Origin of the sequence: Actinoalloteichus sp. GBA129-24 (assembly GCF_001941645.1) — a bacterium.
GTDB lineage: Bacteria > Actinomycetota > Actinomycetes > Mycobacteriales > Pseudonocardiaceae > Actinoalloteichus_A > Actinoalloteichus_A fjordicus.
Map to the genome: position 1 here is coordinate 4538594 of NZ_CP016077.1, position 57671 is coordinate 4596264.

At 67.9% G+C, this 57671-nt stretch carries 39 protein-coding genes, 1 tRNA gene and 2 pseudogenes (2 of these 42 running past the window's edge); 9 read left to right on the top strand and 33 right to left on the bottom strand.

Going from position 1 to position 57671, the window contains the following annotated elements:
- Together UA75_RS19525 and UA75_RS33155 are read left to right on the top strand one after the other, a co-directional pair.
- Positions 1-1044: the 3' end of a glycine--tRNA ligase gene (locus UA75_RS19525; RefSeq protein ID WP_075743986.1), read on the top strand. 1998 nt of this gene lie to the left of the window's left edge; 1044 of the gene's 3042 nt are visible here — the last part of the coding sequence; its start codon lies beyond the left edge, outside the window; it ends in the stop codon at positions 1042-1044.
- A 304-nt stretch (positions 1045-1348) separates the two neighbouring features.
- Positions 1349-3235 carry a bifunctional serine/threonine protein kinase/MFS transporter gene (locus UA75_RS33155; protein WP_075741478.1) on the top strand — a complete coding sequence of 629 codons (1887 nt, stop codon included), beginning with the start codon at positions 1349-1351 and terminating at the stop codon, positions 3233-3235.
- A gap of 90 nt (positions 3236-3325) precedes the next feature.
- Here UA75_RS33155 and UA75_RS19535 read toward each other — a convergent pair whose 3' ends face one another.
- The 3 genes from UA75_RS19535 to UA75_RS19545 are packed head-to-tail and all read right to left on the bottom strand — an operon-like array spanning position 3326 to position 6249.
- The gene (locus tag UA75_RS19535; RefSeq protein ID WP_075741479.1) at positions 3326-4324 is read right to left on the bottom strand and encodes an ABC transporter substrate-binding protein; all 999 of its coding nucleotides are present in this window, start codon (positions 4322-4324) and stop codon (positions 3326-3328) included.
- Positions 4321-5115 (bottom strand): ABC transporter ATP-binding protein, encoded by a 795-nt coding sequence (locus UA75_RS19540; protein ID WP_075741480.1) that lies wholly within the window; start codon positions 5113-5115, stop codon positions 4321-4323. The genes UA75_RS19535 and UA75_RS19540 overlap by 4 nt, the downstream gene beginning before the upstream one ends.
- Positions 5116-6249, bottom strand: coding sequence for a FecCD family ABC transporter permease (locus tag UA75_RS19545; RefSeq protein ID WP_083683352.1), 1134 nt, complete (start codon positions 6247-6249; stop codon positions 5116-5118).
- 1207 nt (positions 6250-7456) lie between these two features.
- Here UA75_RS19545 and UA75_RS19550 point away from each other — a divergent pair.
- Positions 7457-8560 (top strand): helix-turn-helix transcriptional regulator, encoded by a 1104-nt coding sequence (locus UA75_RS19550; protein WP_075741481.1) that lies wholly within the window; start codon positions 7457-7459, stop codon positions 8558-8560.
- Between the two features lie 98 nt (positions 8561-8658).
- Here UA75_RS19550 and UA75_RS19555 read toward each other — a convergent pair whose 3' ends face one another.
- Positions 8659-9594 (bottom strand): proteasome assembly chaperone family protein, encoded by a 936-nt coding sequence (locus tag UA75_RS19555; RefSeq protein WP_075741482.1) that lies wholly within the window; start codon positions 9592-9594, stop codon positions 8659-8661.
- Between the two features lie 323 nt (positions 9595-9917).
- Here UA75_RS19555 and UA75_RS33160 point away from each other — a divergent pair, with 323 nt between their 5' ends.
- Entirely contained in the window at positions 9918-10268 is a 351-nt protein-coding gene (locus tag UA75_RS33160; RefSeq protein ID WP_157434300.1) for a hypothetical protein, read from the top strand.
- Positions 10265-12697 carry an accessory Sec system translocase SecA2 gene (secA2, locus tag UA75_RS19560; protein WP_232237331.1) on the top strand — a complete coding sequence of 811 codons (2433 nt, stop codon included), beginning with the start codon at positions 10265-10267 and terminating at the stop codon, positions 12695-12697. Before UA75_RS33160 ends, secA2 begins: the two co-directional genes overlap by 4 nt.
- Positions 12698-12980: 283 nt before the next feature.
- On the opposite strand, the gene UA75_RS19565 is transcribed toward secA2, so the two are convergent.
- Positions 12981-14450 (bottom strand): SDR family oxidoreductase, encoded by a 1470-nt coding sequence (locus UA75_RS19565; protein WP_075741483.1) that lies wholly within the window; start codon positions 14448-14450, stop codon positions 12981-12983.
- Positions 14451-14774: 324 nt separating this feature from the next.
- A complete protein-coding gene (locus tag UA75_RS19570; protein WP_075741484.1) occupies positions 14775-16544 on the bottom strand; it encodes an Hsp70 family protein in 1770 nt (589 codons plus the stop codon).
- Between the two features lie 507 nt (positions 16545-17051).
- Between UA75_RS19570 and UA75_RS19575 the strand changes: the two genes are divergently transcribed.
- Positions 17052-18281 carry an SMI1/KNR4 family protein gene (locus UA75_RS19575; protein ID WP_075741485.1) on the top strand — a complete coding sequence of 410 codons (1230 nt, stop codon included), beginning with the start codon at positions 17052-17054 and terminating at the stop codon, positions 18279-18281.
- Positions 18282-18381: 100 nt separating this feature from the next.
- Here UA75_RS19575 and UA75_RS19580 read toward each other — a convergent pair whose 3' ends face one another.
- The 9 genes and pseudogenes from UA75_RS19580 to UA75_RS19615 form a co-directional block, all read right to left on the bottom strand.
- Positions 18382-18837 (bottom strand): hypothetical protein, encoded by a 456-nt coding sequence (locus UA75_RS19580; RefSeq protein ID WP_075741486.1) that lies wholly within the window; start codon positions 18835-18837, stop codon positions 18382-18384.
- Positions 18834-18980 (bottom strand): hypothetical protein, encoded by a 147-nt coding sequence (locus UA75_RS33165; RefSeq protein WP_157434301.1) that lies wholly within the window; start codon positions 18978-18980, stop codon positions 18834-18836. Before UA75_RS33165 ends, UA75_RS19580 begins: the two co-directional genes overlap by 4 nt.
- Positions 18940-19302: pseudogene (locus UA75_RS35195) on the bottom strand (DUF262 domain-containing protein); the annotation flags it as partial. The pseudogene UA75_RS35195 and the gene UA75_RS33165, both read right to left, overlap by 41 nt.
- A 595-nt stretch (positions 19303-19897) precedes the next feature.
- A tRNA-Pro gene (locus UA75_RS19590) sits at positions 19898-19971 on the bottom strand.
- Between the two features lie 389 nt (positions 19972-20360).
- The gene (locus UA75_RS19595; protein ID WP_157434302.1) at positions 20361-20561 is read right to left on the bottom strand and encodes a hypothetical protein; all 201 of its coding nucleotides are present in this window, start codon (positions 20559-20561) and stop codon (positions 20361-20363) included.
- Between the two features lie 144 nt (positions 20562-20705).
- On the bottom strand, positions 20706-21467 hold the full coding sequence (locus UA75_RS19600) for an ABC transporter permease (protein ID WP_075741489.1): 762 nt from the start codon (positions 21465-21467) through the stop codon (positions 20706-20708).
- On the bottom strand, positions 21464-22270 hold the full coding sequence (locus UA75_RS19605; protein WP_075743989.1) for an ABC transporter ATP-binding protein: 807 nt from the start codon (positions 22268-22270) through the stop codon (positions 21464-21466). The genes UA75_RS19600 and UA75_RS19605 overlap by 4 nt, the downstream gene beginning before the upstream one ends.
- 23 nt (positions 22271-22293) lie before the next feature.
- Positions 22294-22686: a DUF1048 domain-containing protein gene (locus UA75_RS19610; RefSeq protein ID WP_075741490.1), complete on the bottom strand. Its 393-nt coding sequence runs from the start codon at positions 22684-22686 to the stop codon at positions 22294-22296.
- Positions 22676-22996, bottom strand: a complete 321-nt coding sequence (locus tag UA75_RS19615; protein WP_198044180.1) for a PadR family transcriptional regulator — start codon at positions 22994-22996, stop codon at positions 22676-22678. The genes UA75_RS19610 and UA75_RS19615 overlap by 11 nt, the downstream gene beginning before the upstream one ends.
- Positions 22997-23118: 122 nt before the next feature.
- On the opposite strand from UA75_RS19615, the pseudogene UA75_RS35200 reads away from it, so the two are divergent.
- Positions 23119-23960, top strand: a pseudogene (locus UA75_RS35200) (FAD-dependent monooxygenase); the annotation flags it as partial.
- Positions 23961-24128: 168 nt separating this feature from the next.
- A complete protein-coding gene (locus tag UA75_RS35205; RefSeq protein WP_412459540.1) occupies positions 24129-24419 on the top strand; it encodes a hypothetical protein in 291 nt (96 codons plus the stop codon).
- Here the strand turns inward: UA75_RS35205 and UA75_RS19625 are convergent.
- The 12 genes from UA75_RS19625 to UA75_RS19690 form a co-directional block, all read right to left on the bottom strand.
- Positions 24367-25125, bottom strand: coding sequence for a hypothetical protein (locus tag UA75_RS19625; RefSeq protein WP_157434303.1), 759 nt, complete (start codon positions 25123-25125; stop codon positions 24367-24369). The genes UA75_RS35205 and UA75_RS19625 overlap by 53 nt on opposite strands.
- A 1455-nt stretch (positions 25126-26580) precedes the next feature.
- Positions 26581-26952: a hypothetical protein gene (locus UA75_RS19635; protein WP_075743990.1), complete on the bottom strand. Its 372-nt coding sequence runs from the start codon at positions 26950-26952 to the stop codon at positions 26581-26583.
- Between the two features lie 76 nt (positions 26953-27028).
- Positions 27029-28168: a wnt family protein gene (locus UA75_RS19640; RefSeq protein WP_232237332.1), complete on the bottom strand. Its 1140-nt coding sequence runs from the start codon at positions 28166-28168 to the stop codon at positions 27029-27031.
- A 38-nt stretch (positions 28169-28206) separates the two neighbouring features.
- A complete protein-coding gene (locus UA75_RS19645; protein ID WP_232237333.1) occupies positions 28207-28431 on the bottom strand; it encodes a hypothetical protein in 225 nt (74 codons plus the stop codon).
- A 324-nt stretch (positions 28432-28755) separates the two neighbouring features.
- Positions 28756-31044: a UvrD-helicase domain-containing protein gene (locus UA75_RS19650; protein ID WP_075741496.1), complete on the bottom strand. Its 2289-nt coding sequence runs from the start codon at positions 31042-31044 to the stop codon at positions 28756-28758.
- The gene (locus UA75_RS19655; protein WP_075741497.1) at positions 31044-37751 is read right to left on the bottom strand and encodes a DEAD/DEAH box helicase; all 6708 of its coding nucleotides are present in this window, start codon (positions 37749-37751) and stop codon (positions 31044-31046) included. Before UA75_RS19655 ends, UA75_RS19650 begins: the two co-directional genes overlap by 1 nt.
- A complete protein-coding gene (locus tag UA75_RS19660; RefSeq protein WP_232251094.1) occupies positions 37748-42319 on the bottom strand; it encodes a class I SAM-dependent DNA methyltransferase in 4572 nt (1523 codons plus the stop codon). The genes UA75_RS19655 and UA75_RS19660 overlap by 4 nt, the downstream gene beginning before the upstream one ends.
- An 869-nt stretch (positions 42320-43188) precedes the next feature.
- On the bottom strand, positions 43189-46149 hold the full coding sequence (locus UA75_RS19665) for a DEAD/DEAH box helicase (protein WP_232251095.1): 2961 nt from the start codon (positions 46147-46149) through the stop codon (positions 43189-43191).
- 45 nt (positions 46150-46194) lie between these two features.
- Entirely contained in the window at positions 46195-47361 is a 1167-nt protein-coding gene (locus UA75_RS19670) for a serine/threonine-protein kinase (protein WP_198044182.1), read from the bottom strand.
- Between the two features lie 964 nt (positions 47362-48325).
- On the bottom strand, positions 48326-49030 hold the full coding sequence (locus tag UA75_RS19675; RefSeq protein WP_075741500.1) for a competence protein CoiA family protein: 705 nt from the start codon (positions 49028-49030) through the stop codon (positions 48326-48328).
- A 70-nt stretch (positions 49031-49100) separates the two neighbouring features.
- Entirely contained in the window at positions 49101-49358 is a 258-nt protein-coding gene (locus tag UA75_RS34025) for a hypothetical protein (protein ID WP_198044183.1), read from the bottom strand.
- Positions 49359-50022: 664 nt separating this feature from the next.
- Entirely contained in the window at positions 50023-50820 is a 798-nt protein-coding gene (locus tag UA75_RS19690) for a helix-turn-helix transcriptional regulator (protein ID WP_075741503.1), read from the bottom strand.
- A 180-nt stretch (positions 50821-51000) separates the two neighbouring features.
- On the opposite strand from UA75_RS19690, the gene UA75_RS19695 reads away from it, so the two are divergent.
- A complete protein-coding gene (locus tag UA75_RS19695; RefSeq protein ID WP_075741504.1) occupies positions 51001-51918 on the top strand; it encodes an SDR family NAD(P)-dependent oxidoreductase in 918 nt (305 codons plus the stop codon).
- Positions 51919-52018: 100 nt separating this feature from the next.
- Here the strand turns inward: UA75_RS19695 and mnhG are convergent, their stop codons facing one another.
- The 6 genes in view from mnhG to UA75_RS19725 are tightly spaced (each overlapping or abutting the next) and all read right to left on the bottom strand, a layout consistent with a single transcriptional unit that may run on beyond the window.
- Positions 52019-52396, bottom strand: coding sequence for a monovalent cation/H(+) antiporter subunit G (gene mnhG, locus UA75_RS19700; protein ID WP_075741505.1), 378 nt, complete (start codon positions 52394-52396; stop codon positions 52019-52021).
- Positions 52393-52650, bottom strand: coding sequence for a monovalent cation/H+ antiporter complex subunit F (locus UA75_RS19705; RefSeq protein WP_075741506.1), 258 nt, complete (start codon positions 52648-52650; stop codon positions 52393-52395). Before UA75_RS19705 ends, mnhG begins: the two co-directional genes overlap by 4 nt.
- Positions 52647-53042, bottom strand: coding sequence for a Na+/H+ antiporter subunit E (locus tag UA75_RS19710; protein WP_075741507.1), 396 nt, complete (start codon positions 53040-53042; stop codon positions 52647-52649). The genes UA75_RS19705 and UA75_RS19710 overlap by 4 nt, the downstream gene beginning before the upstream one ends.
- Positions 53039-54571, bottom strand: coding sequence for a monovalent cation/H+ antiporter subunit D family protein (locus tag UA75_RS19715; protein ID WP_075741508.1), 1533 nt, complete (start codon positions 54569-54571; stop codon positions 53039-53041). Before UA75_RS19715 ends, UA75_RS19710 begins: the two co-directional genes overlap by 4 nt.
- Positions 54568-54876, bottom strand: coding sequence for a sodium:proton antiporter (locus UA75_RS19720; RefSeq protein ID WP_075741509.1), 309 nt, complete (start codon positions 54874-54876; stop codon positions 54568-54570). The genes UA75_RS19715 and UA75_RS19720 overlap by 4 nt, the downstream gene beginning before the upstream one ends.
- Positions 54873-57671, bottom strand: partial view of a DUF4040 family protein gene (locus UA75_RS19725; protein ID WP_083683356.1) — the 3' portion only. Its footprint extends 57 nt past the window's final position; 2799 of the gene's 2856 nt are visible here — the last part of the coding sequence; the start codon falls outside the window, past its right edge; it ends in the stop codon at positions 54873-54875. The genes UA75_RS19720 and UA75_RS19725 overlap by 4 nt, the downstream gene beginning before the upstream one ends.

The window sequence follows — 57671 nt, forward strand, 5'->3', positions numbered from 1 at the left end:
ACCGAGCGGATCGCCGCCGTGGCCAGGGAACTCGGCGACGCCACCGTGGCGACCCCCGAGGGCGTGCAGGCGAGCGGCGACCGGCTGGTGCCGCTGACCGGCGAGGAGCGCCAGACCCTGGACCGGGCCGCGCAGCTCGTGAAGTTCGACCTCGGTTCGCAGATGGTCGTCGAGCTGACCAGCCTGGCAGGCACGATGGCGCGGGAGTACGCGCTGCGGGCAGGCGAGTCGCCGAGCGTCGCAGGCGCCCTCTACGACATGGAGCAGCCTCGGTCGGCAGGCGGCGTCCTGCCCACCACCGTCCCCGGCGCGCTGCTGTCGCTGGCCGACCGGCTCGACCTGCTGGTGGGGCTGTTCGGCATCGGTGCGTCCCCCACGGGCAGCTCCGACCCGTTCGGTCTGCGGCGGGCGGCGCTGGGCCTGATCAGCGTGCTGCGGGCCTTCCCGCAGCTTCGGCAGGTCACGGTGAGTCGGGCGCTGCGGGTGGCGGCCGACGTCCTTGCCGCGCAGGGCATCGAGGTCGCCGACTCGGCGCTGGCCGAGGCGCACGAGTTCGTCATCCGGCGGTACGAGCAGCAACTGCTCGACGCGGGTCACCACCACGCCGTGGTCGCCGCCGTGCTGCCGTTGGCCGACTCGCCGATCACCGCCGACGAGACGCTCGCCGAGGTGAACCGTCGCACCGGCGATCCGACCTTCGTCGAGCTGGCCGCCGCGCTCCAGCGGGTTCGCCGAATCGTCCCCGACGACACCCCCGCGACCTACGACGCCGCGCACATCACCGAGCCCGCCGAGGTCGCGCTGCGCACCGTGTGGGAGCAGGTCGGCGCCGCGTTGGCGGGCACCACACCGGATCTCGCCCGCTTCGCGGAGGAGGCCCGGCCGATCGTCGCGCCGATCGGCGTCTTCTTCGACGACGTGCTGGTCATGGCCGAGGACGCCCAGGTGCGGGCGGCCCGGCTGGGACTGCTGGCCTCGATCCGCGACGCCGCCGCACCCGTGCTGGACTGGCGGGCGTTGGGAACGGCGTTGGCCAAGGACTGAGCCGGGAGATCCACCTTCGGCCGGACGGAGTCTCGGGCGGCACGCCGACACGGTGTGCCGCCCGAGTGCGTCTCGGGCCTCTTCTCCACCGCCCACGCCGGCGGGCTGCCGTGGTGCCTGGCGTGGGCGGGGCGAGCACCCGGGCCGTGGATCAACTCCCCGACGGCAGGCCTCGGCCGCGACGCGATCCCCTCGTGCAGCGGATGATCCCCAAGACCGGTATGCGGTGCGCGTCGGTCCCCTAACATGATCTCTCCGCATGCCCGGGAGTCCGTTCGGGGCTGCTCGACCGACCGGGGGGGTCATGAGGCCGCTGAGGGCGTCGGAGCCGCAGGAGACGGGCGGGTATCGACTGCTCGCCGAGCTGGGCCGGGGCGGGATGGGTCGGGTGCTGCTGGGCGGCGGACCCGACGGCAGGCTGGTCGCGATCAAACAGATTCACCCGCATCTCGTCGAGGAGGACGGCTTCCGCGCGCGGTTCGAACGCGAGGTCCGTGTCACGCGCGCGGTACACGGCGTCTACACCGCGACGGTGATCGATGCCGACGCCCAGGCACCGACACCCTGGCTGGCCTCGGAGTTCATCTTCGGTCCCTCCCTTCGGGAGGCGGTCGAGGCCACCGGGCGGCTGCCTGCGGAGTCGCTGCCGCGCCTGGCCGCCGGTCTGGCCGCCGCGCTGGTGCGAATCCACGAGGCGGGCCTGGTGCATCGGGACCTGAAGCCGTCCAACATCCTGCTCGCCGACGAGGGCCCGAGGCTGATCGACTTCGGCATCGCGCGGGCGCTGGACCGGCGAGACGGACGTGATCTGACCCGTACCGGCCTCGTGGTGGGCTCCCCGGAGTTCATGTCGCCGGAGCAGGCGCAGGCCGGGGCGATCACCCCGGCCAGCGACATGTTCTCGCTCGGTGCGGTACTGGTGATGGCGGGCACCGGGACGAGTCTCTTCGCCGGGCCGTCCGACTTCCAGGTGCTGTACGACATCGTGCACACCGAAGCCGACCTCGATGCCGTGCCCGTCGGCATCCGCCCGATCGTCGCGGCATGCCTGGCGAAAGACCCGGCGGCCCGACCCGACGCGGCGCGGCTGCTGGAGATGATCGGCCGAATCGCGCCGTACGCCCGGCCCTGGCCCGCCGAAGTGCACGCCCTGACCATGACGCAGCACGCGGCGGTCGAGCGGCTCGTGGAACGGCCGTCGGACTGCGCGGCCGAGCCTGCGGGCGCGACGAGGGTCGAGGCCCCGCAGAGCACGCCGTATCGCACCCGGTTACAGGTCCATCGGCTCGACGAATGGGACGCGAACGCAGGCCAGGCGGCTGCCGGGCAGGTCGACGGCGCGCAGCCGGGCACCGCGCAGGCAGGTGCCGAACAGCCGCCCCGCCCGAGCCGGTGGAGCGGTCTGCGCACCCGAGCCCGGCATGCGCTGACGAGCACCGGGGGAAGGCTGCGCACCGGCCTGCGCGGCCCCGGCCTTCGTCGGATCGGCGCGACGGCGAGCCTGCTGATCCTGGTTTTCGCGGGGGTCCTCGTCGGCGTGTACGCCGCGAACTTCGCGGTCGACACCACCGTCCTCACCGGGGACGGCGGGGACGGCGGGGACCGGGAGGTACGCCGGTTCCTCGGGCCTGCCGAGTGGCTGGTGGACAGCGCCAGTGTGTTCGGGACACTGGCAGGCGCCGTCATCGGCGTGCTCGTCTGCACGCTGATCAGTGCCGTCGGCGGTCGAGCGACCGAGCCGCGCACCGCGTTCCTCCGCCGCTGCCTCCTCGTGGGAGCACCCGTCGGCGGCTTCGTCCTCGGCAGGCTGGCCGAACGCGACGGCCTGCGCATCGACATCCTCGGCGTCGGCACGGGCATCGCGGACATCGAACCCGCCATCGCCGTCGGCTGCGTACTCGGCCTGACCATCGGCAGCGCCGCCGTCTCGGTGGTGCTGGGGACGTTCCCGGTCCCGAAGGACCGACACGGCACGGTGACGGTCGTCGTCTGGGTCCTCGGCGCGCTGACCGGCTTCCTGGTCGGGCTGCTCAGCAGCCGCTACGGCTGGCTCGGCATCGTCATCGACGGCGGCGTCACGCTCGACGCGGTCGCCGTCCTCGGCGGGTGCATCGGCGGCAGCTGGGCGTTGCGGGCCGCCGACCAGTGGCAGACCCGGCGAGCGGCCAGGCCTGGGCGCGTCCGAGTCTGATCGTCTCCCACACCGCCCTCCGGTCCGGCCACGGCGCCCCGGAGCCGATGGCTTCTCGGGGCGCCGGGGCGCAGCTGTCGGCTCCCGTCCTCAGTGCCCGATCGAGCGCAGGTACTCGGCGAACTTCTCGGCGCCGTCGACGATGCGGGGACCGCTGATCGCCTCGCCGTAGTCCAGGACGTAGAAGTGCTCGTCCCGCACGGCCGGGACGGACTCCAGCGCGGGGTGGGAGCGCAGGAAGTCGATCTTGTCCTCGGCGGGCAGGTCGCCGTAGTCGATGATGACGATGACCTCGGGCTGCGCCTCGATCACGGCCTCCCAGCCGACCGACGTCCACCGTTCGTCCAGGTCGGCCAGGATGTTGCGGCCGCCCGCCACCGAGATGATGTCGTTCGGCGGGGCGTGGGCTGCCGCGGTGAACGGCTGATCGGTACCGGAGTCGTAGACGAACACTTCGGCGGGCTCGCCGTCGGGATGGGTCTCCTCCACGGCGGCGACCCGGCCGCGCAGCTCCTCGACGACCTCGGCCGCTCGGTCCTGGACGCCGAAGATCTCGCCGAGGTCGACGAGGTCGATGTAGAGGCCCTCCAACGGCGTGACGTTCACCGCGCCGTCGCCGTAGTTGTAGCAGCTCTCGGTGTGCATGTAGCTGTTGATGCCGAGGTCGTCCAACAGTTGCGGTGTGATGCCGCGCTCCTCGCTGAAACCGGAGTTCCAGCCCGCGAACACCCAGTCCGCACCGGCATCCACGACGATCTCCCGGTTGAGCAGGTCGTTGCTCAGTCGTTCGATCTGCTCGAACTCCGCCCGGTACGGGGAGCGCTCGATCGCCGGATCGTTGGTGGGCGTCGCGATCCAGCCACGGATCTCGTCGGTCACGCCGAGCACGAACAGCTTCTCGGCACCACCGCCCTCATAGACGACGGGGCGCTCCGGACGCGGGTACGTGGTCTCGCGTCCGCAGTTGTCGATGGTGACCAGGTCGGCGTCGTCGCGCGTCTGTGGTGCCACCTCGGCCCCGCAGGCGCTCGCGGCGAGCACGCCGATCGCCAGGATCGGCCACGCTCGACGTGGGAGGCGCAGGGTCATGTCCTTGTTCCTTCCGGCTGTTGTTCGGTGGTCAGCTCGTAGAGGAGCTGTGGTGTTCCGGTGCCGGGATGGCTGACGACGGTCGCCGCCACCCCGAACACGTCGTGCATCAACTCCGGGGTGAGCACCTCGCCGGGCTTCCCGACGGCGACCAGTTCGCCGCCGGAGAGCACGCCGATCCGATCGCAGGCCGCCGCCGCCAGGTTCATGTCGTGCAGCGCGATCAGGACCGTCAGCCCGGCGGTGCGCAGGAAGGACAACAGCTCGATCTGATGTCGGACGTCGAGATGGTTGGTCGGCTCGTCGAGCACGAGCACCTGCGGCTCCTGAGCCAGTGCCCTGGCGATGTAGACCCGCTGCCGCTCGCCGCCGGACAGGGTGAGGATGCTGCGATCGGCCAGGTGCGCGACGTCGGCCCGGCGCATCACGGCCGCGCACAGCTCCTCCTCGCGCGCCCCGAGCGCCTGGTTGTCCCGCAGGTGCGGGGAGCGACCGAGTGCGACCACCTCCCGCACGGTGAAGTCCAGGTCGGTGCTCGCCTCCTGGGTCAGCGCGGCCACCGAGCGGGCGCTCTGCCGCAGCGACAACTCCCCGAGGTCGACGTCGTCGAGCAGCACGGCGCCCGAGGTGGGGCGCAGCGCCCGGTAGACGCAGCGCAGCGCGGTGGACTTGCCGCTGCCGTTGGGACCGATGAGCCCGAGGATCTCCCCGCTGTCGACCGCGAGCCGCAGCTCGCGCACGAGCGCTCTCCCGGCGATCTCCACGGAGACGCCGTCCAGGGTGAGCCGCATTCACCGACCTCCGAACACGTAGCCGCGCCGACGCATCAGCGTGATGAACACCGGGACCCCGACCAGGGCGGTGATCACGCCCAGCGGCAACTCGCGGGGCGCGACGAGCGTGCGAGAGACCAGGTCCACCCAGACGAGGAACAACGCCCCGGCCAGCGGCGTAATGATCAACACCTTGGCGTGGCTCGAGCCGAACAGGAGCCGGACCAGGTGCGGCATCACCAGTCCGACGAAGCCAATCGCGCCGCTGACCGCGACGATCGCCCCGGTCACGACGGCGGTGAGCAGGAAAAGGCCCCGACGTAACGAGGTGCTGTCCACCCCGAGACTGCCCGCCGTCTCGTCCCCCATCGCCATCACGTCGAGCGAACGGCTCCGGCGGTGCAGGACGATCAAGGCGATCAGGACCGCCACGGTCGCGATCGGCAGCGACGTCCAGGTCGCCGCGCCGAGGCTGCCGAGCAGCCAGAACAACACGGTCCGCGCCGCCTCGCCGTTGGGCGAGAGGAAGATCATCACCGTCATGATCGCCTGGAAACCGTAGGCCAGCACCACGCCCGTGAGCACCAGTCGAAGCGGGCTCAGCCCTGCCCGGCTGTGCGCGGCGGCGTAGACGAGCGCCGAGGCGGCCAGCGCGCTGAGGAAGGCCGCCGCCGACAACGCGTAGACGCCCAGTGCGGCGAAGGCGCCGAAGACGACCACCGCGCTGGCGCCCACCGAGGCCCCGGAGGAGATCCCCAGCACGAACGGATCGGCCAGGGCGTTGCGCACCATCGCCTGCACGGCGACGCCGATCACGCTCAGGCCCGCCCCGACCACCACCGCGAGCAGCACCCTCGGGGTGCGCACCTCCCAGATGATCGTGTACTGCGAGACCTCGACGGCGTCGATCGTCCCGCCCGTGAGCGCCGCACCGAGGTAGCGCAAGGTGTCGCTCAGCGGCACCGTGGTCGGGCCGAGGCTGATCGCGACCACCACCGACACCGCGATGGCGATCGAGAGGCCGAGCACGGTGAGCACGAGTCCGTGGCGAGATTGCACACGGCCGCCGCGCCGCAGGGCCTTCGACGTCGGGTCAGCGTCGGAGGGGGCCGAGCCGCCCTGGTCGACCCCGGCTCGATCAGTCTCCGGCATGACCCGGGCTGTCGTGGCGGGCTTCGTCTCGGGATGCCTCTCTTCAGCGGACTTCGTTCCAGCGGGCTTTCTCTCGGGCCCTCGTCGGACCCGGTGACCGAGTGGCCTCACCGGCGGCCGACCTCGTGGTCGCGGCCCGGTGCCCGCCGGGGGAAGTCCGCCCGAGGCGAGTTCCGCCGCCAGGAGTCGGCGACCGGCATTGTCCTACCTCCGAGTCACGCACGCCGTCACGCGGGAGACGTCGGAACGACCGCGGCGCGGTGCGCTCCCACCGCGCTGTCTGTGTCGTCGGCGGCGGTCGCGTTCAGGGGCTTCTGCACCCGCGAGACCGTCCGGCCGACACGGCCTGCTGGGGATGAGCTGTCGTGCCCCAGCCTCACACTGAATGGAAATCATTGTCAACAGGAATGCATCATCGTGCATGAGTTGATCGTCGGACGGTCTCAGCCGATGCAGGTGCGACGGCCCGCGACGGACAGCCGGGTCGGGCAGGCTTCGGGCGACCGATAGCGACGGGATTCGCGAGGATGCGCCGGCGCCTTCCCGCGCCTGCCGAGCCGCCGAAGAGCGGGGAGCAGCCGAGAACCGGGATCCTGCGGTGTCCTGGCATCGCCTCGCGGACGCGATCCGGTACCCGTCGGCGACCGCGGCGGCACACCGGACCGGGGCGGGACACGCGGTCGATCGGGGACACGGAAGCAGGGCACCATCCACATCGGACGACCGCAGACCGCGAACTCGCGCCGGGCTCGACGGTTCGGCCTGCCTGCGGTCCTCCTCGGAACGAACAACGGCGGCGATCGTCGAGGACCACGGGGTTCGGGCCCGGCCGCCCCCAAGCCGGCCGGGCCCGATCACGGCCGCGAGTCACCCTCCGGGTCCGGCGAAGCGGAGACAATCACCTGTCGCGTCGCCACCACGACCCGAAGCCCCCTCCGGTCGCCGCGTCAGGTTGATCGTCTCCGTCGCCTCGGGCCCCAGGAGTGGATCTCGTGCCCGGAATCATCATGGGCCGCCGGGGTGACGAGTGGTATCCCAGAAATCTGGGAGTACGGTCTGCCACCAGACGGATGCGCGCAGTATCGTCGTGTTGATCACGGTGACGTGCGTCCTGCCGGGCGGCCCCTGCACCGGACTCCTCGGGCCCCTCCGGACTCCCAGGCTCGGCACGTCGCCAGGACGCCAAGGGAGAGTGGGAACCACATCCGTGGCGAATCGTCGAGAACGTGAGCGGCAGGCACTAGGCGACCTTCGCGATCTGGCGAAGTCGGGCGTGACCACCAGGGAACTCTTCCGCGAGCTGGACGGCCTGCTGCCCTCGGTGGTGGGCTTCGACGCCGTCTGCTGGCATCACACCGACCCGCTGACCGGGCTGCCGACCTCCATGGTCAGCACCACCCTCGATCCGCGCGGCATGACGCACGCGATGGACCTGGAGTTCGGCAACGAGGACGTCGGCACGATGGCTCAGATGCAGGCGCAGGGCAGCCTGGTCGCCGCGATCAGTCAGACCACCCAGGGACGCCCGGAACGCAGTGTCCGCATGCGGGAGCATCTGTCCGGGTACGGATTCGGCGACGAGCTGCGGCTGCGCTGCGACCTCGGCGAGGGAAGCTGGGGATTCGCGGCCTTCATGCGGGAGAAGGCGCGCGGCCCGTACTCCGACGAGGAGCTGCGCTTCGTCGGCCAGGCGAACCGGCTGATCACCGGCGCACTACGCCGCGCCCACCTGCCCAGGACCGCGCCGACCGAGCCGCCGCCCGTTCCCGCCGTCGTGATCCTCGGCTCGAGCGACGAGCTGATCGCGGCCGACCAGCCGGGACAGGCACTCCTGCTCGAGCTGGCCGACTCGGCGTTCGACGTGCTGGCGGTGCCCGCCGCGTTCCTGGTGACCGCCCGGCTGGCCAGGCTCACGGAGGCCGATCCGGCAGGCATCCCGGCGGCGATGCGGGTACAGACCCGAGACGGTCAGTGGATCATCCTGCGCGGTTCGGTCCTGCACGGCGTCGGCACCGCGCAGGTCGTGGTGACGGCCTCGACCCCGACTCCCGCCGAGATCATGCCCGTGGTGCTCAGCTCCCACGGCCTGACCCGACGCGAACAGCTCGTGACGGGCGAGGTGCTGCACGGCGGCAGCACCAGGGAGATCGCCAAGGCACTGTCGCTCGCTCAGGTCACCGTGCAGGACCACCTGAAGTCGATCTTCGCCAAGGTGGGCGTGCACAGCAGAGGCGAGCTCGTCGCGCTGCTCTCCCTCGGCGGGCCTCGCCCCGGCGGCACGGACCTCGGGCCTGCGCCGGGCCGGGAGTGAGCAGTCGTCGACAGGCGGGCGGCGTCCTGCCGTGTCGTCCTAGGCGGATGCCGCCCGCGTGCGAGCCGCCCCCGCCCGCCGCCCTCGGTCCGTGCGCCTCACTGCTCGGGCTGGCCCATCGGCCCCTGCTCGGCGAGGAAGCGCTCGAACTCCGAGCCGATCTCCTCGGCGGTCGGCAGGGCCTCGCCCTCCTCGACCAGCAGGCTGCGCTTGCCGGGCGCCAGGGCGAAGGAGTCGTACTGGCGCTCCAGCGCCCGCACCACGTCCGAGACCTCGGTCGACTCGACCACCTGGCGGTCGATCTCGACGTCCACCCGCTCCGCGGCGGCACGCAGCTCCTTCGAGGAGAGCGACAGCCCCGCGGCCCGGCTCACCGACTCCAGGAGCGTCACGGCGGCCGTGGGGTAGCTGGACTGCGCGAGGTAGTGCGGCACGTGCGCCGCGAATCCCATGGCGTCCAGCCCCGCCTCGCCCAGCCGCAGCTCCAGCAGGGCCGCCACGCTGCCGGGCACCTGGAACCGCTCCCCCAACGCCGGGTGACCGCCGCCGGTCCACTTGTCCAGCAGTTCCGACCGGGTGGCATGCGCCACCACGCCGAGCGGCCGGGTGTGCGGCACGCCCATCGGGATGCCGTGGAAGCCGACCGCGAGCCGGACGCCCCACCGCTCCATCAGGCTGCGCACCGCGGCGATGAACAGCTCCCACTGATGATCGGGTTCGGGCCCCGTCATGAGCAGGAACGGGGTGCCCTCCTCGTCGAAGAGCTGCCAGACCACCAGTTCGGGCTTCTCGTAGGCCTCCCAGTGGTCGACGGCGTAGGTCATCGTCGGACGCCGAGACCGATAGTCGACGAGTCCGTCGATGTCGAAGCGGGCGACGACGCGCCCCTCCCCGCCCTCGGTGAGGTGCTCGGCCAGCAGCCGCCCCGCCGAACCGGCGTCCATGAACCCCTCGAAGTGATGCAGGAGAACCGCACCGTTCAGGTCGGGGACGTCGGAGTCCACCTCGTACAGATCCCGTGGATCGAGCACCACCTGTAACCTCCAGCCGTTCGGCCTGCCTGTCGTTGCTCAGGTGCAACGCGGCGCGACCTCGGTTCCATCCCGCATCCGCGGACGAATTCGACGAGTCCGGTGAGATCGTCGCGACAGCCGCCGCGAGACCGCCCTCGTGGCCGTCCCGCCGTCGATGATCCGACGCCCCGCCCAGATCGTCGATCCTGCCACCGCCCGCCCACGCGTCGCGCCTGATCCGCCCAAGCCGACCCTCGGACCGCGCGGGAGGCGGCCGCACAGCCGAGGCGAGACTCCGAAGCGGGCGCGACCGTCGAGATCGAGGACGAGCCGGGTAGAAATAGATGAGGAACGAGGAGATCGAACACAGGACGGGCGGGCTCATGGTCTCACCACGCGCCGACGCGGCCGCACTCGGTGACGCCCCGCGCCGGGGCATGCGCCTGGCGTCGAGGGCGGCTGCGGGCGAGCGCCGCGCCGCCGGGTCGGTCCGCCGCCCCGCCGTCTCGGACGCTGCCCAGGTGGACCGCGTCACTACGCCACACCCGGTTCCGACTCCCGCGAGCAGGCACGCCGCAGGCCCCGACACCCGTCGAGCCCGCTCTGCGGACGAGCTCGGATCGGCGGGCTCGACGGGACAGCATCCCCGGACGCCGCGCGCTGCGGCGTCCACGCCAGGAGAGGACACCTCGTGACCGGATTCGTCGACGGGCTGCGCGACCGCCTGAGACGGCTGTTCCAACGGCACGGGTCGGTGGACCTCAAGCCGTTCCGACGCATCGTCGCGACGGCGGGCGGCGACGCCGATGCCGTGGCGGGCTGGTCCGACACCAGGCTCACCGAGGCCGCCGACGGCCTGCGCACCGCCGTGCGGGAGGCGGTCGAGCAGCAGGAGGCGGGCCGGGCCAAGGGCGGGAAGAAGCGGAAGGGCGCGACGCACCCCGAGTTCACCGACGCCCAGGCCTCGGAGTTCTGCGCGATCGGACGCGAGGCCGCCGACCGCGCGCTGGGCCTGCGCCCCTTCGACGTACAGCTCGTCGGAACGCTGGCGCTGCTCTCCGGTCACGTGGTGGAGATGTCCACCGGCGAGGGCAAGACCCTCGCCGGGGCACTGGCGGCCGCAGGTTATGCGCTGCAGGGCCGCCGGGTGCACGTGCTGTCGGTGAACGACTATCTCGCGCGCCGCGACGCCGAGTGGATGGCCCCCGCCTGCCGACTCCTCGGCGTGACGGTGGGCTGGGTCAACGAAGGCTCCACGCCCGAGGAGCGCCGCGCCGCCTACGAGGCCGACATCACCTACGCGGCCGTCAGCGAACTCGGCTTCGACGTGCTTCGCGACCGGCTGTGCACCGAGGCCGACGACGTCGTCGTGCGCGCGCCGGACGTGGTCATCGTCGACGAGGCCGACTCCGTGCTGGTGGACGAGGCGAAGGTGCCGCTCGTGCTGGCCGGGGCCCGAGGCGCGGGCGTCGCCGACCAGGAGATGACCAAGGTGGTGCGCAGGCTCCGCCTGGGCAGGCATTACGAGGTGGATCAGGACGAGCGCAACGTCTTCCTCACCGACGCGGGGACCGCCGAGGTCGAACGTGCGCTCGGCGGCGTCGACCTGTACTCCGAGGAACACGTCGGCAGCACCCTGACCAGGGTCAACATCGCCCTGCACGCGCACGCGCTACTGCACCGCGACGTCGACTACATCGTCAGGGACGGCCGGGTGCAGCTCATCAACGCCTCCCGGGGCCGGGTGGCCCTGCTCCAACGCTGGCCCGACGGGCTCCAGGCCGCGGTGGAGGCCAAGGAGGGTCTCGCCGTCAGCGAGAGCGGCGACGTACTCGACGAGATCACCGTCCAGGCGCTGATCAGCCGCTATCCGACGCTGTGCGGGATGACCGGCACCGCGATGCCCGCCGCCGAGCAGCTCTACGAGTTCTATCGGGCGTCCATCGCGGTGATCCCGCCGAACGAGCCGTGCATCCGGGTCGACCGGCCCGACCAGCTGTTCCAGACCAGACAGGCCAAGGAGTCCGCGATCGTCGCGGAGATCTCCGCCCGGCACGCCGAGGGCAGGCCGGTGCTCGTCGGCACCCAGGACGTCGCCGAGTCGGAGCGACTCGCCGCACTGCTCGCCGAGGCCGAGGTCCCCTGTGTGGTGCTCAACGCGAAGAACGACGCCGAGGAGGCCGCGATCATCGCCGACGCAGGCGCCCACGAGCGGGTCACCGTGTCGACCCAGATGGCAGGCCGAGGCACCGACATCAAGCTCGGCGGCCGCGATGGCGAGGGACGCGACCGGATCGTCGAACTGGGCGGGCTCTGCGTGGTGGGCACCGCCCGACACCCCAGCAGGCGGCTCGACCAGCAGTTGCGCGGCCGAGCGGGTAGGCAGGGCGATCCCGGCGACTCGGTGTTCTTCGCGAGCGCGGAGGACGACCTGATCGGGCAGCACGCCCCGGAGGCCGCCGAGCGGCTGGCCTCGGACGAGGACGGCAGGCTCACCGGCCGCGACGCCCAGCAGGTCTTCGACCACGCCCAGCGCGTCGCCGAGGGCGTCGGCCTGGAGATCCACCGCAACACCTGGCGCTACACGAGCCTGGTCTCCCACCAACGCGGACTGGTGAGCGAGCGACGCGACGAGCTGCTCCGCACCGACCTGGCGAGCCAGCAGGCCGCCGAGCGGCATCCCGAGCGGCACGCCGACCTGGTCGAGGAGATCGGCGAAGACGCGGTCGAGCACGCGGCCCGACTGATCGCGCTCTACCACCTCGACGACCGCTGGGCCGACCATCTCGCCTACCTGGCCGACCTGCGGGAGAGCATCCACCTCCGGTCGCTGGCCAGGGAGAATCCACTCGACGAGTTCCACCGGGCCGCGATACCGGCGTTCCGGGAGATCCTCACCGAGGCGGCGGACAAGGCCGCCGAGACCTTCGAGACCGCGACGATCACCTCGGACGGGGTCGACCTCGACGCCGAGGGGCTGCGCAGGCCCAGCGCGACCTGGACCTACCTGATCAACGACAACCCCTTCGGCTCCGAGGCTGATCGGGCGATGCGAGGCGTGCGGGCCATGATCGGCGGCTCGACGACCAAGTCGCCGCGCCGGAAGAAGCAGGCCACGGACTGAGCGGGTGCCGGGCTGCGGGCTCAGCGGCAGGGGACCGGGTCTCGGCAGCAGCAGGCGGCCCGGTCTCGGTCGTCGTCGGTGACCGGTCCGGGTTCCCGCCTCCGGTCGGGCGGTGGCGGAGAACGCTGCTCGGGGCTCGTCGACGTCGTCCTTCGGCCAGGTCGTGTTCGGAGCTGCTCGGTGCGCGGGTCGGGCTCCCTCGGTCGGTGATGTCGAGCGGTCCGGCAGGTCCCAGGGACCGGCGACATCAGGCGAACGAGGGCCGCCGCGCAGCGAGACAGGCTCACCTCGGCCCGCGACCGGCCCCTCGCTCGGCGGCCCGGACGATGTTGTGCACCATGCCGCCGAAGACCACCCCGTGGAACGGCCACACCAGCCACCAGTAGAGATGCCCGGGCAGGCCGTGCGGCAGGAAGACGGCCCGCTGTCGATACCGGGTTCCCGAACCGTGCGGATCGACCCGCAGCTCCAGCCACGCCCGGCCGGGCACTCGCATCTCCGCCCGCAGCCGCAGCAGCGTGCCGCGCTCGATCTCCTCGACCCGCCACCAGTCCAGGGCGTCACCGACGTGCAAGCGGGCCGGATCGCGACGACCGCGCCGGAGCCCGACGCCGCCCACGAGTCGATCCACCCAGCCCCGGACGGCCCAGGCCAGGGGAAAGGAATACCAGCCCCGTTCGCCGCCGATGCCCTCCACCACCCGCCAGACCTCCTCGGGCGGTGCCTCGGTGTCCTGTTCCCGCCGATCCTGGAACACCGAGCCGCCCGACCAGGACGGGTCCGAGGGCAACGGATCGGCCGGGGCGCCCGGCGGCGAGGCGCCCGACCAGCGCGTCTCGACGTTCGCGGCCCGCACCCTGGCCAGGGCGAGCGAGACCGACGTCGGGTAGTCCCGTAGCCCATCAGGCGGGTCGCCGACGACCCGCCTGATGTCGTCCTCCGCACACACGACCTCGTGGACGAGTGACTCGATCAGCGGCGTGGCCAGGCTCCTCGGCACCGGAGTGACCAGGTTGACCCAGTGGGAGGACAATCGCGGGGTGAGCAGCGGCACCGGCACGACCAGCCGGGGGCGCAGGCCGGTCACCTCGGCGTAGCGGCGCATCATCGCCAGATAGGTGAGCACGTCGGGGCCGCCGATGTCGAAGGTCCGGCTGACCTCGGCGGGCAGTGTCACGCAGCCGACCAGGTAGTGCAGGACGTCGCTGATCGCGATCGGCTGCACCCGGTTGTGCACCCACTTCGGGGTGACCATGACGGGCAGCCGTTCCGTCAGGTACCGCAGCATCTCGAAGCTGGCCGAGCCGGAGCCGATGATCACGGCGGCCTGCAGGACAGCGGTCGGCACCCCGGACCGCAACAGGATCTCCCCCACCTCCGCCCGCGACGCGAGGTGTTCGGACAGCTCGGCCGAGTCCGGATGCAGCCCGCCGAGATAGACGATCCGGCGGAGCCCCGCCTCCCGCGCCGCCTGCGCGGTGAGCAGCGCCGCCCGGCGATCCCTGGCGGCGAAGCCCCGCGACTGCAGGGAGTGCACGAGGTAGTAGAGCGCGTCGCATCCGTCGACGGCCGATCGCACGTCCTCCTCGGCCGTGAGGTCGCCCCGCACGATGTCCACCGCCGGGGCCCACGGGACGTCACGCAGCTTGGCCGGATCGCGCACCAGGCAGCGGACCTGATGTCCGGCGTCCAGCAGCGCGGGCACCACCCGGCCGCCGATGTACCCAGTCGCACCCGTCACGAGGATTCGCACAGCCCATTCTGCGGTCGAGTCGGGGCGCGGCGCAGTGTGGCGACGGGGCGGCCGGGGTGGCGAAGAAGGCCGGTGGGCGGGTGCAGGCGTCCTCGGCATGCCGGTCGTGACCGCGACGGCAGACGTGACCAGCTGACTCACCGGGTTGCGCAGGTCAGAACGCCTGCTCACGATCGGGAGCTGGCGCTGGTCGACGCCTTGCGAACCGTGCACGCTGCCCGAGTTCGACGTGGTGAGCCGATGCAGACACTCGCGGGTGACACCGCGCCCGGCAACGCCTGCGGCGACGCAGGGTCGGTGTCGCAGTCTCGGTGTCGCAGGCGCTCAGTCCCGCAGCCGGACGACCGCCTCCCAGGCGGCGCGGACGTCGGGCATCACCGGGTTGTAGTCGGTGGCAGGCCCGAAGAACCCGCACAAGGAGTTCGTGTCGGCGTACCAGAGCACCGTGTTCCCGGCGATCGTCGTGACGTCGTGGGACCGGCCGGAGAATCCGCCGCCCGCCCAGGGCTGATCGCTGCGCCAGTCGGATTCCGGGGTGTCCGTGAACGCCTGGTTCAGCAGGAGGCAGGTCTCGGCGTCGTCCGAGGACAGGTAGTTGGCGAAGTAGACGATGCCCTCGTGCTCGAATCGGCAGCGCACGTGGTTACGTGCCTCGTACATGTCCCCCTGGCTGTGCGTGCCCATCGCGTTGACGCAGTCGACGGCGGACGGCCCGGCGAAGGCGAGCAGCTGATCGTCCGCGCCGAAGGCCGCCGAGTCGACGCCGTCGGTCTCGGTGTCCCGAGCCTGCTCGGTGTCGGCCCCCGCATTCGAACCCGTGTTCGTGTCCCGGTCCGGGCCCGCCGACGAGTCGATGCTCGGCGTGGCGTCGCCGAGGGGCGTGCCGCTGCTGGTCCACCGCAGTGCCGCCGCCATCACCAAGCCGACCGCCGCGAGCACCAGGACGGCCAAGCCGACGATCACCGGCATCGACCAGCGCCGCACAGCGACCGAGGTCTGCGGTGTGGACGGCGTCCCGCCGGGCTGCGGCAGGCGCAGGGGTGCGGTCTGCCTAGGCACCGGCGACTGCGCCGACGATGCGGGAGCTGACGCAGGGGGCGTGGGCGCGGCCGTCGGGGCGAGGGCGCCGAGGACCACGGCGGTCTCCGGCGAGTCGACGATCGTCGGCACCAGGCCGAGTCGGCGGCCGATCAACCGTGCCACCAACGGCATCCGCGTGGCGCCGCCGACCAGGTGGACGGCCACGACCGGGGTCGCCAGGACGGTGTCGGCAAGCAGGCCGACGGCCCGGTCCAGAGCGGAAGCGAGAATCCCCTCCAGCTCGTCGCGGGTGAGGTGTGCGTCGGGCAGCGGCGGAGGCAGCGGGATGTCGGTCTGCGGGTACTGCGACAAGGCCTCCCTGCCCGCCTGCACGTCCTCGGCGACGGCACGGGCCCGCCGTCTGCTCGCGACGTCACCGAGCCGCACCAGGTGTGCGACGCCGAGGTGCTCCAGCAGGAGCTGATCGAGATCACGACCGCCGAGGTCCGGCAGCCCCGCCTCGGCCAGCACTTCCCAGCCCGTCGCACCCCGGCGCAGCACCGCGACGTCCGTGGTGCCGCCGCCCATGTCGAACACCGCGATCGCCTGCCCCGGCGCGACGTCCGGCGCCAGCCCCGCCGCCGCGACCGGCTCGGCGACCACCCGAACATCGCCGAGCCACCCGGCCTCCCTGGCGGCCGCCAGCAGCACTCCGCGCCGCGTGGCGTGCCAGTCGGCAGGATGGGTGAGGACCACCCGATCGACCCTGGCCGCCTCGGCGGCGACCCGACGAAGGACCGAGGCGATCAGCGAGACGACCGGCACCACCGCGTCGCCGAGCAGCACCTCGCCCTCGTCGATCCGCTCCTTGGGATGCGGCTCGAACCGCGCCGGATCGAGCCGGGCGCCACGCAGCGCCTCGCGGCCCACCACCAGCGTGCCGTCCCGCCCGCTCAGCACGGCGGAGGGCAGCACGGGCCAGCCGTCGAACAGCAGCAGCCGGGCCGGACCGCCGTCGATGCGCAGGGCTGCGACGGTGTTGGACGTCCCGAAGTCGACGGCGAGTTCACGCACGGCCAGACAGTACCCAGCCGGGCGTCGCCCTCAGGGGGTTTCGCGAGGAAGGCCGCGCTGCCGCTGCCGATCTCGGATGGGCAGCAACCGGCCGGGGATTCGGCGCCCAAGACCATGTCGCTCGGTGAGAACCCTCTGTGCTGGCTACGAAATTGCAGATGCCGATTCCGGCGGAAGCCGGCATCCTGCGCAAGCGGCCATCGGCATGGCGAGGATTGACACGGCCGGAATGCGACGGGCGACCTCCTGCACGGCGGCCAATTCGACTCGGCGATTCACCGCGGCACGATTCGACCGGGCGAGGCTTGAACACAGCCGACTGCGACACCGGCCATGACTCGACACCCAGCCACGCCGGACTCGGCTGTCGAGTACGAGCACCACACCACTCCGCGTACCGACATCGAAGCAGAGCCCGCCCGAGAACCCTGTTCCTCCACAATCGACAGTGCAGCCGACGGAGTTCCACGACGGGACGTCCGAGGTTCGAGCGAAGATGAGGCAGCCTTGGACACCCGTTCGTCGCGCATCCTCGAGAAACTGGCACGAGCGAAGGCCGACCCGAGCCTGCTGAAGTCCTTCGGCGCCGCCAAACACGAGTTCACGCTGAACCCGCCCTTACCGGAGTCGGCGATCGTCGGTTTCGAGGCCGAGCACGGCGTCACGCTGCCTGCGGACTACCGGCGGTTCCTCCTCGAACTCGGCGACGGCGGGGCGGGGCCGAGTTACGGACTGCTCCGCCTGTCCGCCGCCTACACCGAACCCTTCGACTACCCAGGCGCCCTCACGGAGCCGAGCGCCTTCGTGCCGGGGACCGAGTACAGCACCGGCTGGTGGGACGACTTCCCCGGACCGGACGACCGCCGCCCCGACCCCTTGCAGGGCACGCTCTCCGTCGTCCACCACGGCTGCTCCGACTTCACTCAGCTCGTGGTGACCGGGCCGGGCCGGGGACGGTTGGTGAACGTCAACTGGGACGGGGCGGTGCCGCCGTACGTGTTAGAGGATCTCGACTTCCTCAGCTGGTACGAACGCTGGCTCGACGAGCTGCTCGCCGGTCACCGGGTCGCCGGGTTCGGCGACAAGCTTCCCGGCGACGAAGGCATATTGATCGACATCCTCGCCACCGACCCGGCACCGAGCCGCCGCTCCCGCGCCGCGACCTCGCTCGCCCAGCTGGCCCGGTTGTCCCCGACGGCCGTGCGCGCCCTGGAAACGGCGACCACCGACCCCGCCGCAGCGGTCCGAACCGCAGTCCTCGGCGTCGCCTGGCGCTGTGACATCGAGATCGAGAACGCCGCACGAGCGGCGTTGTCCGACCCCGAGGCCGCAGTGCGGGCCGAGGCCATCAGCGTCCTCCGCGTCCGCCGCACAGCCGACCTGGCCGAACAGGCCCGCGCACAGCTCACCACCGACGACCCCGAACTCATCCGCCGCGCGCTACAGGCACTGGGTGACAGCGCCGACCTCACCTCGGCCGACATCGCTCCGCTGCTGAACCGCGAGGATCACCGCATCCGCACCTCGGCCGCGTTTCACCTCGGCGACGCCCGAGACTCCGCAACCGAGGCGCTCGCCCACGCCCTCGCCGACGAACACCCCGGTGTCCGGCTTCTGGCGGTGCAGACGGCCTCCCGCCGGGACGACAGAGCGCTGCTTCCGCTCCTCCGCCGAATGCTCGCGACAGAATCGGACGAGACCGTGGTGGTCAATCTCCGGCGGGTTCTCGGAGAGTAGGGGGAGTGACACGGGGATCGTCTCTCACGACAACGGCGGCGACCGTGCACGGTAGGAGTAATCGACGACCCGCAAGGCAGGCCTCCGGTCATCCGGACGTTCACTCACCCCTCCACACCGGCTGCATGTGTGCACGTCTTACAGCAGGAGCCGGGGTTCGCTGGAACAGATCGGCCTCGTCTAGGAACACGCAGTCGATCCCCATTCGATGCAGGTAAGCCATTCCGGCAGGTTGCGGTCGCTCGGGAAAGAGTGCGGTCAACCGCGTGACGGGATGGGGACTGTGCACGGCGTAGTCGCACAACTGCGCGATCGCTTCGCGCACCTTGTCGTGAGTGGCCGTGCTCTTCGCCTCGAAGATCTCCGTCTCGGACTCGTCATGGCGGTAGAGATCGGGGCGTAAATCGTGCTGGGTTCGAAAGGCGGAGAGGCCGTCCAAGGCATGGCGCTGCACATACAACTCCACAAGAATCGCCTCTGCACGATGGCTCACGGTGACGGATGCCGTGGTCTTGCGTTCTATCGCCCAGGTGTGCATCTTCTCGACCGGCGTCACGCGAGACCCCTGCCTTCCCTGGCCTTCTCCTGCAACTCTCCGAGCCTGGTCTCCACGACGCTGGTACCGATGCCGATCTCCTGGAGGACCGCAGGGACGACCTCATCCGGCAGGAAGCGCTGTCCTGGGAACACATAGTTCACATTGAATCCGCACACGCTGGCCAAGTCCTGCTTCGGACGCTCCCTGTGCATCCGCGAATCGGTTGACCAGGTAGAGGTCGTCGATCCTCTCGGCAAGCCGTTGGTCCTGCCCGGTGACGTGGTCACGAATAGCACACAGCAGGATCGACAGCGTGGTCAGTCGCTGCTGACCATCGACCACCAGCCAGACCTGCACGCCTGCCGGTGTGTTCGCCGGGCTCGGGGCGAGAACCACCGAGCCGAGGAAATGGGACCCATGGGCTCCGGTGTCCACGACACTGATGACGTCCTGCCAGAGCTGATCGAGGTCTTTCCGCTCCCAACTGTAAGGGCGCTAGAGAGGTACGACATACTGGCGCTCCCCCTGGAGCAGACTGCGCAGCGTGGTCTCGCTTGCCTTCACCGGACTCCTTGTTCCAACGGATACGAAAGAGGTCCCCGGCGAGGGACCTCGAGGCCGCATAATCCGATATGCGTGACATCTAGACGATCAACACAGGAATTATTCACCCAAATGGGCGCCCACTGTTAGTGACCCCCGAGCAGAGCCCGCCGACGGACCTCGCCTACGGCCTCGACCTACGGGGGCACGCCTGCTCCCAGCCAGCCTCGGACCTGGCTCGTCACCACGCGCGCCAGCTACCAAGGATCTCTCCTTGACCTGCGGAGAGGAGAATCACAGCTCGAGTCGGGATGCTCAAACCCGTCGGCTCACTTCGGCGCCATCGCTCCACAAGATCACCTCGTGAGTACAGCGCCAGACCTTCGACCCCTCGTCTGTGTCCGTCAAGCGAACCTCCCAACACCAGCGCAAGACCTGCGCTGGCGACAGCGGGCGATCCGAGAAGATCTACCCCGAAATGCAGAAAGCCCCGCTGACCTGGGCTTTCGCCTAGTTCAGCGGGGCTTCGCGACCGTCGGGACGACAGGATTTGAACCTGCGACCCCTTGACCCCCAGTCAAGTGCGCTACCAAGCTGCGCCACGTCCCGGCCACACCTCATCGGTGCCTCGTAAGAGTACAACATCCGCAGAGCGCCTCGCGCGACCCCCCGACATTGATGTTGACCTGCGAAGACACCGATCCAACCTTCAGGGGTCGATCATGCTGCCAAGGGAACCAGTCGGAGTCTGCAGCCCACGCGGCTCGCCGGCGTGAAGGTCCGGCGACCTTCTCCGTGCCATGGTGATCATCAGGTCCTTTGTCATGCAGTACCGAAGGTTCTGTGCTCACCGACTCCGCATTGCAGAAGAGGCCGGTGGGCAAGCGGATGACGGCGATGCTCGATGGCGTCCCGGAATCGCCGTATGGCTCCGGGGACAGGAATTCACCGACATCGCCGAGGACACCGTCCTTGCGGCGGAGTTTCGGCGTTGACGGTCAGTCGAGCGCGCGCCGCAGGACGATGCCGTCGCGGCGGTTGCGGGCGTGGATCTCGACGCTGTCACCGGACCGGCCCGCATCCTGCACGGACAGAGAATTGCGAACAGTGCCGTTCGTGCTCTCCGCGTCCACGACGGCGGAGGTGTGCTCGCTGACACCGACCTCGATGCCGTCGGAGCTGTTCTCAAGTTTCGCCATGCCCCGCGTCGGCCCGCTGTTCCGAATAGGACAGTCGGCGGCCTTGGCGACGACGTCTCCGTCGGCGCGGTCCACCTCGATGCCGCCGCTAGAGGTGCTCGGGTCGACGGCCTCCAGCGCGTGATGCGCGCTGGCGCTGTGGCACTAGGAGATCTTGCGGCGGTAGGCGGAGGTCGCGAAGAGGTACGCGACGACGAGAATGCCGGCGCACCAGCCGAGAGCGACCCAGATGTCGTCGCCGACCGGCTGTTCGGTCATCAGCGCGCGGATGGCGCTCACGATCGGCGTGACCGGCTGGTTCTCGGCGAACGCGCGTACCGGGCCGGGCATCGTGGCGGTGGGGACGAAGGCGGAGCTGAGGAACGGCAGGAAGATGAGGGGGTAGGAGAACGCGCTCGCGCCCTCTGCGGATTTGGCGGACAGGCCGGGGATGACGGCGATCCACGTGAGCGCCAGTGTGAAGAGGAACAGCATTCCGGCGATAGCGAGCCACGCCAGAACCCCCGCTCCCGAACTGAAGCCGATCAGCAGAGCGACCGTCAGCACGACGACGAGCGAGATCAGGTTGGCGACCAGGGAGGTGAGCACGTGCGCCCACAGCACCGACGAGCGCACGATCGGCATGGACTGGAAACGTTCGAAGACACCGCTCTTCATGTCCGTGAAGAGACGGACTGCGGTGTAGGCGATCCCGGATGCGACGGTGATGAGCAGGATGCCGGGCAGCAGGTAGTTCACGTACGAGTCGGAACCGGTGTCGATGGCGCCGCCGAACACGTAGACGAACAGAAGCATCATCGCGACCGGCATCAACGCGGTCGTGATGATCGTGTCGACGCTGCGCAGGGTGTGCCGCAGCGATCGTCCCAGCAGGATGGTGATGTCAGCCAGAAATCTAGTGATCATCTGCTTTCCTGACTCGTGGGTTCCGAGAAACGTTCGTTACCGTCGTCGCTGACGAGCGCGAGGAAGACGTCCTCCAGTGTCGGCTTCTTCTCCACGTACTCGACCTTGGCGGGCAGCAGCCGCTGTAGCTCGGCGAGCGTGCCGTTGACGATGATCCTTCCTTTGTGGAGGATCGCGATCCGGTCGGCGAGCTGTTCCGCCTCGTCCAGATACTGCGTCGTGAGCAACACCGTGGTACCGCGTCCCGCGAGTTCCTTGACCGCCTGCCACACCTCGAGGCGCGACTGCGGGTCGAGGCCCGTCGTCGGTTCGTCGAGGAAGATCACCGGCGGGTTGCCGGTCAGGCTCATCGCGATGTCGAGGCGGCGGCGCATACCACCGGAGTACTCCGACACCCGCCGGTTCGCCGCGTCGGTCAGGGAGAACCGCTCGAGCAGTCCGTCCGCGATCCGGCCGGGATCCTTCAAGTGCCGCAGGCGGGCGACGAGCACGAGGTTCTCCCGCCCCGTGAGGATCTCGTCCACCGCGGCGAACTGCCCGGTGAGACTGATGGACTCCCGCACGCCCGCGGACTGCGTGGCGACGTCGAAACCGTTGACGTCGGCCGATCCCGCGTCGGTCTTGAGTAACGTGGACAGGATCCTCACGACCGTGGTCTTGCCTGCTCCGTTGGAGCCGAGCAGCGCGACGATGCTGCCTCGCGCCACCTCGAAATCCACCCCGCGCAGCACGGGCAGATCCTTTAAGGACTTCTCCAGACCCGCGACGCGGATCGCGAACTCCTGGTTCTGGTCAACTGCCATCCGGGTTTCCATCCTCTGGTCGGTCACTGCATGCCGTCCGCCACGCGGTCGATCGCCTTGGTCAACCGGTCTCGCTCCCTACGAATCCACGAGCCGCCGGGGTAGTTGCGCAGGAACGCCTCCGCGAACTCCACCGGGTCCTCACCGACGACCTGGCGCAACGGGATTCCGTCCGCCGCGCTCTGCTCGAACAGGTCTGTCAAGTCCGCCAGCATCGCCACCAGGCTCTCCGACTGATCCGGGCCGAAGTGCTGCATGTACCGCTGCAGCGCCTCGACCGCCGTGCGGTAGTCGTGCGGGAGCCGTTCGATCCGCTCCTTGCACTGCCGGTAGCGCCGCTTCTCCTCGAGCGATCCGGTCACGACCTCCAGATACCGCAGGTAACGGTTCTTCTGCTCGCCCGGTTCAGTGCCCACTGCCGTTCCCCTCTTCCCTGAGCTCTTCGAGTTGTTCGCTGAGAAAACTCCAGGTCTTCCAGAACTCTTCGAGATACCCCCGCCCCTCGTTGTTCAGGGAGTACACCTTGCGCGGAGGCCCCTTCTCCGAAGGGACCTTCTCCACGTCCACGAGACCGCGCTGCTCGATCCGGACCAGCAGCGCGTAGACCGTTCCCTCTGCGATCTCGGTGAACCCCCTGTCTCGAAGCCACGCCGTGATCTCGTACCCGTACGCGGGCCTGCTGGCGAGAATCGCCAGGACGATGCCCTCGAGCGTGCCCTTGAGCATTTCCGTCGCCTGCCTGCGCAAGGACTCCTCCGAACTACTTGGTGTTGCTGAGTACTACTACAAAGTAGCACTAGGTACCGCCCCCGGCGCAAGGTCGTCGTCTGGCGAACGTCGCCGTCACCGTGGCCGACGCACTGCCCGAACGAACGGGTGAGTTCCGGGCGGGTCGAATACATTCCCGCACCTTGGAAGTGCTGGACCAGCGCGGCGTGCTCGACCGGTTCCTCGAAGCGGGCGATCTGACGCCGGTGGGCCACTTCTCCGGGCTGTGGCTGGACTTCGAGGGACTCGAGTCCCGCCACCCGCACCCACTGATGCTCTTGCAGTCCGTCATCGAACGGCTGCTGAGCCGTGGGCGGCAGAGCTCGACGTGGAGGTACGCTGGTCGTCCGAGGTGACCGGCCTGCGCCAGAACGAGAACGGCGTGGAGGTCGCCCTGGCCACGGGAACGACGCTGAACGCCCGGTACCTCGTCGGGTGCGACGGTGGGCGCAGCGCGGTACGCAAGTTCGCGGGAATCGGCTTTCCCGGCACCCCGGCGATGATGACCGCCCTACTCGGAGACGTCCGGCTGCCCGACCTGCCCGGGGACTTCATCTTCATGCGGCGGTGCCCGACCGGTCACTTCTCCGCCATCTCGCTGGAACCCGGCTGGTTTCGGGTGATCACCTTCGAGTACGACCACGTTCCCGGCCGTGATGAACCCACGACGTTCGCCATGCTGCGGGAGGCGCTGCTTCGGCTCGCGGGGACCGACTACGGCATGCACAGTCCGAAGTGGATCTCGAGGTTCGGTGATGCGGCGCGGCAGGCGGACAGGTACCGCGACGGACGGGTGCTGCTCGCGGGCGACGCGGCGCACATCCACTACCCGGCGGGCGGGCAGGGGTTGAACATCGGCGTGCAGGACGCCGTCAACCTCGGCTGGAAGCTCGCCGCGGTGGTGCGCGGCGATGCGCCGGACGCGCTGCTCGACAGCTACCACGCCGAACGCCATCCCGTCGCAGAACGCGTGCTGCACAACACCCGCGCGCAGTCGGCGCTGGCCAGGCTCGGCGCCGAGATGAACGCGCTGCGCGAAGTGTTCGGCTCGCTCATGGTGGTCGACGACGTCAACAGGCACCTGCGAGAGATGATCACCGGCCTGGACGTGCGGTACCCGGCGGACGACCACCCACTAGCCGGTCGCCGGGTCCCCAACGCCACGCTGAAGACCGTGCGCGGCGCCACCCGCGTCCACGAGCTTCTGCACGCCGCTCGCCCGGTCCTGCTCAACCTGAGCGGCAACACCGAGGTGACGACGGCGGGGTGGACGGTTCGTGTCGACGTCGTCGAGGCACGCAGTGAGCACGACTACTGGCCCGTCCCCGTCATCGGTGAGGTCGACGCGCCCGCAGCGCTGCTCGTCCGCGCCCGAGACTGAATTTGCCGTTGATCTCGTGGAGTGCCCCGTGATCGGGGTCGATGACGATGCGGGCGTCGTCGAGGTGGGTGTTGCGTCGTTGCAGGCCTAGGAGTTCGCCCCAGCGGGCGCCGGTCCAGGCGGCGGTGTGGATGAGAGTCCCCGCCCAGGCGCCGCCCAGGGCGGTGGCCTGATCGGTGGTGGTGAGGACCTGCTCGTGGGTGGCCCACTGCCGTTCGGGGGCGCGCGTACGTCGGCGGCGTCCTCGGCGGCGGGGGCGGATCGGGTTGGCGGGGATCAGGCGTTCGTAGGCGGCGTCGGCCAACAGCATCGACAGGAGCTTGACCATGGTGGCGACACTCGCGGGGGCGTAACCGGCGGCACGGACCTTCTTCGACCAGGCGGCCACCGCGATGCCGGTGATGTCCCCGATGGCGACGTCGCCCCACCGGGGAAGCAGGTGATTGCGTAGCAGGCTGCGGTACTGATTCTCCGTGTTGGCGGCGAGATCCAGCGCGTCCATCCAGGGAACGCTCCACTCCGCCAGAGTGAGTCGGCCGGCGGCGGGGTCGATCCAGTTGCCTCGTCGTTGATCGCTCTCCATGTCCTCGGCGTGATCGGCAGCGGCTCGCTTCGTCGCGAAGCCCGGCAACGATCCGAGGGTGCCGTCGTCACGCACGTACCGCACACGCCATGACCTCGTGCCACGCTTCTCCACCCATGCCACCGCATTTCTCCCTTCACCCGCCGTGCCGCGGACGCGCCACGACACCATGGACGCTCCAATCACCACAGAGAGCCAGCTACCCGCCCAACCCACAGCCGGGCAGCTCAGAGCGCCGAACGCGACCGACGCTGCCGGACGTCGCGGGCAGGACGAGCTCCGGCAGCGATCACCGCCGTCAGGTCAGCCTCAGAGAACCGCAGTGCTTACCGAGAAACGTGCACGGAATCAGCCGACGCCCGGCCGCACGACGCAGCCACGACTCCCGGACCGCCAACAACCGCGCCGCCTCTGCCGGGCTGTACAGCAGCACCGACCTGTCCCGAGAACCGATCGCCGTCTCATCGATCTCGGCGACAGTCGAGATACCCATCTCAGGCCCAGGCACGGCAGCCGACACCCCTCGTGACTGCGGAAGTGGCGGTAGGCAGTGCTGCTGTCGATCAGGTTCACGAGGACCTCCACAGGCGAGTCAGAACTGACACCCCTGAACTCCACCGAGAACGCCCAAATTCGACAGCAGAACCACGATTTTACACTTCCCCCGCCTGGGAACATCCCACCTGGCGATGATCACAGACATCCAGAGGTACCGGGCGGTAGACCTGCAGCACGGCCCGGTCCGCACAGTCCGGCACAGCTCGCTACGAGACCCAGGCCGATGGGCCACCAAGATGTCGCAATAAGGCCCGGCCGTGAAGGCCGGGTGCAACCCAGGGCAGGCAGACTACGCATCGCTGGGGCAAGGCGCCGCAATGAGGCCCGGCCTGGAAGGCCGGGTGCAACCTGCCCGATCAGGGCTGATCGGCTGGCACAGTCTAGCGGGCTCGCCGATATCCGGACATCATGGACGACTCGCCCGAGATCCGCTTAAGACTGATCCGGCGTGTCGGTAGACGCTTCCCTTCCCGAAGCTCGCCGCGCAGAAGGACGTCCAGCGAACGCTCCAACCACGCCGTGAGTCCGGCGCTGGGGCACGCCGATCGCGCTCATCCCCAAGGCCACTCTCTCGTTCGAGTCGCCGAGTCGAAGCTCGCCCCGCCACGCCGGAATGCCGCAGCCCGCTATCGAGATGTTCTCGATGATGCACTCGACCACGTCGCCACGCTGCACCACAGCTGCTCGTCCGGAGACGACAGCACGACGGACCGCTCAGGCCTCACGGTTGACCGTAGCCGTGACCACGTAACGCTCCATTGACCAGACGGAATGTCCGCAAGAGGGAGGATTTCGGGAGAATCGTGTCGACCACAACTACGTTCGACCGCCCTCCGCCCGCAAGCCCCACAGAAACCTCACCACCGACTCGATCGGCTCACCCACGGGACCGAGCAGCACACACGCCTTGGCCTATCACCCCGTTTCACGCAGACCACCAAGGCCCGATCACCCGATCGAGCGCCCACGCCCGAACTTGTCGAAGCTCCAGCGCAGCGACCGCTCCCAGCGGAAGCCCGGTCAGCGACCTGCGGGACGTCCATCCGGGTCGACCATCCTGATGACACCGTCCTGCTCTTGCAGAACCACGTCATCCCGGTACTCACCCACACCGAGCGCGCCAACTTGGCCCAGGCTGACCATCCGTACGATCTCGTTGTCGCGTTGAAAAACGAGGAGGTCGCCGTCTTGGATGTAGTCACCGTCGTAGGTACCGTCACCGGTGATCTCGACGGGTCGACCCAGTTCTTCCTCGATCGACGCACCGGTTGCGGGTCCGATGAGGACCTGCACGGAGGTCCAGTCGCCGGGGGCCAGTTCCTTGAACGGCCTCGAGCCGCCGGACCGGCCCAGCTCGACGATCGCGGTCTCGAGGTCCACGTCGAACTCCACCTGCACTCCCGAGGTGTTCGCGCCGCATCCCGCCACCAGGGCGAGCAATGCGAGCAGTGGCAATATCAAGCGCATATCAATACTGGTCCGGAGTCGCCGACGGTTCGCCGGGGTCGTGGTCGTCGCCGCGTCCAGGGTTGTCCGTCGGCCAGCGGTTGTTAGGGGTGTCGCGGGTCTCCCCGGGGTTCACCTCGTTGGACGGCACCAGGGTGTCGTTGTTGTCGATGACCACCATTCTGCCATCCGTGACCGCCTGCTCGACCAATGCGGCCAACTCCTCGGGACCGGCCTCGGGATTGGCTCGCGCGATCTCGCGGCCCACCTCGTTGTTGTGCAGATCCATACCCACCGGGATGTGGTGGCCGGCCGGGTTCCGCTCATGTGCGGTGGCGAACTCGCCCGCCCATTGCTCGCCATAACGCTGTGTCATCAGAGCATTCCAGTAGGCGTGCCGGAACGCGTCCGAATGCCCATCGGTCTTGCCCTTTCCCTCGAACATGCTCTCCGAGACATGCAGCGCATCCTGTCGAATGTCGCCGAACTCCTGGAGTCCGAGCAGTCCCTTGCGCATCTGCAGGTCGTCGAGCATCCTCACCTCGGTCTGGGTAAGCCGTTCCTGCGGGATGTCTCTCAGTTCCGCGATCCAGCCAGCCAGACCGGTTGGCCACATGGTCGTATCGTCGGTCCTGACCTGGTACCTGGCTAGCAGATCGCGATGCCACTGCTCATCGACGATACGGTCCTCGCCCGTCTCCGCCGCCTCCGCCAGCGTCGTCGCTCCCGCGTCGTCGATCTCACCGGACAGGATGTGTCTGAGCACGGAGTCCAACTCGGTGTCGATCATGGCCGCTTGGCCCAGGATGCCCTGCACCTCCACGTGCAGGGTCATGAGCATGGCGAATCCCCCGGAATCCGCAATGTCGACGACCTCGCCGTTCTCGATCCGGTAGCCGTTCCTCGCAGCGTGGTCCTCGGTCGCCTCGATGCTGCGGACCAGATCCCGCACAGCTCGCTCGGTGTCATCGATGATCGTCACTGCAGCGGACAATCGAGCAGCGAGGTCCTCGAGCGCCTGACAACGGGCCCGGAGATCACTCTCCGCAGCCTCTGCCGCATCCCCGCTCCACTCAGCCGGCTTGGCACCATCGAGCTCGTCTTGCAGACCGACGACCAACTTGTTCTGTGCGGAGAGATGGTCACTGACCTGACCGATCATGTCCGGCCGCCACTGCCTGATCTCATCCCATGTGGCCATCAACCGCCTACCGTCCGGCCGAAACCATGCGCATTCGCATCGTCTCGCTCCTGATAATCATCGGCAGCCGAGTGCAGCTCTGCCGCGTAGGAGTCCATGCCCTCGGCCCAGCTCGCGCAGCTGTCCTCCCAATGCGGGCCGAGCTGACCGGCGGTCCCAGCCGACTCCGTCCCCGGCAGCGCGGTGGCGAGCTCCGTCACCCGACCCAAGTCAAGTGTGCGCACGACATCCGCCGCCTGCTGCGCGGCGTCAGCCGAAGCGCTCAGCGCTGCAGGATCGACCTCGAACCCCGTCATCCTTCCCCACCCCGCCCCTACCAAGGGTACCGACGAGACCGCAGTCTGTATTCGTGAGTACCGGTAAGCCGGGAATTCTCCTCCAGAACCGGAACCGTCGACCTGATGTGGTGTCATCACACGCCGCAACGGTCCCCATGGTTCCTCTGCGTGGATCATCCCGCTACAGCCAATGAACCAGTGCTTTCCCGACTCCTCGCGGAGCCGTGACCTACCGAGGGACTGACGAAGCGACGCTAACCGTCGCGTCGTCTACACCGACAGGTACGGGCTGGGTGTGCCATGCCAGCTGATCCTCAGAGTGTCACGGGCACGGGTCGCGGCAACGAAAAGCAGCGAGCGTGCCTTACGTTCCTCGCGAGCGGAGCGCTGTTGATCCTCCTTCCGGTAGCGCTCGATCACGGCGGTGCGGGGAATGACGCCATCGCACACGCCGACGATCGCCAGCTTCTGGTACTCGAGTCCCTTGAACCGGTGCATGGTGCCGACGTGAACCTCACCATCGCCCTTGGGGCCGTCCTTGGTGAGTTCGGCGCAGCTAATCTCCGCCTGTGTCGCAAGGTAGCGCATGACCTGGCCGACCATGTCCCGATCTGCGACACAGACGGCCACATTGCCACGGGGGTCGCGCCGTATCCCGTTGTCTCCAGTGGAGATCTCGGTGCGCCAGCTCGTCAAGGCTGCGGCGAGCTGGGTCAGTTCGTCCTCCCATGATGAGCAGGCCACGAGTTCGGGGGCCGGACCATGGAGCACCGAGCGATAGCCCTCGAGGGTGTCGGCACCGTCGTCGAGGTTGTCGTAGGAGACCTTCTGCGGATCGACGACTCCGATCGCGCGGGCGAGGATCTCCCGCGTGGTGCGGTAGCTGAGGGTCAGCCGTGAGGAACGACCACGGATGTTGATACCCACCGTGCCGAGGGTGACCTGATGGTCGTAGATGCGCTGGTGGGTGTCGCCGGCGATGAACAGGTCATTGGGACTCTTCGGGACCATGGCACGCAACATCGTCCAGTGGGCGGCGCGGAGATCTTGGGCCTCGTCGACGACCACATGCCGATAGCGGTGACTGCGATAGCACCTGCCCGAACTGTCGTCGGGCTGGGCCGCTTCCGCGCCACCAACCGCCTCGTTGTCCCGTCGTGCCTCGATTTTCGCAGCCCGCTCCATTGCGAAGCGAGCCGCCCGCTCCGCGGCCTGGCCCCAGGTTTCGATGCCTTCCTTGTCCAGACGTACGGTGAACTGTTCCAGCAACTTCCAGATCTGGTTGCGTTCCGGGCGGGTGAGCGATCGGCCGCGACCTGCGCGACGGGCATCGAAGTATGCCTTGCGGGTGTTCAGTGACTGGCCGAGAACGACCTGATCCCACTCCTCCAGAAGGAACTCGGCGTCCCAGCGTTGGTCGTCGACCTCAGCGAGCACCTGACGGAGGACGCCGAGCGCCACGGTGTCGAATACCCGCTGCCTACCGACGCCGACGCCGACGTTCTCGCTGAGAACTCGTGCGGCGAGCTGGTCGATGTGAGTGATTTCAACGCGGGCCAGCAATTCGGGCTCCAGCAGCGAGGCAAGGCGGGCACGCAGATCCGTGGTGAGATTCTTCGTGAAGGTGGTCAGCAGGATCGGCTTGTCTGAGCCTGGCGACAGCTGTTCGGCGAGGTGCTTCACTCGGTGCAGAGCGACGATGGTCTTGCCGGTGCCCGGCCCGCCGGAGACCCGGGCCGGTCCGTTGTAGTGGCGCCTGACGAGCTTTGCCTGGCTCGGGTGCAGGAAGATCTTCCAGGCGCGGAAGTCGCCCTCCTCGATCGCAGCCTTGAGATCCTCGTCGAAGGTGGTGACCGTGGTGCGCGCAAGAGCTGCGCTGAGGTTCTCGGCGTAGTCATCGCCTAGCTCGACCTCGACCTGAGAAGTGATCTCCCTGCGCACTTCGCCCATGCTCATACCGGCCGCAAGCCCGTAAAGGATGTCCTTGGACAACAGCGGTGCCCCGGAGACCAACTGGTCGAGTTCACCGCTGTCGGTGACAGCGAGGGCGAGATCGATCAGTTGTTCGGTGACTCCGAGGCCGCGAAGGTCCTGCGCAGTGATGCCGGTGAGGAGCGGAGCAACGGACGTGCTCGGCCTGCTCGGGGTGATCCGAGGAGTCTCGGATTCCGGTTCGGCGGGCGTGAGCGTCACTCCCGCCCGCTGCAGCACGCTGGCACCGACCACCGACAGATCCACGAACTCGATCTCTCCGGTGATCCGGTTGACCGCGACGGAAAGCTCCTCGTACACGTGCTTGCGGTGCCGGACAGCGATGACGAGCCAGTTCTCCTGCCCTCTGTCGTCGATGCCCGTCTTGGCGAGCAGCGCCCGGTATGACTGGTCGATCTTCGCTCGGAAGACCCGACGATCACCCATGAGCGGTTTGAGGTCGAGCCCGGGGTGGTCGGGGTTGTCTCGGAAGAGGTGGCAGAAGTCGTAGAACTTCGCCTTCACCGAGCGGTCGAGCTTGTACAGCTCCTGTTCGGCCTTCTGGTACAGGCTGAGCCGTGCGGTCATCAGGCGGCGGTACCTTCCGCGTCGGGGAGCAGGTCGAGAAGCGAGTCGAGGTGGTCGAGCCAGTCGTCTGCGGTGCGCGCCGTCCAACCGGCCTCGGCATACGCGCGATCGCGATTCATCGCCTCCACGTCGTGATCGTCCTCGGACTCGGCGACGACAGCGACGCGGACCGCGGATTCCGCCCAGGCGAAGTCCGCCTGCCAACGCGGCTCGCCGAGTTCGTGTCCGAAGACGGGCGCCCTCTTGCCCTGTGCGGCAAGCAGTCTGGCGAGCCTGGTCAGCGCTGACTCCGGTTCGTCCTCTTCGAGGATCGGCAGGATCTCCTCGTCCCAGAACGCATCCCGCAGCAGCCGCGTCACATTTTGCTCGGCAGCTGAGCGCGAGTCCTTCGGTTCCGCGACCTTTCGCGGCTTCGGAAGCTCGGCGAGGGAAGCCAGCTCTCCCCTGCCGCCGCAGACGGTGAGGATCTCGACCGGAAACGCAGCAGCTCGGCTGGCGGCCAGCTGCACCCCGTCTCCCCCAGCGTGGGAGAGGAATTGCAGCAGGTTCGACCAGTAGAGCCAGGAACGCCAGCGCAGCTTGTGTTCGTCGGTCTCCAGCGCCTCGTCGCTGTCGTCGAGGACGGCGACGGCGCTCCAGCGCACCGCGTCAGCAGAAGCCTCGTCGGTGAAGTCGATGGCAAGGATGATGGGAAGCCCATGCAGGTCGGTGCCGCGCAGAACGTGAACCGGCCCGTCGTTCCCGGCAGGAGCGCTCTCACGTGTAGCGAGCTCGGCCCGCAGCGACGCCCTCGCACCCTCGCGATCGACCCCTGAAGAGATCGGAACCGCTAAGGTCGTCAGTCCTGCGACCAGGGCTTTGGCACGCCGTGCCCACAGTGTGAAGTCGGGGCGACGTAGGTACGCGAGCAGGGAGCGGATCGGGTCGACGAACACGGCGTCGGCAAGCCGAGAGCGGTGTTCGCCCAAGCCTTCGTAAACGTCCTTGGCCCGATCTTGGGCGATCCCCTGATACGGGGGCCAGACCGGTTCGGCGCGCGTGTTCCGCTGTTCGAACAGGTCGAGATCGTCCCAGGTGATCTGGAAGACCACTCGTCCGTCGCTGCGTAGCTGGTTACGTTTGTCGCAGTCGTCCCCGAGCCGGTTGTGACGCCGGGTCGCGTGGTAGCGATAGCCGTCCAGGTAGACGGTCACGATCTGCTTCGGTCCGTCGACCCGTTCGAACGTGAAATCCGTGCGGGTGTGGTGCAGATCCTGCTGGGCGGTCAATCGCCAGTTGATGACGCCGTTGGTGTCAGCGAACCGGAGGTAGCCGCTGGCCCGGCCATCCTCATCCAGCGTGGCGTTCTCGTCGGTGGTGACCCATCCACGCAATGCGGCCAGGAAACGCGCCTCGAGATCGGACTCCACCTGCTTGTCCAGGCCGATCCGCCCAGTGTGCGGAACCTTGTCGACCGTCCACGCGTCGACGAGCGTCTCACCGTCGTCGTCCACGGTGCCTAAGAGGTCACCGAGAATCTCCAAGGCCTCCCGGCGGGAGACGATGTCCTGATAGCGCTCGTCGGTGTAACGGTGCAGGCAACGGTGACAGGCCAGGCGGCCTTCGTCTTTGCACGGGCAGCCGAGCAGTGTCCGACGCGCGTCGGCCAGCGTGGCCCTGAACGCGGCTGCATCGGTGAGCCTGTGCAGATAACCCGTGCCGCCGGGGAGCCGGTCGAAGAGAACGAGGAAGTGGCGCCGCTCCCCGGTCGCCGGGTCCGGCATTGACGCCACGGTGGTGTCCAGATGTTGTGGGTCGCCACCGAAATGCCTGTCGACGCCCAGCCGTAGAGCCGCGCGGAACGAGTGGACCTTCTCTTCGATGAGCACGGTTGCCGCAGGTAGCAGCACCCGCAGTGCCTCGGTACGCAGCTGGTGCGCCAGCAACACCGGCACCTGAGGTACGTTCTCCGAACGTCGTCCCCGGCGCAGCGGACACCAGGGCTGGTGGTGCTTGACCTTCGGGTTGCGGGCGGCAGACGAGTTCAATGCATCCGTGTCGTGGTCGAAGACCGGTTTGCCGTCGGCCGTCGCCGCGCCGCAGCCGGTGCAGACGTGGAAGGGACTCAACCGGACGGACTGCCCGGCCAGGTCGTCCTCCAGGTTCCTGTCGAAGCGGGCGAGGCCGACGTTGACGCGCCGAACCGTGGCACTTCGGCAGAAGTCGACACCGAAGGTCTGCGTGCCGTGGCGCCATGACGTGTCTGGTTCGATCGCCTCGATCGGGATGTCCACCGCGTCGATGACGGTGTAGAACCGCCGATCGCGATCGTCCTTGTCATCGCCGATCCGCGCATCCTCACGCTTGTCCCGCGAGGTGACGACGGCCGGTTCCACCACCCGGTGCAGGCACGAGCCGTCATCGGCGATGCGGGGGCTGCGGCAACGTGGGCAGGGTGACCGGTCCTCGGCGGCATTCTCCGTGCGCACGAAACCGCAGTCCTGGCAGAACCTCCAGTGCTGCCACTGCCGGTGGGCCGTCGTGCCGATCTCCATACCGGTGATCTGGTGTCGGTACCCGTTGACGTAGAAGGTGTTGCCGGGCGCAAGCTCGGACAGCGCATACCGCCGGGGCCGGTCGTACGAACGAAGTCTGGACGTGAACCGCTGCTTCCCCGTGACCGTGTCCGCGTCCTCAGACCAGTACAGCGTGGAGTTCAGCGTGGTGACGGTGTCAATCAGGGCGTAGTTCGGCAGCAGCCCGAGATCGCACATCGCATTCTGCGCGGGTGTCATGCCGTGCTGGAGCAGACGCCTGCCGACCGCCCGCCGCTCCGCGTCGAGCTCGGCCCGCTGGCCTGCCTGTTCCGGATCGGACTCGTGCAGCTCACCGTGCGCTTCGTCGATCATCCCCAGGCGCGAGCGCAGAATGTCCTCGCTGCGCCGCCAATCACGTTCAGCCTCCTCGACCGCGCTCCGTAGCCCGCGGGTCGCATAGGCCCGCAGGTCGGTCTTGGCCTCGTCGTTCACCCCGGTGGGAAAGAGCGCCAGAAAACCCTCGACCAGCTGATCACCTTGAGCGAGAGCCACCTCCACCAGGTCAGCGAGATATCCGGACGGGCCGAACAGTGCAGGTGCCTGCGGCGGCAGCGCACGCAGCGGAATGCCGTCGCCACGGAGCAGACGACCTCGAGCCGCAAGGTCCAGCAGGTGCGCCAAGTACTGACGGCGCAGGATCTCGACTGCGGAGAGGTGACATCCGGGTGGCAGGATCTGGCCGTCGATCATCTCCCTTGGCTGGTCGAGGAAGTACAGGTCCCTACGGCTGCGGTCGGGGATGGTCAGCAGGAAGGCATTGCCGGTGCGGCGTCCCGCGCGGCCGACCTGCTGTGCATAGTTGGCCGGGCGGCGCGGCAACGCCGCCAGCACGACGGCCGACAGCTCGCCGATATCGATGCCCATCTCCAGTGTCGGCGTGCACGACAGCACGTTGGGATCCTTGAACCCGGTGCCGTGCTTGAACGCCGCCTCGACCCGCTCGCGCTCGGGACGGCTGAGCATGCCGGTGTGCTCGGCGGTGATCACCTGATATGTGCCAGCCCGCCGGTACAGGCGCCGGTAGTAGTCGCCACGGTAGTCGCGATCCCGCTGGTGAGTGCCCAGCTCCTCAGGCCGGTCTCCGGCAACAAGACGGCCGGTGCGGCAGCGGTAGGAAGGACAGGGCTGACCGTGCCACTGCCCCAGCAGTGACGGGTGCACCGTCTGCTCCCAGAAACACACCGGGCAGCGCACGAACGCGGTGTTCACCTCGTCGTCGGTCAACAACCGGATGTCGATGTGGCCCGGCTGGAGACCGTAGATCCGCGCCGAGCTGTCGTTGGGTGTGCCGACCGACAGCAGGCCTGCGGCGGCGAGCTCGGGCAGCAGCAGGCTCCAGAACTCCGGGACCTGCTCGCGCGGCAGCTCCAGGCACCGCTGCGCCCAGCGCTCGTACCAGGACAGCCGCCCCGTGGCGAAGTCGAACTCACTGGCCGCCTTGGGCTGGGCGAGCAGAAACCTCGGGGCGCCGATGCCCTTGGGGAACGCCCGCATGCCCGGCGGCCGACCACCCCAGACGTGGTACCGACTGGTGCCTGCCTCCTGTAGATATCCCTTCAGCCATCGGTGCTTGATCGCACCACGAGTCCGCAGCCGCTCCAGAAAGATGCGTAGAAACGCCAGATATCTCGGCGCATCCTGCGCGTCGGGAGCCACCCCGCCCCGTTGGAGCCCGAGGTGGACGGCCTTGACGAGTTCCACCGCGGCCGCCGGATCGGAGACTCGAACCTGTGCGGCCGCGGTGCGGGTCAGCTCCAAGGTGCGGCCATTGCGCGACCGGAAGCCGAACTCCATCAACGCTTCGAAAGCGAGCCGCTCGCCGATCAAGCGCCAGGTCTTCAGATCGCCGCCGCGCCCCTGGCCGGAGAGCAGCCGATTCACTCCCTTGTGGTCGTGCAGGTCGGTCGGGACGACCGCACTCAAGGTCTTCGAATCGGTGGTCGCTGCGACGACGTCGGCGATGAGGTCGTTCAGGGCAGTCGACCGATCCTCGGACAGATGCTTCTTCAGCAGCGCACGCAGGGAGAAGGTGAACGAGCGGCTCGCAACGAACCCGGCCCGATGCGCGGCGTCCTGCACCGAGTCGTTGAACATCAGCGTCTTGTCCTCGGCCAGCTCCTCGTCGAGCTCTCCCCCGGTGAAGAGCTGGGTCACCGAGGCCGCCGCGAGCGCCGCAGCACCGGTTCCCAGGTACCGGATCGCGTTGCGCTCCCCGCATGCGGGGCACCAGTCCTCGCCGGCTGCGGTGTTCGCGGTATCGCCGATGTTGGCGAGGACGAAGGCCGAATCGCGTGCGGTCAGACGCGGTTCACCGGTCGCCTGGTCGTAGTCCTTCTGCGGGTCGGGCAATTTCAGCCGACGCTCGAGCCCGTCCAGCACCAGCAGGATCCCACCGGTGCCGTGGGCCAGTGCGCCCTTGTCTCTGCTGGAACGAGCCGACATCGCCATCGGTGCAGCGCCGGAGCCTTCCCGCGCCTCACGATCGGTCGCCGCGATCAGGTTACGGACCCTGATCTTGTCCTGGCTGGTGGAGGCTCGCCGGATCCTGTGAGTGTCGAACTCCACGTCCTGGTCGTCGCTCTCCGGGGAGAACACCGCCCATCCAGAACGCCCGCAGTCGCGGCAGTAGACCGCAGGCAGGAACAGGTTCGCCGACTGCCCGGACGTCGCCACCGTCACCGGAGCCGTACGGCCGTGGTTCGCGCCCTGTGCATCGTTGGTTCCGGCCGTGTCCCAGCGAAACTCCGCCTTCGGCCATGGCAACACACCGCGTACGAGCCGGGACACCGAGCGAGCCCATTGGTGTACCTCGACTTGCACGAACGGACGCGGCCGGTCAGGAGTGGACTCGGGGTCACGCGCGATCGAGAGCAGCGCCACGAACCGGGCGAGAGCAGCGGCCGCGACCTCGGGATGACGAGTGATCGCCTGCACCCACGATTGCGCGCCAGTACGCCACATCATGTCCAGGATCTCGGCGCCCATCCGGACCACGCCGTCCAGCGACCGCAGGACGGCCGAAGTGAGCATGTGCTTCTTCAGGTTCGCCCCGAGCACGAACGGGTCCAGGTCGCGCGTGCCGGTGACCGCCTCGATCAGATCAGCCGACGCCTCCTCGCCGGTGGCCGGGTCGGGCAATGCGGCGAGCTGCTCGGGCAGCGGGAACGGGAGGATCGGATCGAAGTCCTGGACGGGGATGAACTCGTCGACCGACTGTCGGTTCTCGCCGATCACCGCATCCGCGGTGAACTCGGTGCCGAAGACCTGCGTGACGACGTCGAGCAGGGCGCTCGCGTCAGCACCGACACCGGAGCCCAAGGTCGCGGACGTGGCCACCGGACAGATGCGGCCGAGCGGCCGGGCAGGCTCGGGCGTCCCTACCGCGGCGGCGAGGCGACGCAGCAGCATCGCCACGTCCGTGCCCTGCGCGCCGTCGTAGGTGTGGAACTCGTCCACGACGACGTAACGAAGGTCCACGTCAGCCCACAGTGGAGCGTCTGAGGAGCGTTGCAGCAGGAGGTCGAGCATCTTGTAGTTGGTGATGAGGATGTCGGGCGGCGAGAGCCACATGTCCGAGCGCCGGGTGTGGACCTTCTCGTACCTGGTTGCCGCCCGGTCGCCGATGTACAGGCCTGCGTGCAGTCTGCTCAACGCCGTGTGCTCGACGAGCAGTGTGTTGAGACGTTGCGCCTGGTCTGTCGCGAGAGCGTTCATCGGGTACAGGAAGACCGCCTTGATCCCCTCGCGGCCTGCGGCCTTCTCCCGCGCGCAGTGATCAAGAATCGGGTAGAGGAACGCCTCGGTCTTCCCGGAGCCCGTGCCCGTGGTGATGACGGTCGGCTGCGGGGTTCGACCAGCTGCGGAGCTGAGTCGGGCGAAGGCCTCGGCCTGGTGGGCGTACGGCGTCCAGCCGTCCTCACGCTTCCAGTCCAGCAGCTCGCGCCAGCTGGAGTCCGCCGCCGTGAAAGGGGTGCGGATGCGGAGAAACGGACCACGGAACATGCCCGAGGTCTCGTCCCCGAGAAACCGGTGCAGCGACTCGCGTGCGCCTTCATCGGTGAGGGCGTAGGTGGTCGACAGGTACTGCAGCAGGCTTTCCTTGAGCCCCCGTGCTTCGAGCGTCGGCCTCACGGCTGCGGCACCTCCTGTTTGACCGGGTCCCACTCACCGCGCGCGACGGCGGCGTCGAGACGAGCCTGGAACACGGCGTGTGCTGCCCGCATCTCTGTTTCGCGATGGGCCTGATAGAACGGCGCGGTGTAGCCCTCCGGCACCGGGGCAGCGGTCGGCGCCTTCCGATATGCCTCGAACTGAGCCCAACTCTCCTTCGACTGCCGCTGACCGATCGTGCGTGCGTTGCCTGCCAGCTTCCAGCCGTCGGCGTCGAACCACGTGACCGCCTCGTACTTCTGCAGCACCGGGAAGCGGCCTCGGTACGCGGCGATCAGGGCGTCCGCGCTCATGCCCAGCCACACGGCGACCAAGGCGTCGATCTCGACCAACGCGGAGCGGCGGGCCCGTTCGGACCGCAACGGTGTCTCCGGCCGCCACTCCGGCGTGACGTCGTGGAGGGGTTGGAGGTCGGGCCAGTCGTATGCCCAGCGCTCGTTGTCGTGCCAAGCAGGGTCGTACAACTCTGTCCAGAGCTTCCTGTACGCATCGGTTAGGCAGTTGAGGCGCAGAGTACGAAGCAGGAGGCCGGAGGCAAGAGGATGATCCTGCACAGGGGCTGGCATCGCCTTCGCCCCAGCTACCCGGAGATCACCTCGGCCGGTGGCTCGCAAGAAGTAGTCCAGCGGAAGCGCGGCCCAGAAACCCGCGGCCAACACCACGAGGTTCGTCGTGGGCATAACGAGACTGTGTACGGCGTCCACGTGGGTGGCGCCAGGCGGGATCAACGCTGGATACAGAGCACGCTCGGTGTTGGGAGCAACCTGGCGACGCCACGCCAGGCGATAAAAGACGGCGTACCTCCGTCGCGCCCTGCCCACGAGAAGAGCCTCGATCTTCTCCGGATCAACCTCGTTCTCGCTGATACCTTCGGCCGATGCGATTCCGCTTCGCGCGCGTGCGATCGCCTTTTCATCGGCGCGAAGACGCGCGAGCGCGCGGTGGTCAATCCAGCGGTCCTGCGCAGCGAGGTAGGCCTGGGCTCTGCCCTCAGCCCGGACGTACTCGGTGTCAGGCACGAAGTCTGCGGAAAGGCCGACGAGGTCGGCTCCATACGGGTCGTTACTGTTGGCGTCGTGCCGCTTGAACACTGGTGTGGCAACGCTCAGCTGCGTTCCCTTGAGGATTACCCTGCGCCATCGATCAGGCTGGTACTCCCGACCGGTGACAGCATCTCGACGGTTGTAGTCGATCAAGTTGTCCTTCTTCGCGCCGCTCTCGTGATACCCCGGACTGATTTGCGGCGAAAGAGTCCCCAACCGTAGCGGGTAGTTCGCAAGGGCTTCGATGGCCGAAGCTTCTGCCTTGCTGACTGGGAACAACAGGCGGGCCTGTTCCACCGGCTGATCCTCCTGGTCCAGCAGACGCTGCCAGACGGAGAGCTGGTCAAGATCGACGGAAACCACTCGGCTCCGGTGCGGACGCTCATCGAACTCACCGTTGTGATAGCGGATTCCCGGCACGTCGCCTGATCCGTCATGCTGGGCCGAGTGCCGCAGGGCATCCGCCGACACCAGCCACGACAGGTGGTCGAACGTGATCTGCCCCGGCTGCCCGTAGATGTGCACACCGAAGTGGGCAGTGTCGCCGACCGGCCGGGGGAAGAACCGCTGACCTGAGTTGACGAAGTCGCCATGGACGCGAAGTCGTCGGTAGGCAGCCTCCCGAAGATTGCCTTCCTTGTCGCCAGCGAAGTGAGTGTCAGGATGGACGAGCCCTGTCGTCCCCGCTGCTGAAGCGTGTGCCCATACCTGGGACATGAACGCCCGATACAGGTCAGGCTGGGTGCCCACCAAGAGCGGATAGACCTGTGGAGAGCCGAACAAGACAACCTGTCCGCTCGTGTTGGTCAGTTCGCCGAGAACGTACTCGAGCGTGCCTGATGTCTGAAGAAGTTCTCCGCGCCGACGGGTCCTCTCCCTCGTGGACGCCTTCTCCTGCAGTTCGAACCACGGCTCGTGCTCGGCCAGAACCGCTGACTCGTTCCAGCGGGGACGCACCCACGGCGGATTACCCACCTGGAGGTCGAAGCCGCCGCCCTCCGCGAAGACGAGTGCGAAATCCAGTTCCCAGTGCAGAAAGTTCTGCTGTGTCGCGATGTCCCGCACCGTATGCAGCCACGGGAAGCGCTGCTCCGGATTCGCCAGATCCATGCCCATGTACGTCGGCAGGACCGCCTCGAAGTCCTTCAGGTCCTCCAGGTTGTTGAACTGGCTGATGATCTCGTCCTCATACACGTCCCCGGTGCCGAGCATCGCCTCCAGGAAGTCCAGCCAGTCGCCGAGGTCCTGCAACGGGATGGCGGCCCGCCGCGGCACAGGCTTCGGCTTCTCCTTAGGCGTATCCTTCCGCTTGATCTCACGGGTCTCGATGATCACGTCATCATCGGACTGCGGTTCTAAATCACCGAGCGACGTCTGTTCGGGACCCACGGCGAACAGCGCGAAGCGCTCCTCGACCCGAGGCCAGGTCGCCGCCGCAGCGGGCGATTCACCCAGCAATGCACTGACTGCCACGGTGTCCACGGCGACCGTTTCCCCGTACACCCCATCCGTACCGTCAAGCAACGCAGCCTTGTCGACCGGCCAGAACCACAGCGCACACCAAGCGTCCATGACGGTCTTCAACCGCCAGTAAGGCGTGTCGACGGCGTGGAAGAGGTCCTCGAAGACCTGCTCCTTCTGCACCGCGTGCTCCGGCCGCCGCAGGAAGCCGAATTCGGGATCGGCCGGGTCGGCACCCCAGACGTCGATCCGGCGGGCGATCGCCTGCTCCGAGATCTCCATCCGCTTGACGACCAGCGCCCACAGGAACTCCACCCGCCTGGCGGCGTCGCGCAGCCGGGTGAACTGGGACGGCGCCTCTGATTGGGGCCGGCCGTTCTTCATCTTGGGCTCGCCGGTGTTCTTGTTCAGATGCGCCGTACTGCGCTTCGGCCGCTGGAGGACACCCCGCCGCCAGGCAGCAAGCTGAGCCACCTCGCTGCCCGCCAGGTCTTTGGCCTCGCTTGCCCCGGTGACCGCCGCCCATCCCGGGCTCGGCAGGAGGAACTGGTGCACCGCGTCCGGTGGCAGCGGCTGCTCCACGCCGTCCTTTCGAAACGGCAACGGGGTCGGAGCCAATCCGCCCTTCGTCTTCAGCCACGCCTTCGCCGCCGAGGCGACGTCCTCCCCCGCGTAGACCGCTCGTCGCCCGCCGATGAGCGAGTTGCCCTGCCGCAGGTGCAGGCCGAACCAGGGTGCCCGCATGCCGGGGTGCATGGTGTTGAGCCATAACGACACCTCGGCCAGCTCGACGCCGGTCGCATTCAGGTCCACTCCGTAGGCGTTGTGCAATGCGATGTACGCCTTGGCTTTCTGCTTCTCGGTCAGGGCATCCGCCGTCGGAATCGAGACTCCGAGCTCGTCCTGACGCCGCCGCAGGTATTCCTCGGCGACCTGGTTGATCGCCTCGTTGAGGAAAGCGCCGGATCCGAGAGCGGGCTCGCAGATCTTGTACGTCAACAGCTCCGCGGCCCGCGTCGTGATCGTCTTTCCCTGGGCGTCGCGTTCCTGATCGAGCCGGTGCTTCAGCGCAAGCTCAACCGTGACCTTGGTGAGCGACTCGGGCGTGTAGTACGAAGCGGAGGTCTCGCGGTCCCGCCCGGCCAGTCGGTAGACGAACGTGCCTGCCTGGTAACGCTTCGGCCCGCGCAGTCCCTTGCGGACGTCGTGGTCGTCGTATTCGACGAGCGTGCCCTCCGGATAGTCCGTCTGCCGGTGAGAGGGGATCAGCCACGATCCCTTGTCCGGATCACCGTCTTTGGCGACCTCGCACAACTCCTCCTCGGCGATGTTCCCGGTGTAGGACATCAGGCCCTCGTAGACGGCGCCGAGCTGGTTGATGCCCAGGTTGCGGTACGAGATGAACCCGCCGCGATCGCCGCGCCGGGTGGCCTTCTTCATCGTCAGCAGCCGCAGCACCTCGTGCAGCGCGGAATTGCGCAGCCGCAGGTCCAGGAACGTACTGCTGTCCTCGGCAGCGCGCGGATCGAGGACGCTGCGGCCGATCAGCCGGATCGCCTTCGGCTCGAACAGTTCGCTGCGCAGCGGCTCGAAGCGAAGGCCTCGATCTTCGCTTCGACGTTCGGCCTTCGACTTGCGGGTCGCCTCGTCCTCGCCGGGGAGGTCGTCATCGGACTCGGTGCCATAGGGCCGGTGCCCGTTGTTGACCTTGTCGAAAAGGACGTGCAGCGACTCGAAGAGGTGAAAACCATTGCTGGCTTCCTCCTCGACGAGCTGCTCGTCACGTTCGACGAGTTCCCGCAGCCGGGCGACCGAGTAGCCTGCCTCGTACGAACCATCATCCGCCGGAAGGATGCCCAGTTCAGGCCGGGCTTCGGCGTACAGCAGGAACAGGATGCGGTAGAGGTAGCGCAGTGACTCACGTGCGAGCTCGCCGGCGAACGGGATCCTGACGTCCTCGACCTGCCGAGGCTCGACACCGGCAGCGTCCAGCCGTACGAGCACCTCGTTGGCGATGATCTCCACCGAACGCCGGAGCCCTTCGCGGAGCTCCCCGGACACTCCGACCGCATTGTCGGTCGACGCCTTGAGCAATGCGTCGATCTGCGGCCCCTTGCCGTCGTCTCCAGGAGCCAGTATCTCGTGGCTGAACAGCGCGGCGACGGTAGCGAGTTCACCGAGTTGTCTGCGGTCGTTGCGCTCCAGCGCCGCGTCCAGATTCACGGCGAGGAACCGTCCCTCGGCCCATGCCTGCCGGTCTGCGAGCACCAGGACTCCGCCGCACAGGAGGATCACGAAGCGCGGTGGTGCCCCGCCTGCCTCGTTCAGCTCACCTTGGAACAACCAGGTCGCGAGAGCCGGTCCCGTCTCGTACGCCTCCGTTGCGCCCAGCCGCAACGGATGGAGCAGTCGGCCAGGGCCGTCCGCGTCGAGCGCCGAGTCGTTGACCGCGGTCCAGCCGCATTCGACCGCCACGATCCCGTCGCCGTGCCACGCGACCTCGACGACGTGTTCGCGTCCGGCCCGGTGGACCGTCAGCCGGGTAGGGCCTTCGGACAAGCCGAGGGCGCCGAGAACGTCCCGGTGCCAGCAGCCGAGCCGCCTCACCCACTCCGGATTGTTGTGGGTGCGTAGCCGAGCGGCGACCTCGCCGCTGTCCGCCGCATCCTGCTCTGCGCACTCGGCGAAGTAGGTGCGCACTGTGTCCGACAGGTAGTCGCCGCGGAGATCCCGCAGCCTCTGCCGAGGCGTCTTGCGCTGGTCGTGCTCATCGCTCTCACGCCGTGACCAGGTGGACAGGAGCCCCTTCTTGAGATCCACGCCCAGCTGATCAGCGAAGTAGTGCGCGGCGAAGTACTCGCCCCGATTGGTGAAGGAGTCGAAGTCGGTACTCATCAGGCGTTGTCTCCCACTGCGGACAGCGGTTCGAGGACGGCGAGCAAGCGCAGCATCGGCGCTCCGGACGTCTGCAACGAGGCGATGAGGGATTCACGGCGGCTCGCGGTGAGTTTCACGCCCTGTTCGTCGATTCTGCCCGCCGCGAAGAGCGCTTCCTGCCGCCATTCCTGCACGCGCCTGCTGTAGGGCTCGAGAACCCGGTCGATGCGCCGGGCGTATTCGTTCTCCCTGAGCACGAGATGCCGTTCTGCTTCGTCGATCGCCAGCGGGACAAGACGTTGCAGGCCTTCTGCGTCCTGCACTACTGCACGGCCGGGCATCCTCGGCCCCACCCCGCAGAGTGCCAGGAAGTCCGCATCCATGGGTACTACCCTCGGTGTGTCCGGCAGGCCGAGGACCGCCATCCACTCGACAACGGTCGGCCTTCCGAGCGCATTGGAGTAGATCCCCTGGACGAGGAACACCGGTCCTGCCAGGCGCGCGTGGGGTACGTAGGCCAAGACGAACGCCTCGTCGTAGCGGATCGAGGCGAGGGCCTTGTCCGTCACCCAGTCCAGCACCGGGTGAACATCGGACACGTAGCCGACATTGGGCCACAATGTCTTCGACGAGTCACGTGCCGCCTTCAGTCGCTGTTCTGCCAGCTTCTTGGAGAAGGTCATGCGTAACCGGCCGGGCCGTTTCGTGGTAGGCAGGATGCCCTGTTCATCCAAATACGACTTGGGTAACGCCTTGAATCGATACTGCAGGTCCGCCGGCGGCTCGAAGGCGATGGTGCCGTCCTCGTCACGGCGCAACGACAGGTCATCCTCCGGGCGGGTCGGGCAGATCTGGCGCAACGCCTCGTCGAAGTACGCGGCGGTGGACTCGAACACTGACGGGACCGTGGCGATGGGGACCTCAGTGTGATCAGGATTCGCGCCCACGTTTCCCAGTATCTTGGCGAGGAGGCCTGCGCTGCCCTGCCGTGACTGCCTGAGAGACGTCTCGACGGTGCGGCCCGCAATCAGATCCTTGGTGAGGCGGTTGTCCTCTTCCTGCGCCCGGTACAGACCGGTGACCGCCTCAGCCGATCCCTCGATCTTATGCGCCTCCTCCTCCCGCCGAAGGAGCTTGGCGCCGACCAGCCGGTCATCGAGGAAGAGGACCTCGCCGGTCGCCTCGTCCGCACGCCACTGGACGTCGCTGGTGAGGATGAGAGCACGGAACTCGGGCGGATTCTCCTGCCCGTAGCGGTCGATGCGGCCGTTGCGCTGCTCGATCCGGATCAACGACCACGGCAGGTCATAGTGAATGAGCTGATTGCACTGCTGGTGCAGATTGACGCCTTCCGAGGCGACATCGCCGGTGAACAAAATCCGGACCGGGTCGTCCCGCAGACCGAACTTTTCGACGATCTTCTTCTGTTCGTCGTCGCCGGTGGCCTCGCCGTGCATCACCTGCACGACACCGCCGTAAGACAGCCAGGGCTTGTTCTTGTCGTCGCTCCTGCCCGTGGGGAAGCCCAGCTGCGCCGGTACGACCTCGGCGAGCCATGTCAACGTCGCGATACGCTCGGAGAAGACCACGACTCGGGTAGCCGACTGAGGCCCGACGTCGAGTTCCTTCAGTACCTCGACCAGCTTCGCGAGCTTCGCCGAGTCGGCATCCTCGATACGAGAGGCGAGCTGATCGAGATCCACCAGCGCCGACCGCTCGGTCTCGCTCGGAGCCGCAGACCTGTCCAGCGTGCGTAGTCGCGCCTCGATGGTCGCCCGTAACGCCTTGTGGGAGGAGAGGAACGACTTGAACAACGTGTACGGGAAGAGCTGGTGATCGCTGACCGAGCGCGCCGTGCGGTCGCGCGGAATCCATCGGGAGGCGAGCTCTTCGAAGACCGTACGTTCCCTGTTCGTCACCCTGACTTCCACTGGTAAGGACGGCCCTCTGTCGGCCCAGGCTCCCTTGAGCGAGTCACGCACTTCGCGTGAGATCTTCGTCCTCCGAATATAGAGGTGCTCAAGGTTCTTCACGTCGTAGTTCGAGGGGTCGGCGATCGCGGCCTCGTCAAGCAGCTTGATCAGCTCAGCGAAAGACTCGGCGTTGCCGTTGTGCGGGGTCGCGGAGGCGAGGATCAAGGCATCCGTACGGCGGGCGAGCAGCTGGGCAAGCGCATTATTGCGAGTACCACGGGTGACCAGGTTGTGAGACTCGTCGATGACGACCGCATCCCAGTCGGTACTGCCGAGGTGGTGCGTATAGACGTCGCTCTTGAGCGTGTCCACGGAGATGATGGCGCGTTTGAAATAGACAAAGGGATTACGCCCCGCCGGTATGTCCTGCTGGATACGCTGGATCCCGGTCGAGTCCAGCCGGACCAGCGGGATGGAGAAGCGAGTCCACAGCTCACGCTGAAACTGCTCCAAGACGTGGGCAGGAGTCACCACAAGGATCCGCTCACCACGTCCACGGCGCATGAGCTCAGCGAGCAGGAGACCGATCTCCAAGGTCTTGCCAAGGCCTACCACATCCGCGATGAGAATGCGCGGCTGTGGGTTCTGTGCCGAGAGCGCAAGCTCGACGGGGCGCAACTGATGGGTCTGCTTATCCATGAGGAAGCTGTCAGCGAGCGCAAGTCCGTGCTCCGTCTGCGGCAAGGCGGTCTTGCGGATCGCCGCCTCCAGATAGAGACGCGCCCGGCGGTGATTCGGAGAATCGTCAGCCACCAACCGGGTCTTCCTCGGGTCGAGCACCTCGATCCCGGAGGGCTTCTCGAGCTTCTCATAGAAGACCGCGTCGGTTCCGCGAACAAACGGGGAGACGCCGGTGACCTCGAGCATCCAGCCGTCATATCGGGTGTTGCCGACCTTCTTCACCAACCACTGCTCATCCCGGATCCGCACCTGAGCGCCCGGTGCATACCTCGCCGTGGACTCGTACATCTCCTGGGCGTCTTCCTGCCCGGCGATCCCGGTCAAGCGCACTCCATTCATGAACTCATTCGTCCCGCTGTGCAGAATCGGCTATAAGCCAGGTTGCGTCGTATAGTGCTTCCGCAGCTCCTCGGCAACTCGCTGTGAAGCGGGCACCCGCCCGCCCCGCGCACCTGCGGGGGCCGGTACGGCGGCCTGTTCGACCTCGCTGGAAACCTCGTGCCGCGCACCTTCTTCGGATGCCTCGGGCGGGCTGTCGAGAGGACTGTCCAGCCCTGTCTCACCGTTGAGGGGCACGACCTGTGCTTCGAGCCGATCCAGCAACGAGGACGGTGGAGCAGCCGGTGCCGCTGTCACCGACGAGTGGGCGACCGTACGGTCGATCAACGCTCGACGGGCTTCCACAGGCGACAGATCGCCGTCGTACATCAGCGTCGTGCACGCGGCTGTCACCGCCGTGAGAGACGGACGATCGACGGGATCGTGCGCGAGCATCGACGAGAGCAAGGGGAGCAGAGCGTCTGGGAGGCCGCCCAGGTCGGGAAGCTGACGAGGGTCGGCGACCTGTCCGACGATCGCCTCCCATCGTCCACCCTCGTAGGGATAGTGTCCTGTCGCCGCGTGCAGCAGAACGGTCCCCAGCCCGTACACGTCTGCGGCCGGTGTGACCTGCGGACGCCCCATCGCCTGCTCCGGCGGCATACAACGCACTGTGCCGATGATCATTCCACTGTGTGACAAGGTGTCCTTCGCCGCATCGAGGAAGGCACCGAGACCAAAGTCGATCAGCGTCGGACCGTAGTCACCCATGATCACGTTCTGTGGCTTGACGTCCCGATGCAGAAGTCCGGTGGCATGTACGGCCGCCAGGCCCTCGGCGAGTAACGCACCGAGACTGAGGACAAGCGGCGCAGGCAGTGGGCCGTGAGCTTCGACATGAACGAACAAGGTGCTTCCCGGCACGTACTCCATCGCCAGCCAGGGTCGATCCGCGTAGGGATCCGCATCGAGGAACCTCGCCACCCGGTTCGTCCCGACCACGGTCCGAGCGATCAGGGCTTCCTTCTCGAACCGCGCGCGCGTGACCGGATCCAACCGGTCCCTGCGGATGAGCTTCACCGCAACGGGATCGCCGGCAGGCGAGTAAGCGAGGTACACCTCGCCCATGCCACCGGAGCCAAGCTCGCGCTCCACCACATAGCGGCCAATCAGCGCGGGAGTACCACTCATGGCCGACCTGTCGCCCCTCAAATCCACGCGTTATTGCCCGCACTCTAGCTCCGAGGACTACACCTTACTCGGTGAAGGGGCACTGGACCACGTCCTACATAGGGATTTTGGCAATCCTCGTGAAGCAGGACAGTGCGGTGGCAAAGGCGACGAAAACACAGTGGTCGAGGAGTGACGTTCGTGGCAGACAACAAGCAGGCGGTAACCGTCCGCCAGGACAATGAGCATTCGATGACCTGCGGTGACGACTGAGCCAGCCGAAGAGTTCGGCACCGCGAGCGGGCGATGCCGCCAATCGTGCTCCGACGACGTGCTCAGCGGCGAAGATGGTCGATATCGAAGGCCTTGTCCACGTTCGGTTCATCAGGCGGAAGCTGCACTGCCCAGCGAGAACGCACACGCGGGATGGCGAACGGCATGGGCCCGAAGGCCGTTGAACAGCCAGAATGCCCACAAGCGGGAGGATTCCGGGAGGATCGGATCGACCACGACCACAATCGAACGCCCTCAACCGTCGCCAACTGCACCCACCGGACCTGCGATATCTCCATTTCCGCAGGTCACCGGCGCAATTCGACGCCACTGGGGGTCAAGGGGTCGCAGTTTCAGATCCTGTCGTCCCGACGGTCGCGACGCCCAGCCGAATCAGGAAAAAGCGAGGTCAGCGGGGTTTTTTGCATTCTGATGTCGCTCTTTCCGCTCCGTCCACTGTGGTCCGCTCGGCGGCTTGCGACCGGTTTTGGGAGGATTGTGGGAGGATCCGCCTGACGGATGCGATACGGGGTCGCACCAGCGATGCCCACTAGGTCGCTAGACGGTAACGATCCTGTGTTCACTCCTGCCCCGGTATCCGGTGCGGTTGGGGCGGAAAAGTGGCAGGAGACGCCTTCAGCACGTGGTCAGATCGGGGCCTGGGGGAGCGCCGTGACCGGACATTCGGCCAGCCCGTCCCCGGTCAGACAACCTCCGCCGCTCACCGCCCGACGCCCGATCAGACGGGCACTCCGGCCGACGCGGTAGACCCACCGCCCGCCAGCCGCTGGATACCCAACTGGAGCGAACCGTCGTAGGGACTACGACGGCAGACGACGCTGTCGTTGTGCACAGTGCTTGTGGATGGAAACGTCACGCCGACGGCATCGAGACCGAGGCCGGAGAGAGGGAAGCCTTCGTCGATCAGCGGGTCGCCAGCGTAGGGCGGATGATGCAGCTCGAACAGGCGCAGCTCCTTCGTCCGCCACTGGCGGCTGCGCACGTGGGCTGCTCCGAGCCTGGTTCCGGCCGCACCCTCGCGATAGAGCGTCCGAACCGGGATGCCCTCGGCAACCAAGACGTGCGGAATCCGAGTGCCCGAGCGCATGCACCACACGTCTCGCACGCCAGCGGCAGCATAGTCCCGGTGCCGGGCCAGCCGTAGCCCATTAGTGATCAGCCCTCGCTGCACCTCCAGCACCACACAAGCACCATCGGCCAGCACCACGTGGACGTCCGCACGACGGACACGGTGCCCGACCAACTGCTCCGGCAGCACCTCCGTAACGTTGTGCAGCGACCGGGCCCAGCGGGCGCGCCGGTGTTTCGCGTTGACGTGCCAGACGCTTTCACCGTGGTGGCCGCCACGCGAAGCGATGCCCGCCGGGTGAGCAAAGTGCGGCCGCACGAAGCCGCCGATCCGGCCACGGGCCAGCAGCGGCACCTTCGTTCGCGATGGGGCATCGACACCGCGCAAGCAGTAGGAGCGCAGGCCTCGGCGACCGTCGGGACGATCACCGAGGCTCTGGGCCGGCCCACCAGTCGGCGAGGATCCCGTGCGCCTGCGACTCCGCCGGAGTCGGCGAGGCCGCGACGTCGACCCTGCTGCGCGAGAACCGAGGCGCGGGAGCAGGATGCACCACGCCGTCCACCTCGACGAACCCGCCACGTGCGACCGCATGCGGGTGGGCGGGCGCCTCGGCGAAGGTCAGTACCGGGGTGACGCACGCATCGGCATCCGCGAACACGGCCCCCACTCGTCGCGGGTCCACGTCGCGAACGCGGCGGCGAACCGTTTCCGCAACAACAGCGGCCACCCGGCCCGGTCATCCTGTGACGGGAGTTCGTCGTCGGTGAAAGCCACTTCTGCTGGCCCGTTCTGCCAGTTCAAGGATCAATGCGGTCTTGTGACTAGTTCGCGAGGAACTGTCCACCGAACCGGCCTTTCGCGCCGGGAAGCGAGGAACTTCGTGCAAGGTGGCGCTGAGGAGCTGGCATCCGGTCGCCGGTCGGGCAGACTGCGGAACGGCCCCCTACGCGGCCCCAGCGGCGCAGGCGGCCCCGCTTCAGGGCCGCCGCCCGGCAGTTGGCCGCTACGGCTCAGCAAGCCGGCTACGCTGTGACAGCTTCGGCCGAACGGACAGGAACGGAACACCGCCGACCGCTGACGGTGAAGACGCGAGGTCACACAGGCCCGCCGATGCACCGAACAGCTCGACGAGGAAGCAGGGCACCTCACGGCACTGCGAGTCCCCCTCATCGACGAGCACCGACTCCGGCCGCCAGCCCTGGCCCGGTTCGAGGTGTCGGCCCCACCAGTCGGCGACCCAGGCCGCACGATGCTCGGCGGTCGGCGAGACAGGCAGGGCCTCGGTGAGATCACGATGGTCGACGACGTCATCGAAAGTACCGGCCCAGCGGCGTGCTGTGGCGAGGTTACGAAGGATCACGAGGCGTGTAGAGCATGAGCCAGTGGTCGGGTTCGGGGTCGTGGAGCATCTCGGTGTCGAGGCTCATCCACCCGTGGGAGGGGTGCCGTAGTCGCTTGAAGGCGGATCGCCATGCTCCGATCTCGCCATGCTCCCATCGGGTGCGAAAAGCAGCACTGCAGGCAAAGAGTTCCTGGAACAGAGAATGCAGGTACTCATCCCCCGGGTATCGGCTGATCGCTATGCGAAGTTCGGCGACCGCCACCCGGGCGAACTGATCAGCACCCTCTTCATCGAGCAACTCGCCCAGTTCCGGAGCGGTGAAGCCTTGATAGACGATGTTTCGACCGTACGGCCCATCACCCCACAATGGTCCCAGCAGTTGTGCCGCATCAGCATTGTGTGCGAGCACGTCAAGACGCCCGTCGTGAACGGTGGCGGGCATGACACCTTCAAGGCTGCGCAGCAGACGAAGAATACCGGGACGGATTTCACGATCAGGTGCCTTCGGGAGCGGCGCCAGCTCACCTGCGAGGCGGAAGAGGTGATCCCGTTCAGCGTTCGAGAGGTGGAAGGCCCGTGCCAAGGCGGTGAGGACTTCGCGTGAGGGCCGCGTCGCACGCCCTTGCTCCAGACGGGTGTAGTAGTCAACGGACAATCCTGCGATGTCTGCGAGTTCTTGTCGCCGTAGGCCAGGGACGCGCCGGTGAGACATGGCGGTGATGCCTGGACGGTTGGGGGGCGTCATCTCGGCGCGGCGATGACGCAGATACTCGCCCAGATCCGACCCCTCACCCTTCACCATGGTGTCTATTGTCCCTTGCCCTGACGGTGACGCCGGGTCGCGTGCGTGGTCCTGCCGGTACCAGGCTCGACGGGATCTCCCTCGCCCGCGAAGGCTCCCGCACAGTCGGTGACGACGGAGGAACCACGCGCCCCGTCGCCATACACCGGCCTGATCACCCTCAGCTTAAGGAGCGCACGAATGGACACAACGACTCGAACCCTGGTCATGACCGGTGCGACCCGAGGAATCGGATTGGAAGCCGCCCGCGACATTCTTCGGCGCAGTCCCGAGACACGGCTGGTGGTCCTTACACGGGCAGGTTCAGGCGCCGAGGTGCTCCCCGGCCTGCGTGCGATATCCCCACATGTCACCGTGATCGACACGAATCTCGCGAGCAAGGCGAGTATCGCCGCGGCGTCCGCGCAGGTCGAGGACATGCTCGACGCGGGCGAACTCCCACCGCTGAGTGGAATCGCCTGCAACGCAGGCGTCCACCTCGACAATGCGTTGCACTCAACCGTGGACGGGTACGAGAGGACCTTTGCCGTCAACGTGCTGGCGACCCACTTGCTGCTGCGTCGGCTGCACCCACACCTCCACGCTCCCGCACGCATCGTCGTCACCGTCAGCGACGCCCACTTCGGCGACATCCGACACACTGGCGGCATCATGCCGCGACCACACTGGCCAGGCCCCGAGACGGTCTCCAAGCCCGGCGCGTTCAAGAACCCCGCACGCGTCCGAGCCGGCCGCCGCGCCTACACCACGAGCAAGCTCGGCGGCATCTACCTCGTCCACGAATGGGCCCGCCGACTCCCGCCGGAAGTGGAGATCCTCTCTTACAACCCCAGCCTCGTCATGGGAACCGGGCTGGCGCGAGAAGCAGGCGGCGCTTTCCCATGGGTGATGAGCCGGCTGATCCCGCCACTGGCAGCCACCCCACTCGTGGACACCCCACAGGTCGCAGGCCACAAGCTCGCCGACGTGATCCTCGGAGCCATCAAAGCCCCTACCGGCTCCTACATCCACCGCACCCGACCCATGAAATCGTCCGGCGAATCATACGACTCCGACCGAGAACAGACACTGTGGGAGTGGCTGGAACAGCAGGCCTGAACCGTAAAAGGAGCCCCCGCCATGTCGCGGCTCCTCCTTCCCCTGTCTTCTGTCTGCCCGGCCTTCGATCAACGCTGACCACGGTGCCGAAGTCCCGTTCTCAGTCAGCTCCTCGGGAATCGTCGGGCGCAGGCTTCGGACCATCCGTCGTACCGACCGCCAGGTCGTCGTATCTGGTTCTCGGGGTCGCCGGGGTGCCGGCGAGATACCCGGCCCTGGCCATCGCGTTGCCGCCCACGGCTGCGGTGGCGAGCTGGATGAGCAGGGCGAGCCCGAGTTTCAGCGCGTTCTCCAGAGTCGGGAAGTGCAGGAGTAGTCCTAGCAGAAGCAGGGCGGTGCCGAGACCGGCCGCGATGCTGACCCCGCTCAGGCGAGAGTAGAAGTCGGGGAGGCGCAGCAGCCCGAAGGCGCCCACGGCGAAGACGACCCCGCCGAGAACCATGGAGATGACACCGAGAACGTCCAGGATCGGGCTCATCGTTTGCCTCCCGCGATCAGACGCGCCAGTGACAAGGCGGCGAGGAATCCGACGAGTGTGCAGGCCAGGACGATGTCGATCACCAGTTCGGTCTCCAACCGCAGACCGAGGAGAGCGACCAGGCCGACGAAACCGAAGAAGATGACGTCGGCGCCTGCCGCGCGGTCGGCGCTCGAAGGACCACGGAGGATGCGGTAGGTGGCGATGATCATGGCCAGGACGACTGCGCCGAGGCCGATGTCGATGACGGTCATGCCGGTCCCCCGCTCGTGGTTCGCCGGGACGCGGGAAGGCGGTCGGGCGCACCGTTGCGGCGGGTCACCGCCAGGAGACGGTCCTCCATCGCGTACAGCTCCTCCCGGAAGGACTCGCGGTCGTCGACGTACATCCCGTGCACCCAGAGTGTCGCGGGACGCCTGCGGGTGGCGACCGTCACGGTCCCCGGTGTCAGGGAGATCATGTTGGCCAGCATCGTGATCTCCAGATCAGTGGTACATCGCAGTCGGACTTCCACGAAGGCGGGCGTCGCCCGGCTGCCCGGTGTGAGGATGTCGAGTGCGACGGTGGTCGAGGACTTGACGACCTCGAGCGCGTAGTAGAAGGGAAACCGCAGCAGGCGGGTCAGCCATCGCAGCTGTGAGGTCATCGGTTCGTCACCGCCTCGAGATAGGCGGCGGGGTCCAGCAGTCCGGACGCCGCCTGAGCACTGAGATCGAGCAGGACCTGACCACCCAGCCCGATGCAGAGCGTGGCGGTGGTGAGTACCAGCGCCGGGAGTAGAACCGCGGGCCGCACCTTCGGCCGGAGGGTCGGTCGAGCCGGGGCCGACACCCCTCCCGTCGACGGACTGCTCTGGACTTCTCGACCCGACCCGCCGTCCGAGTCGGGCTCCGCGCCCCAGAACGGCCCGCCCCAGATCTTGAGCATCGACATCAGGGTGATCAGGCTGACCGCCACCGCGACGGCGGCGACGATCCACTGTCCGTCCTCGATCGTGGCGCTGACCAGGGTGAGCTTGGCGACGAACCCGGAGAACGGCGGCAGTCCTGCCAGGGACAGCGCGGCTCCCATGAACACCAGTGCCAGCAGCGGCTCACGGCGCGCGATCCCGCCCAGACGGTCCAACCGGTTCGTCCCGTAGGCGTCCTCGATCGCTCCAGTGGACAGGAACAACGACGCCTTCACGATCATGTGATGGATCAGGTAGAAGATTCCGGCCATCAGTCCCAGCGGAGTGAACAGCGCGACGCCGAGCAGGATGTAGCCGATCTGGCTGATCATGTGGAAGACCAGGATGGATCGGGTGGTGTTCTCGCCCACCGCGCCCAGCACGCCGATGAGCATGGTCGCGGTGAAGGCGACCAGGCCGATCCACAGGTAAGTGGCATCGCCTTCGAAGAGCAGGGCGTACAGACGGTAGATCGCGTAGATCGCGACCTTGGTGTGCAGCCCGGAGAACAAGGCGGTCACCGCAGGCGAGGTCGCGGGATAGGTGCGGGCCAGCCAGCCGTGCACCGGCACCACCGCCGCCTTGATCGACAGGGCGAGCAGGACCACCGCCATCGCCGACGCCACCAGCGGCGACTCTCGGGCCGCCCCGATGAGTTCGCCCAGGTGCACCGTGCCCGCCACGCCGTACACCAGGGCGACGCCTGCCAGGAAGATCGTGGAGGTGAGCAGATTGACCGTGACGTAGATCCGTCCACCCCGCAGGCTGCGCAGCGCTCCGGCCATCGCCAGCAGGCCGTAGGAGGGCAGCAGCATGACCTCGATGAAGACGAACAGGTTGAACAGGTCACCGGTCATCAGCGCCCCGTACACCCCCGCCGAGAGCACCAGGACGAGCGGTCCGAAGAATCGGGCCCGGTCCTCACCGGTGGCGACGGCGAACGCGGAACAGGTCACGGTGAGCAGCGCGGTGGTCGTCACCATCAGGGCGCTGAACACGTCGACGACGAACGGGATCGCGATCCCGTCCTGCCAGAGCCCGATGTTGTGCGCGTAGACCGAGCCGTCGCCCGTGGCCTGGATCAGCAGGGCACCGGCCACCAGCGCGCCGAGGTTGGGTGCAAGCAGCAGGACCCTGCGCAGCCACCGAGGGCCGGACACGACGGCGAGCAGGGCGGCGCTGATCAGCGGCACCATCACGACGAGCGGCAGCAGCGCGGCGTTCATGAGGCGTCCTCGGTGTCGTCGTCGCTGCCGGTGGCGGCGAGAGTCAGCATGTAGATCGTGATCGAGAAGGCGATCACGATCGCGGTCAACACGAATGCCTGTGGGAGCGGATCCGCCGCAGCCTCCGGCGAGCCGAAGGACAGCAGCGGCTGGTCACGCCGAGACGTGCCGCCTGCCGACATCAGCAACAGGTTCACCCCGTGTCCGAGAAGCACGAAGCCCAGCACGATGCGGACCATGCCGCGTTGCAGCATCAGGAAGACCGCACCGGCGATCAAGGCGCCGATCGTGATCGCGAGCGTCATCGGGAACCTCCAGTCGCGGGACCGTTCGACGGCCGACCTGTCGCGGCGCGCCGCCCTCGGGAACCGGTGCGGCCCCGCGAGCCGGAGCGGACTCCCGCCGTCTGCGGCTGCCGCAGTCCCAGATGGTTCAGCGCCGTGAGCAGCACACCGATGACCGCGAGATAGACGCCGACGTCGAAGACCAGGGCGGTGGTGAAGTGGAAGTCGCCCCAGGGCATCCCGATGTCGGCATGCAGTGGCCGCAGGAAGGAGCCGTCGAAGTAGCCCAGCAGCCCGGAGCCTGCCGCCACGACGATCCCGCCTGCGATGAGCCCCGGCGACGAGAGTCGGATACGGGCGGCCGATTCACTCGCAGCCGTCAGATAGACCAGCGCGAACCCCGCCCCTCCGACCAGCCCGGCGATGAAGCCGCCGCCGGGCTCGTGATGCCCCCGCAGGAGCAGGTAGAGCGACCAGAGCACCAGCAGCGGCATCAGCCACCGCGCCACGGTCCGCACGATGACGGTGTTGTCGTCGGCGTTCCAGACCGCACTGCTCGGAGGGACCTTCGCTTGTCGTTCTCCGCCGCCGGAGATCAGACCGCTGGAGTTCAGCACTGAGATGATCACCAGGCCTGCGACGCCGAGGACCGTGAGCTCGCCCATCGTGTCCATCGCCCGGTAGTCGACCAGGATCGTGTTGACGACGTTGGTGCCGCCGGTGTCGTCTTCGACCTGGGAGAGGAAGTACTCCGCAGCCTGTGAGAGCTCCCGGCGACCGGTCATCAGATAGGCGGCCAGGCCCGCGCTGAGTCCGGCCCCGATGGCGATTCCGGCGGTCAGCACCGTCCTTCGCCGGGTCGCGCGATGGAATCTCCGGGGCAGCCGCCGCAGGACGAGCACCGCGACGACGACGGTGAGGATCTCCACCAGCACCTGCGTCAGCGCGACGTCGAACGCCCCGAGGAACAGGAACCACAGTGCCACCGTGAAACCGGCCACGCCCACCAGGACCAGGCCCGCCAGCCGCGAACGGGTGATGGTCGCGGAGAGGACTGCGGCGACCACCAGCACCACCAGGAACCAGTCCAGCGTCCGTGACGTGGGTGCGGTGAAAGATCCGAAGTCGAGGTTCGCGGCGGCGACGACGGCGGTGAGACCACCGATCAGCACGATCGGCACCGCCAGGTGTCGCGCTGGCGAGTCGCTGCGGGTGAGATCTCCCACCCGGACGCCCAGCGCGATCACGCCTCGGTACAGCAGCTCGAAGACCGCCGTGCCCGAGGCGGGGAAGAACCGGCGGCCCGCCAGGGCTTCACCGGAGGCCGACCGCCAGGTGAGGAGCGCGCCCAGGCCGATGGCGGCGGCCGACATCCACAACGCCGCGTTGAAGCCATGCCACAGACTCAGGTCGGCGTACCCGCTTCCGGGTGCGGCGTCGACCGCTACCCGGTCCGCCAGCGGATTAAGCCACGGAGCGCCCAGACCGAGGAGTAGACCGCCGACGACGGCCACGGCAGGCGCGGCGAGAAACCAGACACCGGCCTCGCGAGGCGATGGCTCGTTCGGCGGGCCGCCAAACACTCCGACGACGAAGCGGAACGCGTAGGCGAAGGTGAACGCCGCCGCGATCACCGCTCCGACGCCCACGGCCGGGCCCGCCCAGGCAGGCCCCGGTGCTTCCAGCAGCGCGTCGAACAGGCTCTCCTTGCTCACGAAGCCGAGGAAGGGCGGTATCCCCGCCATCGACAACGCGGCCAGGCCTGCCACAGTCGCGGTGACGGGCATGGCGGCACGCAGACCGCTGAGTCTTCGGATGTCTCGGGTACCGGCTTGACGGTCGATGATGCCGACCGTCATGAACAGCGCCGACTTGAACAAGGCATGTGCCACGGTGTGCACGGCCGCTGCGATCAGCGCCGCAGGAGTACCGATGCCGATCACCATGATGAGGAAGCCGAGCTGGCTGACGGTCGAGTACGCCGCCAGCTCCTTGAGGTCGTGGCGCTGCAGCGCGAAGACGGCACCGATCAGTGCGGTGACCAGACCCACCGAGATGAGTCCGAGGTTCCACACACCGAATTCGCCGAACGCCGCGGAGAAACGCATCGCGACATACACCCCGGCCTTGACCATCGTCGCGGCATGGAGATAGGCGCTGACCGGGGTGCTGGCCGCCATCGCGTCGGGCAGCCAGTAGTGAAAGGGGAACTGAGCCGACTTGGTGAAGACCGCCAGCATCACCAGCAACGCGACCACGGTCGCGAAGCCGGTGTCCTGCATCCAGGACGTGTCGGCCAGGACGGCGCTCAGGCTGCTGGTCCCGGTCCGGACGATGAGCAGGACGACTGCGGTCAGCAGCGCCAGCCCGCCCAGCGCGGTGACGAGGAAGGTGCGCACCGCAGGACGATTCGCCGACGGCCCGGACAGGCCGATCAGGTAGAACGAGCAGATCGTGGTGAGCTCCCAGAACACGAAGAGCAGCACCAGGTCGTCAGCCAGCACCAGACCGGTCATCGCCGTGGCGAAGGCCGTCATCAGGAAGTAGAAGCCACCCCGCCTGCCGGGCGGGAAATACCGCGTCGAGTAGGCGATGATCAGAGCGCCCACCGCGAGCACCAGCATGCAGAAAAGCCAGCCGAGGCCGTCCATCCGCAGTTCGAGGTTCACGCCGATCGCGGGCATCCAGGGGCGCGAGAACTCGAGCGTGCCGCCCTCGACGAGGACGTGCCGTCCCTGAACTGCGACGACGACTGTCAGGGCCGCGAAGACGGCCGCGATCGGCCAGCCTGCCGCACGGCCGAGCAGGCGGTTGAG

Excerpts from the sequence above, each read along its gene's own strand:
- UA75_RS33155 (WP_075741478.1), top strand. The coding sequence starts at position 1,349 with ATGAGGCCGCTGAGGGCGTCGGAGCCGCAGGAGACGGGCGGGTATCGA.
- UA75_RS19535 (WP_075741479.1), bottom strand. The coding sequence starts at position 4,324 with ATGACCCTGCGCCTCCCACGTCGAGCGTGGCCGATCCTGGCGATCGGC.
- UA75_RS19540 (WP_075741480.1), bottom strand. The coding sequence starts at position 5,115 with ATGCGGCTCACCCTGGACGGCGTCTCCGTGGAGATCGCCGGGAGAGCG.
- UA75_RS19545 (WP_083683352.1), bottom strand. The coding sequence starts at position 6,249 with ATGCCGGAGACTGATCGAGCCGGGGTCGACCAGGGCGGCTCGGCCCCC.
- UA75_RS33160 (WP_157434300.1), top strand. The coding sequence starts at position 9,918 with ATGAGGAACGAGGAGATCGAACACAGGACGGGCGGGCTCATGGTCTCA.
- UA75_RS19595 (WP_157434302.1), bottom strand. The coding sequence starts at position 20,561 with ATGGCGAAACTTGAGAACAGCTCCGACGGCATCGAGGTCGGTGTCAGC.
- UA75_RS19600 (WP_075741489.1), bottom strand. The coding sequence starts at position 21,467 with ATGATCACTAGATTTCTGGCTGACATCACCATCCTGCTGGGACGATCG.
- UA75_RS19605 (WP_075743989.1), bottom strand. The coding sequence starts at position 22,270 with ATGGCAGTTGACCAGAACCAGGAGTTCGCGATCCGCGTCGCGGGTCTG.
- UA75_RS19615 (WP_198044180.1), bottom strand. The coding sequence starts at position 22,996 with ATGCTCAAGGGCACGCTCGAGGGCATCGTCCTGGCGATTCTCGCCAGC.
- UA75_RS35205 (WP_412459540.1), top strand. The coding sequence starts at position 24,129 with ATGATCACCGGCCTGGACGTGCGGTACCCGGCGGACGACCACCCACTA.
- UA75_RS19640 (WP_232237332.1), bottom strand. The coding sequence starts at position 28,168 with ATGATCGGTCAGGTCAGTGACCATCTCTCCGCACAGAACAAGTTGGTC.
- UA75_RS19650 (WP_075741496.1), bottom strand. The coding sequence starts at position 31,044 with ATGACCGCACGGCTCAGCCTGTACCAGAAGGCCGAACAGGAGCTGTAC.
- UA75_RS19690 (WP_075741503.1), bottom strand. The coding sequence starts at position 50,820 with ATGGTGAAGGGTGAGGGGTCGGATCTGGGCGAGTATCTGCGTCATCGC.
- UA75_RS19695 (WP_075741504.1), top strand. The coding sequence starts at position 51,001 with ATGGACACAACGACTCGAACCCTGGTCATGACCGGTGCGACCCGAGGA.
- mnhG (WP_075741505.1), bottom strand. The coding sequence starts at position 52,396 with ATGAGCCCGATCCTGGACGTTCTCGGTGTCATCTCCATGGTTCTCGGC.
- UA75_RS19705 (WP_075741506.1), bottom strand. The coding sequence starts at position 52,650 with ATGACCGTCATCGACATCGGCCTCGGCGCAGTCGTCCTGGCCATGATC.
- UA75_RS19710 (WP_075741507.1), bottom strand. The coding sequence starts at position 53,042 with ATGACCTCACAGCTGCGATGGCTGACCCGCCTGCTGCGGTTTCCCTTC.
- UA75_RS19715 (WP_075741508.1), bottom strand. The coding sequence starts at position 54,571 with ATGAACGCCGCGCTGCTGCCGCTCGTCGTGATGGTGCCGCTGATCAGC.
- UA75_RS19720 (WP_075741509.1), bottom strand. The coding sequence starts at position 54,876 with ATGACGCTCGCGATCACGATCGGCGCCTTGATCGCCGGTGCGGTCTTC.